At 29.7% G+C, this 57,671-nt stretch carries 50 protein-coding genes, 1 riboswitch and 1 other annotated feature (1 of these 52 running past the window's edge); of the genes, 37 read left to right on the forward strand and 13 right to left on the reverse strand.

Annotated elements, in window-relative coordinates; genetic code table 11:
• Positions 1-37: 37 nt before the first annotated feature.
• Positions 38-1,585, reverse strand: coding sequence for an ABC-F family ATP-binding cassette domain-containing protein (locus B3Z56_RS10955; RefSeq protein ID WP_346878775.1), 1,548 nt, complete (start codon positions 1,583-1,585; stop codon positions 38-40).
• Between the two features lie 687 nt (positions 1,586-2,272).
• Here B3Z56_RS10955 and B3Z56_RS10960 point away from each other — a divergent pair.
• Positions 2,273-2,866 carry a GNAT family N-acetyltransferase gene (locus B3Z56_RS10960; RefSeq protein ID WP_346878776.1) on the forward strand — a complete coding sequence of 198 codons (594 nt, stop codon included), beginning with the start codon at positions 2,273-2,275 and terminating at the stop codon, positions 2,864-2,866.
• A 93-nt stretch (positions 2,867-2,959) separates the two neighbouring features.
• On the opposite strand, the gene alr is transcribed toward B3Z56_RS10960, so the two are convergent.
• Both alr and B3Z56_RS10970 read right to left on the reverse strand, forming a co-directional pair.
• Entirely contained in the window at positions 2,960-4,120 is a 1,161-nt protein-coding gene (alr, locus tag B3Z56_RS10965) for an alanine racemase (protein ID WP_346878777.1), read from the reverse strand.
• A gap of 150 nt (positions 4,121-4,270) precedes the next feature.
• Positions 4,271-5,734, reverse strand: coding sequence for an aminotransferase class I/II-fold pyridoxal phosphate-dependent enzyme (locus B3Z56_RS10970; RefSeq protein ID WP_150843764.1), 1,464 nt, complete (start codon positions 5,732-5,734; stop codon positions 4,271-4,273).
• Positions 5,735-5,954: 220 nt separating this feature from the next.
• On the opposite strand from B3Z56_RS10970, the gene B3Z56_RS10975 reads away from it, so the two are divergent.
• From B3Z56_RS10975 to B3Z56_RS10990, 4 genes are all read left to right on the forward strand, one after another.
• Complete coding sequence (locus B3Z56_RS10975; protein WP_346848022.1) at positions 5,955-6,560, forward strand: DUF445 domain-containing protein; 606 nt, start codon at positions 5,955-5,957, stop codon at positions 6,558-6,560.
• A 90-nt stretch (positions 6,561-6,650) separates the two neighbouring features.
• Positions 6,651-6,695: riboswitch (PreQ1 riboswitch) on the forward strand.
• A 117-nt stretch (positions 6,696-6,812) separates the two neighbouring features.
• Positions 6,813-7,793 (forward strand): nucleoside hydrolase, encoded by a 981-nt coding sequence (locus B3Z56_RS10980; protein ID WP_346878778.1) that lies wholly within the window; start codon positions 6,813-6,815, stop codon positions 7,791-7,793.
• Between the two features lie 19 nt (positions 7,794-7,812).
• Positions 7,813-8,373 carry an ECF transporter S component gene (locus B3Z56_RS10985; RefSeq protein ID WP_346878779.1) on the forward strand — a complete coding sequence of 187 codons (561 nt, stop codon included), beginning with the start codon at positions 7,813-7,815 and terminating at the stop codon, positions 8,371-8,373.
• A 1-nt stretch (position 8,374) separates the two neighbouring features.
• Positions 8,375-9,064: a radical SAM protein gene (locus B3Z56_RS10990; RefSeq protein ID WP_346878780.1), complete on the forward strand. Its 690-nt coding sequence runs from the start codon at positions 8,375-8,377 to the stop codon at positions 9,062-9,064.
• A gap of 66 nt (positions 9,065-9,130) precedes the next feature.
• Here B3Z56_RS10990 and B3Z56_RS10995 read toward each other — a convergent pair whose 3' ends face one another.
• Positions 9,131-10,024 (reverse strand): D-alanine--D-alanine ligase, encoded by an 894-nt coding sequence (locus tag B3Z56_RS10995; RefSeq protein ID WP_346878781.1) that lies wholly within the window; start codon positions 10,022-10,024, stop codon positions 9,131-9,133.
• Between the two features lie 355 nt (positions 10,025-10,379).
• Between B3Z56_RS10995 and B3Z56_RS11000 the strand changes: the two genes are divergently transcribed.
• Both B3Z56_RS11000 and B3Z56_RS11005 read left to right on the forward strand, forming a co-directional pair.
• Positions 10,380-10,835, forward strand: coding sequence for a hypothetical protein (locus tag B3Z56_RS11000; RefSeq protein ID WP_346878782.1), 456 nt, complete (start codon positions 10,380-10,382; stop codon positions 10,833-10,835).
• A gap of 159 nt (positions 10,836-10,994) precedes the next feature.
• Positions 10,995-12,476: a nicotinate phosphoribosyltransferase gene (locus B3Z56_RS11005; RefSeq protein ID WP_346848028.1), complete on the forward strand. Its 1,482-nt coding sequence runs from the start codon at positions 10,995-10,997 to the stop codon at positions 12,474-12,476.
• Between the two features lie 75 nt (positions 12,477-12,551).
• On the opposite strand, the gene B3Z56_RS11010 is transcribed toward B3Z56_RS11005, so the two are convergent.
• From B3Z56_RS11010 to B3Z56_RS11025, 4 genes are all read right to left on the reverse strand, one after another.
• Positions 12,552-12,857 carry a hypothetical protein gene (locus B3Z56_RS11010; protein ID WP_346848029.1) on the reverse strand — a complete coding sequence of 102 codons (306 nt, stop codon included), beginning with the start codon at positions 12,855-12,857 and terminating at the stop codon, positions 12,552-12,554.
• 17 nt (positions 12,858-12,874) lie between these two features.
• Entirely contained in the window at positions 12,875-13,666 is a 792-nt protein-coding gene (locus tag B3Z56_RS11015; protein WP_346878783.1) for an SDR family NAD(P)-dependent oxidoreductase, read from the reverse strand.
• A 109-nt stretch (positions 13,667-13,775) separates the two neighbouring features.
• Positions 13,776-15,239: a UDP-N-acetylmuramoyl-L-alanyl-D-glutamate--2,6-diaminopimelate ligase gene (locus B3Z56_RS11020; protein WP_346878784.1), complete on the reverse strand. Its 1,464-nt coding sequence runs from the start codon at positions 15,237-15,239 to the stop codon at positions 13,776-13,778.
• A 144-nt stretch (positions 15,240-15,383) separates the two neighbouring features.
• Positions 15,384-16,241: a metallophosphoesterase gene (locus tag B3Z56_RS11025; RefSeq protein WP_346878785.1), complete on the reverse strand. Its 858-nt coding sequence runs from the start codon at positions 16,239-16,241 to the stop codon at positions 15,384-15,386.
• Between the two features lie 238 nt (positions 16,242-16,479).
• Here B3Z56_RS11025 and B3Z56_RS11030 point away from each other — a divergent pair, with 238 nt between their 5' ends.
• The 20 genes from B3Z56_RS11030 to B3Z56_RS11125 all read left to right on the forward strand — a co-directional run bounded on the left by B3Z56_RS11030 (position 16,480) and on the right by B3Z56_RS11125 (position 38,231).
• On the forward strand, positions 16,480-17,505 hold the full coding sequence (locus B3Z56_RS11030) for a low specificity L-threonine aldolase (protein ID WP_346878786.1): 1,026 nt from the start codon (positions 16,480-16,482) through the stop codon (positions 17,503-17,505).
• A 262-nt stretch (positions 17,506-17,767) separates the two neighbouring features.
• A complete protein-coding gene (locus tag B3Z56_RS11035) occupies positions 17,768-18,958 on the forward strand; it encodes a MerR family transcriptional regulator (protein ID WP_346848034.1) in 1,191 nt (396 codons plus the stop codon).
• Positions 18,959-19,086: 128 nt separating this feature from the next.
• Complete coding sequence (gene arcA, locus B3Z56_RS11040) at positions 19,087-20,319, forward strand: arginine deiminase (RefSeq protein ID WP_346848216.1); 1,233 nt, start codon at positions 19,087-19,089, stop codon at positions 20,317-20,319.
• Positions 20,320-20,473: 154 nt separating this feature from the next.
• On the forward strand, positions 20,474-21,469 hold the full coding sequence (argF, locus tag B3Z56_RS11045) for an ornithine carbamoyltransferase (protein ID WP_346878787.1): 996 nt from the start codon (positions 20,474-20,476) through the stop codon (positions 21,467-21,469).
• A 148-nt stretch (positions 21,470-21,617) separates the two neighbouring features.
• Entirely contained in the window at positions 21,618-22,553 is a 936-nt protein-coding gene (gene arcC / locus B3Z56_RS11050; protein WP_346848036.1) for a carbamate kinase, read from the forward strand.
• 246 nt (positions 22,554-22,799) lie between these two features.
• Positions 22,800-23,084, forward strand: a complete 285-nt coding sequence (locus B3Z56_RS11055; protein ID WP_346848037.1) for a putative quinol monooxygenase — start codon at positions 22,800-22,802, stop codon at positions 23,082-23,084.
• A 449-nt stretch (positions 23,085-23,533) separates the two neighbouring features.
• Entirely contained in the window at positions 23,534-24,433 is a 900-nt protein-coding gene (gene rocF / locus B3Z56_RS11060; protein WP_346878788.1) for an arginase, read from the forward strand.
• Positions 24,434-24,535: 102 nt separating this feature from the next.
• Positions 24,536-24,724: a DUF1858 domain-containing protein gene (locus B3Z56_RS11065; protein ID WP_035132884.1), complete on the forward strand. Its 189-nt coding sequence runs from the start codon at positions 24,536-24,538 to the stop codon at positions 24,722-24,724.
• A 164-nt stretch (positions 24,725-24,888) separates the two neighbouring features.
• Positions 24,889-25,092: a heavy metal-associated domain-containing protein gene (locus B3Z56_RS11070; protein WP_346877457.1), complete on the forward strand. Its 204-nt coding sequence runs from the start codon at positions 24,889-24,891 to the stop codon at positions 25,090-25,092.
• A 66-nt stretch (positions 25,093-25,158) separates the two neighbouring features.
• Positions 25,159-26,025 (forward strand): SDR family oxidoreductase, encoded by an 867-nt coding sequence (locus tag B3Z56_RS11075; RefSeq protein ID WP_346878789.1) that lies wholly within the window; start codon positions 25,159-25,161, stop codon positions 26,023-26,025.
• Between the two features lie 214 nt (positions 26,026-26,239).
• Entirely contained in the window at positions 26,240-27,484 is a 1,245-nt protein-coding gene (locus tag B3Z56_RS11080) for a metal-dependent hydrolase family protein (protein WP_346878790.1), read from the forward strand.
• A 312-nt stretch (positions 27,485-27,796) separates the two neighbouring features.
• Entirely contained in the window at positions 27,797-28,726 is a 930-nt protein-coding gene (locus B3Z56_RS11085) for an ABC transporter permease (protein WP_346848043.1), read from the forward strand.
• 11 nt (positions 28,727-28,737) lie between these two features.
• The gene (locus B3Z56_RS11090; RefSeq protein ID WP_346848044.1) at positions 28,738-29,676 is read left to right on the forward strand and encodes an ABC transporter permease; all 939 of its coding nucleotides are present in this window, start codon (positions 28,738-28,740) and stop codon (positions 29,674-29,676) included.
• Between the two features lie 11 nt (positions 29,677-29,687).
• On the forward strand, positions 29,688-30,704 hold the full coding sequence (locus B3Z56_RS11095; protein ID WP_346878791.1) for an ABC transporter ATP-binding protein: 1,017 nt from the start codon (positions 29,688-29,690) through the stop codon (positions 30,702-30,704).
• Positions 30,697-31,674, forward strand: coding sequence for a dipeptide ABC transporter ATP-binding protein (locus tag B3Z56_RS11100; RefSeq protein WP_346848046.1), 978 nt, complete (start codon positions 30,697-30,699; stop codon positions 31,672-31,674). The genes B3Z56_RS11095 and B3Z56_RS11100 overlap by 8 nt, the downstream gene beginning before the upstream one ends.
• Before the next feature lie 34 nt (positions 31,675-31,708).
• A complete protein-coding gene (locus tag B3Z56_RS11105; RefSeq protein ID WP_346877461.1) occupies positions 31,709-33,400 on the forward strand; it encodes a peptide ABC transporter substrate-binding protein in 1,692 nt (563 codons plus the stop codon).
• A gap of 119 nt (positions 33,401-33,519) precedes the next feature.
• Positions 33,520-33,785: a binding site (T-box leader), on the forward strand.
• A gap of 124 nt (positions 33,786-33,909) precedes the next feature.
• The gene (gene asnA, locus B3Z56_RS11110; RefSeq protein ID WP_346848217.1) at positions 33,910-34,917 is read left to right on the forward strand and encodes an aspartate--ammonia ligase; all 1,008 of its coding nucleotides are present in this window, start codon (positions 33,910-33,912) and stop codon (positions 34,915-34,917) included.
• Between the two features lie 393 nt (positions 34,918-35,310).
• Positions 35,311-36,921, forward strand: coding sequence for a CTP synthase (locus B3Z56_RS11115; protein ID WP_346848048.1), 1,611 nt, complete (start codon positions 35,311-35,313; stop codon positions 36,919-36,921).
• 256 nt (positions 36,922-37,177) lie between these two features.
• Positions 37,178-37,591: a flavodoxin gene (locus B3Z56_RS11120; protein WP_346848049.1), complete on the forward strand. Its 414-nt coding sequence runs from the start codon at positions 37,178-37,180 to the stop codon at positions 37,589-37,591.
• 13 nt (positions 37,592-37,604) lie between these two features.
• Positions 37,605-38,231: a DUF3793 family protein gene (locus B3Z56_RS11125; protein ID WP_346848050.1), complete on the forward strand. Its 627-nt coding sequence runs from the start codon at positions 37,605-37,607 to the stop codon at positions 38,229-38,231.
• Between the two features lie 61 nt (positions 38,232-38,292).
• Here B3Z56_RS11125 and feoB read toward each other — a convergent pair whose 3' ends face one another.
• Positions 38,293-40,452, reverse strand: coding sequence for a ferrous iron transport protein B (feoB, locus tag B3Z56_RS11130; RefSeq protein WP_346848051.1), 2,160 nt, complete (start codon positions 40,450-40,452; stop codon positions 38,293-38,295).
• 209 nt (positions 40,453-40,661) lie between these two features.
• Entirely contained in the window at positions 40,662-40,928 is a 267-nt protein-coding gene (locus tag B3Z56_RS11135) for a FeoA family protein (RefSeq protein WP_346848052.1), read from the reverse strand.
• Between the two features lie 317 nt (positions 40,929-41,245).
• Here B3Z56_RS11135 and B3Z56_RS11140 point away from each other — a divergent pair, with 317 nt between their 5' ends.
• Positions 41,246-41,743, forward strand: coding sequence for a metal-dependent transcriptional regulator (locus B3Z56_RS11140; protein WP_346848053.1), 498 nt, complete (start codon positions 41,246-41,248; stop codon positions 41,741-41,743).
• Between the two features lie 61 nt (positions 41,744-41,804).
• Here the strand turns inward: B3Z56_RS11140 and B3Z56_RS11145 are convergent, their stop codons facing one another.
• The 3 genes from B3Z56_RS11145 to B3Z56_RS11155 form a co-directional block, all read right to left on the reverse strand.
• Complete coding sequence (locus B3Z56_RS11145; RefSeq protein WP_346848054.1) at positions 41,805-43,628, reverse strand: HAMP domain-containing sensor histidine kinase; 1,824 nt, start codon at positions 43,626-43,628, stop codon at positions 41,805-41,807.
• A gap of 14 nt (positions 43,629-43,642) precedes the next feature.
• Positions 43,643-44,347 (reverse strand): response regulator transcription factor, encoded by a 705-nt coding sequence (locus B3Z56_RS11150; RefSeq protein ID WP_346848055.1) that lies wholly within the window; start codon positions 44,345-44,347, stop codon positions 43,643-43,645.
• A 236-nt stretch (positions 44,348-44,583) separates the two neighbouring features.
• Positions 44,584-45,819 (reverse strand): aminopeptidase, encoded by a 1,236-nt coding sequence (locus tag B3Z56_RS11155; protein ID WP_346848056.1) that lies wholly within the window; start codon positions 45,817-45,819, stop codon positions 44,584-44,586.
• A 248-nt stretch (positions 45,820-46,067) separates the two neighbouring features.
• Between B3Z56_RS11155 and B3Z56_RS11160 the strand changes: the two genes are divergently transcribed.
• From B3Z56_RS11160 to purC, 9 genes are all read left to right on the forward strand, one after another.
• Positions 46,068-46,580, forward strand: coding sequence for a hypothetical protein (locus B3Z56_RS11160; RefSeq protein WP_346878792.1), 513 nt, complete (start codon positions 46,068-46,070; stop codon positions 46,578-46,580).
• Between the two features lie 94 nt (positions 46,581-46,674).
• Positions 46,675-48,324 carry a carbon starvation protein A gene (locus B3Z56_RS11165; RefSeq protein WP_346848058.1) on the forward strand — a complete coding sequence of 550 codons (1,650 nt, stop codon included), beginning with the start codon at positions 46,675-46,677 and terminating at the stop codon, positions 48,322-48,324.
• 479 nt (positions 48,325-48,803) lie between these two features.
• Complete coding sequence (locus tag B3Z56_RS11170) at positions 48,804-50,201, forward strand: Sapep family Mn(2+)-dependent dipeptidase (RefSeq protein WP_346878793.1); 1,398 nt, start codon at positions 48,804-48,806, stop codon at positions 50,199-50,201.
• Positions 50,202-50,222: 21 nt separating this feature from the next.
• Positions 50,223-50,678, forward strand: a complete 456-nt coding sequence (locus B3Z56_RS11175; RefSeq protein WP_346877468.1) for a VanZ family protein — start codon at positions 50,223-50,225, stop codon at positions 50,676-50,678.
• Positions 50,671-51,429, forward strand: coding sequence for a YdcF family protein (locus B3Z56_RS11180; RefSeq protein ID WP_346848060.1), 759 nt, complete (start codon positions 50,671-50,673; stop codon positions 51,427-51,429). The genes B3Z56_RS11175 and B3Z56_RS11180 overlap by 8 nt, the downstream gene beginning before the upstream one ends.
• Positions 51,430-51,524: 95 nt before the next feature.
• Positions 51,525-52,472: an ROK family protein gene (locus tag B3Z56_RS11185; RefSeq protein WP_346848061.1), complete on the forward strand. Its 948-nt coding sequence runs from the start codon at positions 51,525-51,527 to the stop codon at positions 52,470-52,472.
• Positions 52,473-52,729: 257 nt separating this feature from the next.
• A complete protein-coding gene (locus B3Z56_RS11190) occupies positions 52,730-56,500 on the forward strand; it encodes a phosphoribosylformylglycinamidine synthase (protein WP_346878794.1) in 3,771 nt (1,256 codons plus the stop codon).
• 26 nt (positions 56,501-56,526) lie between these two features.
• Positions 56,527-57,006 carry a 5-(carboxyamino)imidazole ribonucleotide mutase gene (gene purE / locus B3Z56_RS11195; protein WP_346848063.1) on the forward strand — a complete coding sequence of 160 codons (480 nt, stop codon included), beginning with the start codon at positions 56,527-56,529 and terminating at the stop codon, positions 57,004-57,006.
• Positions 57,006-57,671: the 5' portion of a phosphoribosylaminoimidazolesuccinocarboxamide synthase gene (gene purC, locus B3Z56_RS11200; RefSeq protein ID WP_035132920.1), read on the forward strand. Its footprint extends 36 nt past the window's final position; 666 of the gene's 702 nt are visible here — the first part of the coding sequence; the start codon lies at positions 57,006-57,008; the stop codon falls past the right edge of the window. Before purE ends, purC begins: the two co-directional genes overlap by 1 nt.

Here is a 57,671-nt window from a genome sequence, read left to right on the forward strand (position 1 = left end):
AAGGATCAGCTATAAATTTATAGCTGATCCTTATTTATTATACTAAAAGTTCTTCCATATTCCATACCTGAGTTGCTAAATCTTTATAGAAATCAACTTCATGGCAAACTAAAAGGAGAGTACCCTTAAAATCAATAAGAGCTTTTTTTAGTTCAGCCTTAGAGATAGCATCTAAATGATTAGTTGGCTCATCAAGTAAAAGCCAATTTGTTGGAGTTAAGGTAAGTTTACAAAGTCTAACCTTTGATTGTTCTCCGCCACTTAAAGTTTTTAGTTTTTGATTCATATGCTCATTTTTAATACCACAACGACCAAGGGCTGCTCTTATTTCGCTTTGAGATTTTTTAGGAAAAGAATCCCAAACTTCCTCAAGAGGAGTATGGTCTGAACCATGAACCTGTTGCTCAAAGTAAGCTGGGTACAGATAATCTCCAAGCTTTATATCACCATCTATTGGAGGTATTACTCCCATTATGGTCTTTAAAAATGTGGATTTACCTATGCCATTACAACCTGTAATGGCAATTTTTTCACCTCTTTTTAAAGTAAGATCAAGATTTTTTATAAGTGGATAGCTGTAGCCAATGGTTAGACTAGAGCTTTTCATCACAAGGGAAGCAGAGGTTCTTTTAAAATTAAAGGAAAAACTAGGTTTAGGAGAAATTATTTTTGGTTTTTCTAGTTTTTCAATTTTATCAAGAGCCTTTTGTCTACCCTTAGCCATTTTTGCAGTAGAAGCTCGAACTTTATTTTTATCAATAAAGTTCTGAAGCTTTTGAATTTCCTTTTGTTGAGCAGTATATTCAGCTATATATCTTTTTCTTTCCTCATCTTGTAGTTTTAAGAAGTTATCATAATTTCCCATATACCTTTTTATAGAGGAAAACTCTAAATTGAAAATTACATTTGTAATTTTGTTTAAAAAGCTAGTGTCATGGGATATGACCACAAAAGCATTTTCATAGTCATGTAGATATTTAGATAACCACTCTATATGCTCTTTATCTAGATAATTAGTAGGCTCATCTAAAAGTAATATATCAGGAGCTTCAAGAAGTAGTTTTGCTAGCATAACCTTAGTTTTTTGACCTCCACTTAAATTTTTAAAGGGAGTATCCATACCAAGGGCAGTTATACCAAGCCCTTTACACATAGTTTCAATATGCTTTTCAATATTATAAAACTCACTAGAATCCAGCCTATCTTGAAGATGGCCTAATTTATTGATTAATTTATCATAGTCATCTACATCTCCGGTAGCTAACTTATTACTTATGAGTAAGATCTTTTCTTCTAATTCATAAAGATTTATATAGGCTTCCCTTAAAATTTCTTTTATGGTTAAATTTTCGTTTATATCAGAATTTTGTTTAAGATATCCAATCTTACAGGAAGAAGCTTTAGTAAAAGTACCTTCATCGCAGATTAATTTTTCAGTTAAGATGTTAAACAGGGTAGTCTTACCAGCACCATTAACTCCAACAAGACCAGCGTGTTCGCCTTTTAGTAATCTAAGGGACATATTTTTAAAAATAGTTTTATCTCCAAAACTAAAGCTTAGATTTTCAATATTTAATATACTCATGTCTTTATACCTCCGTAAAATAAAAAAAGGAAAGAGGCTTTGCTCTTTCCTTAAATTTCATGTAAATTAATGCAGTGAAAATTATATTCTAAATCATAGTAGAGTGAAAAATTAGATCTCATATTAGCTATAACAAAATAATAGTGTAGTGATACTAATTTAAATTTTATATGATTTAGAGTATTAAAAAAGAGTCTTATCCTGTAAAAGATAATTCTATTCAAATGTTTAGGTAAAAAAGGGCACAGTTATCCCGTTATTAACCTAAAACACTTACAAGAACTACCATTTTACACAATTCGACTCAACCTCTTTCTTTGCATTAATTTATTTTAAATATAATAATATTCAATATATTTATTATTACATATATACATAAATATTATACCATAGTAGTTGAAAAAGTAAATACAAGTAATAAAATAACTGTTGCTTTTAAACATATCCTCATATTAATCCTAGTAAAGATTTTGTAATTAAGAGAATGAAGTGAGAAGTAGATATGATAAAAAATACTTATTGTAGGCATTAATAAGTACTAATAGGACAGTTGTATAAATTAGTAAGAATTCAATAATAGCATAAAAGTACTAAATACTGCGGATCTAAAGCCTTAATTAATTTTTCTAATAATAATATAATATAGTTAAGAAATTTAAATAAAAATTTCATGAAAGAGGGATATTTATGAAAAACTTAACATTAAGAGATGCAACGGAGGTGGATGCCCCCATTATCGCTGGTCTTATATATGATACTGAGGAAACACCAGATCATATTTGGGGCCAGGGCACTAAAGAGGAGATTTTAAATAGGATTCAATGGCTAGTATTAAGTCAGGAATCTAGATATTCATATTTAAATATAAAGGTAGCAGAACTAAATGGAAAGACCTGTGGAGCTATAGTTCTTTTAAACAGTGAAGAAATATCTGATTTAGATACAAAAACTAGTTTTGAATTACTTCATATGATAAAAGGAATTAAAGGAAAAATAAAATTTATAAAGGACCTTATTTTAGGAATGTACTTAAAAGAGGGTGGAGATAGAGAGTTATATATAGCAAACTTAGCAACTACTAAAAAAGTTAGAGGTCTTGGAATAGGAAAAGAACTAATGAAGTTAGCAGAAAAGGTAGCTAAAGAAAAAGGATATAAAGGTTGTTCACTGCTAGCTAAGGATGAGAAAGTAAGAAAGTTCTATGAAAACATAGATTATAAATTTGAAAAAGAAGAAAAGTATTTTTCTCAGTATTTATATAGAATGGTAAAAATAGTTTAATGTTATATATGTAAATTATTAGGACTAAATGTCCATGATATATATTACCTATGAAAAAAAGTCTTGTCACTTCTAAATGACAAGACTTTTTTCTTATATGTTATTTCTGACTTTAACTATTTCTTTATTCTTAATATATACTCTAGGAATTCTGGATTTAATTCTGCAAAGAATTTCATAGTTTATTGTGCCTAAGGCTTCTGCCATATCATCAGCGTTAAATTTTAAGTCTCCTTCTACACCTAAAATAATAACTTCATCACCAGTTTTTACATTTTCTATGTCTGTTACATCAATCATACACTGATCCATACAAATTCTACCTAGAATACTAGCAAATTTGCCATTAACAATTACCTTAGCATTTTCACTTAATGCTCTAGGATAACCATCTCCATAGCCTATTGGTAGTGTAGCTACAATAGTTTTTTTATTAGTTTTAAAGGTTTTACCATAACTTATATACATATCCTTATGCAATTCTTTTACATGAGCTATCTTTGCTTTCAAAGTTAGAGCTGGTTTTACTGAAATGTTATCCTTAGAAACTTCTTTAGAAGGGTAATAACCATAAAGTATAATGCCTGGTCTCACGCCGTTTAAATAAGTTTCAGGCATATCTATAATTGCTCCGCTATTAGAAATATGTTTTAATGGAATTTCAATTCCAAGAGTTTCTAAATCCGCCATAACCTTTTTAAATTTATAAAGTTGTTCATTGGTATAGGTTTTGTCTTTTTCATCAGAGGTGGAGAAGTGAGAATATATTCCAATCACCTCTAAACCTTCTAAGTTATAAACTTCATTTATAGTTTTAACGGTATCATCACCAGGGAGAAATCCTATTCTACCCATACCAGTATCTATGGCAATATGGATTTTAGCTTTTTTATTAAGGCTTATGGCTATTTTTGATAGTTCCTTTGCATAATCTAAATCATATACTGTTTGCTCAATATCATAATTTATTAGCTCTTCGCCTAAGTATAAAGGAGTATATCCTAAAATTACTATAGGAGCATTAATATTATTTTCTCTAAGCTCTATGGCTTCTGTCAGCATTGCTACAGCGAGTCTAGAGGCTCCACTTTCTAGAAGTGTAGGAACAACATCTACAGCTCCATGTCCATAGCAATCTGCTTTTACGATAGCAATGAGTTCTTTATCTCCAATTAATTTTTTTATATTTTTTGTGTTAGTGGCTATTGTATCTAAATTTATCTCAGCCCATACAGGTCTCATTATTTTTTCCATTGTTACACCTCGTAATTTCTTTCATTATTTCTAGTAAGCTATTTTAGTTATATTCATTAAGAATTTACTTCGTTATATCAAGTGAAACTTACCTTATACTATTATTTTAGTATAATTACATTAAATCACAAGAACCAGTTAGTACAGGATTTATTGATAAGGTGGTTTACTTAGCTTTTTTATATTATCACCAATTATTTTTATTCCTACTTTGATATCTTCATCACTTACTCTACCAAAGCCTATTCTAAAGCAGTCCTTGCCTTTGCCACTATTTATATAAAAGATATCACCAGGCATAAATAGCACATTATCCTTATAACATATATCTAGAAGTTGTCTTGCATCTATATTATTTTTAAGCTTAATAAATATATGAAGGCCACCTTCTCCAGTAACATATTCATAAGGGATGTATTCATTTATCATTTCCATAACCAGATTATACTTATCTCTATAATATTTTCTTACATTTTTTACATACCTACTAAAGGCTCCACTTTTTAAGTAATAGTAAAAGGAAGCTTGATCAAGGAAAGAACAGTGAATGGTTCTACCTCTTTTTACACTTTCTAAAACATCAATTAAATCTTTACTTGCTAAAATCCATCCAATTCTAAGGCCTGGAAAGAGTATTTTAGAAAGACTGCCAATATAGATTATACTATTACCCATGCCACTTAATGATGCTATGGGATCGATGGGAGAGCTAGAGTATAGAAGCTCTTCATTAAATCCATCTTCAATTATAGGTACAGAGTACTGTCTAAAAAGATTATAAATTTCTTTTCTTCGTTTGGTTTTGGTTACAATACCTGTAGGGTTATTATAAGAAGGGATTATATATCCAAATTTAGGATTATACTTTTCAAGCTTCATTTGTAAATCTTCTAAATCCATACCTTCTTCATTCATTTTTACCTGGATAACTTCAATTTCATGGGATTTCATAATTTTTAATGCTGTATTATGGGTAGGTTCTTCACAAAGGATTATATCTCCTTTTTTAGTTAAAGAACCTATAATAATATCAAAGGCTTCAGTAAAACCGTTAGTGATTAATATATCTCTACCTTCAGTATTAACTCTTTTTTCCTCCATATACTGAAGAAAGTATTGGATTAAAGGGGCATATCCCTTAGCATATCCATAGTTTAATAGGTTTTCTTCCTCATAAGTCCAAGCATCTAAGAGAGCTCTTTTAAAGTCATCCATATTAAAGAGACTAGGTTCAGGAGCAATAGATTTAAAGGAAATCATATTGTTTTTATAGGGAAGTTCACTTTTAATAATATCAAGATTTCTAAGGGTATCAGCATAATTGTTAATCATATTCATAAAATTAATATTATATTCTTCACAAGTGTTTTCAGTCTCCATTAAAATAAAGGTACCAACACCCCTCTTAGTAGTTATTATTCCTTTGCTTTCCAGTTCTTCATAGGCAGCAATGACAGAATTCCTACTTATGTTTAAAAGCTTACTTGCTTCTCTTGTGGAAGGTAGTTTACTATCTTTTTTTAATTCACCCTTTTTTATTCCATTAATGATATGTGTCTCTAGTTGCATATAAATAGGTTCATCCTTATTTATAATTAGAGTAGAAAATATCATATTTAACACCACCTATTTTTTTATTAATTGTATTCTTATAAAAGTTATCATAAGAATGCAAAGTAAAAAAGATTCAAGTTTGCATTGGTTATCTTTACAAAACCAAACAAAAGAATCACTTAAAAATAGTTTATTAGAAAAATAAGTTAGTTTCAATAGAAAAACAAGAATAATTGTTGTAGAATATTAATAGAAATTTTGAAATACTTAGGAGGACATCATGAATAGTTTAGTTATTGTATTTTTATTAGCAGTAGTAGGAGGTGTTATTGGATGGGTAACAAACATATTAGCTATAAAGCTTATGTTTAGACCAATTAATCCAATTAAAATCCCATTAATAAATTTAGAGATAGTAGGATTAATTCCAAAGAGAAAAAATGAAATAGCACAAAATATTGGAGAAGTGGTGGCAAAGGAATTATTGTCAATTGATGATATAATAAAAAATGCAATCACAGAAGAGGATAAGGTTATATTTAGTCAGTTAGTTAAAAATAAAATAAGAAATTTAGTGGCAGGAAAGATGGATTTTGTGCCAGCACCCTTTAGGATCATGGTTCAAGGACCAATTAATAACATTATAGAGGAAGAAGTTGATGAGGCTTTAAAGGAAATGGAAAGTGAAGCTGTTAATCATATCAAAGATAAAGTAGATATTAAAGAAATGGTTGAAGAAAAAATAAATGAGTTGGATTTACAAGAACTTGAAAGAATTATTATAAATGTAGCTAAAAAGGAATTAAAACATATTGAAGTTTTGGGCTTTATCTTAGGAGCTGCAATAGGTATAGTTCAAGGATTAGTGGTTATGCTCTTTAAATAAGAATATACATAATTATAGATAAGCGGTTGATATGAGGTATAAAATATGATATGTTAAATTAAGAATTTAATAAAAAATCCACAGAATTCTGTGGGAGAGGTTCGTAACCATCCCTCTATAAAAAACTAGGGAATAAGACTTATATGGTCGTGCTATACCCTTAGTGCGACCTTTTTTAGGTTGTATTTTTTATGCCTTGGGATGGAGCTCAAGGCATTTTTTTATGGTTTCATTAAGAAAGGAAGAGAAAAGATGGACAAGAGAAAAGTAATAATAGATTGTGATCCAGGAATTGATGATTCATTGGCTATAATCCTTGCACTAAAATCAGAGGAGATAGATGTTAAAGGAATAACTATAGTATCGGGGAACGTCCATGGAAAAAAAGGGGCAGAAAATGCATTGAAAATTCTTAAAGAACTGAATAGGTTAGATATACCAGTGTATCTTGGGGAATGCGAACCTGTGGAAAGAAAATTAATTACTGCAGAGGATACCCATGGAAGTGATGGACTTGGAGAAAGTTTCTTACCAAGGGTAGAGGAGGTAACCTATAAAGAAGGTGCCGTAAATTTTATTCTAGATGAGTTAAAATCAGAGGATATCACAATTATCGCATTGGGTCCTTTAACTAATATAGCAAAAGCTTTAGAAAAAGATTGTGAAGTTACAAGAAAGATGAAGGAGTTAGTTCTTATGGGAGGAGCTTTTAAGAGCTTTGGGAATTGCTCTCAAGTAGCAGAGTTTAATTTCTGGGTTGACCCTCATGGTGTAGAAAAAGTCTTTAAGGAATTAAAAAGGAAGATTACCATGGTGGGATTAGATGTTACTAGACAATGTGTTTTAACTCCAAATTATATTGAGATGATAAGACAGTTTAATGAACCTCTTGGAGAGCTAATTGTAAAGATAACTAAATTTTATGTGGACTTTCATTGGAACCAAGAAAGAACCTTAGGATGTGTAATTAATGATCCGCTAGCAGTAGCATATTTTATTAATCCTGAATTATGCTCTGGAAAGGAATATTTTGTAGATATAGTTACAGAGGGAAAAGCCATAGGAATGACACTGGTGGATGAAGGGGATTTTTATAGGGAAAAACCAAATTGTCTAGTGTTAACAGAAGTAAATTCAAAAGGTTTTATGGAAATGTTTCTAACAAGAATTTTTCCAAAACATAAAGAAGATATAATATCAATTTTGAATAATTCTAAATATGGACTAAATTAAGAGGAGGAAGGTTAGAAATATGAATAGTAAAAAGAATAAGAGAATTATTTTTATGGGTTTAGCAGTAGCTATAAACTTAGTAGGAGGATTTATAGCATTATCATTAAAACTTCCAATTTATATTGATACTATAGGAACTATTTTAGTTTCAATATTATTTGGACCAGTAAGTGGAGCTGTGGTTGGAGGATTATCATCAATTATTAATGGTATGACCTTTGATCCTATTTCATTTTATTTTTTACCAGTACAATTAGTAGTGGGGATAGGTACAGGATTGTTTTTTAAAGGTAAGAAGGTTGGAGTTTTAAAGTTGATTTTAAGGATATTATTAGTTACAGTTTTAGGTTCAGCAACAGCAGCGGTTATTGCTTCCTTTGTTTTTCAAGGGGTAACTTCTTCAGGTTCAAGTATTTTAGTTGCAATACTTAAAAACTCTGGAATTAGTATTATTACAGCAGTTTTTTCTACTCAGATTTTTACAGATTTATTAGATAAAGCTGTGAGCTTTGGATTAGTTTTTACAATTATTAAAATGTTACCATTAGATATTAAAAGTAATATTGCTAAGGAAGAATAGTATGGATAGATATAATATAATAACAGGGAAAAATAAAAGAGAAATAGTATTACTAAAGGCTTTTCCATGTGTTTGGGGGAAGTGTACATTTTGTGATTATATAGAGGATAATTCAACAAACTCTTCAGAAATCAATGATATAAATAAAAAGGTGTTAAAGGAAGTAAAAGGAACATATGGTACCTTAGAAGTGATTAATTCAGGAAGTTGCTTTGAATTACCTATTGAAACCTTGGAAAGCATTAGAAAAATAGTAATAGAAAAGAATATAAAAAAGATGTTCTTAGAAAGCCATTGGTGCTATAGAAGTAGATTACAAGAAATGAGAGATTTCTTTGGAATTGAAGTTATTTTTAAAATTGGAGTTGAAAGTTTTGATAGTAATTTTAGAAATTTAGTGTTAAATAAAAATGCTAGATTTAAAGACTATAATGAAGTTAGAAAGTATTTTAGTTCAGTATGCTTAATGGTAGGAATAAAAGGCCAAAGTAAAGAAATGATTAAAAAAGATATTGATATAGTATTAAGTCATTTTCATTATGGAACAATAAATATATTTACAGAAAATACTACGGATATTAAGAGAGATGAAGAATTAATAAGTTGGTTTGAAAAGGAATATAATTTCCTTAAGGATGTTAGTAAAATTGAAGTGTTATTTGAAAATACAGATTTTGGAGTAGGGGATTAATTTTAAGAATTGCCTTATTAAAAGATATAATATACGAGATGAGCTAATCACTCACCTCGTATATTATTATATTAACGAAAATTCAATAATCTTATCTAGTAAAGTTGAATATTCCATGTTAGTAGCTTTTGCACTTTTGGGGAATAGAGAATTTTTGGTCATACCAGGTAAAGTGTTTAGTTCTATTACATAGGGTTTATAATTACTCACCATTATATCTACTCTTGCGTAGGCTTTACAATCAAAGATTCTATAACATTTTTTAGATATTTCATTGATTTCATTTTCAAGGTATTCTGAAAGAATAGCTACTTCCTCTAAGGTATCTGTATCATTGTACTTAGATTCATAATCAAAGAAAGTTCCTCTATGGATTATAGATAGAATAGGTAATGTGTCACCATTCAATAGGGGAACGGTGTACTCGCTACCATTTATATATTCTTCTATAATTATTTCATCACCATACTTAAATCCTTCTAAAATAGCATTCCTCAGTTCTTCTCGGCTATAAACTAAAGAAATTCCAATACTTGAACCACCACTGTTAGGTTTAACTATCATAGGGTATTTTAATTCTTCTATCTTTTTTAAATTTACACCTTCATGTTTGTATAGATTAATTCCCTTTGCTATAGGAATACCCTCAGCTTTAAGAATTCGCTTACATTGTTTTTTATTCATGCAAAGGGCACTAGTCAAAGGATTACTTCCGGAGTAGGGAATTCCTACACTTTCCAAGATACTTTGAATAGCACCATCTTCTCCAAATTTCCCATGAAAGGCTAAAAAAGCAAAATCTAAGTCGTGAATTTTATCTATAACTTCGTTTTTAGAGTTTATAATCATAGGAATTACTTCATATTTATCTCTATTTAGGTTTTTAATTATTTCTTCTCCAGATAAAAGGGATATTTCTCGCTCAAAGGAAATTCCACCCATTAATACTCCAACTCTCATATATACATCTCCTCAAATTTATATTCTTATACTATAATAATATTTCAATGAAAAAAAATAGAAAGTACCATTAAGTAATGGATTTCAGATAAGGGTGGTTTAAGAAGGCAGCTTAATTTTTAAAATTGTCATTTTATTTGTATTGCTAGTACATAAATGAGTTTACATTATATTATAAATTATATGGAATATAAGTACCGCATGGTGTATAATTATTCTCAATATAGGAATATAATGGATGACATTGGTGTATGTATGAACAATTTATATAGCAAACATGAATTACATCTAAATTTATCTATGGATAGGTAAAATAATTGTTTAAAGCATATCAATATTTTATATAGGAGGAGAAATGAAAAGAAAGATATTTATAGGAATATTAGTCATAGTAGCAATAGGGATAATATATATCATTTATCCTAAACAGGGAACTTTTGAAGAGTTTGTTATAAATAGGTATAACATGGATAATTGTACTAGTGTAACCTTTTTTCCTATAAAAGGAGGAATTGATTCATCTGAATCATGGAATATATATAAAGAAGAAAAGACAATGAAATTTATAGATTATATGAAGAGTGTGAAAATGAAGGAAAATAGAAGTAGTGATTATGGAATGGAATATTTGATGACAATTATAGGATCATATAAGGAAGAGGGGGCAACAGGTCCAATAAGAATTGATATAGCTTGGATTAATGAAAAAGAGATTATGATAAGTTATAAAGGACAAAAAAGAAGGTATTATAAAATAGTAGATGAAGACTTTAGTATGGACAAGATTAAAGCATTACTAAAAGATGGTTAATGCTTTAGGGCAATATAAATAAGAATTTGTTAGAATAGTCCTTAGTATAATAATCCAAGAATTAAGAAATAACTAAGAATAATATATTTATTTTTAGTTATAAGTCTTTGATTTAATAAGGGTTAAGAGGAAAACTAAGGAAAGGAAGCTTGTTAACATATGAGTACTATAGTATGTGATTGCGTAAATATAAAGAGAAATTTAAGCATGTTAACGGATTTTTACCAATTGACTATGGGGAATGGATATCTAAAGAAGGGGATGAAGGATAGAATAGCATATTTTGATATGTTTTTTAGAAAAATCCCTGATGATGGGGGATATGTAATAATTGCTGGATTAGAACAATTTATAGAGTATATAAATACTTTAAGTTTTACTGAAGAAGACATAAGCTTTTTAAGGGAAAGAGGAATATTTTCTGAAGATTTTTTGGCGTATTTAAGAGAGTTTAGATTTCAATGTGATATATGGGCCATTCCAGAGGGCACGGTGGTATTTCCAAATGAGCCTATAATAACTGTTAGAGGGCCAATTCCTCAAGGTCAATTAATAGAAACTATGCTACTTTTAACTATAAATCATCAAAGTTTAATCGCTACTAAAGCAAGTAGAGTTGTTAGAGCATCTAAGGGGCGAAATGTTTTAGAATTTGGTTCTAGAAGAGCTCAAGGTTATGATGGAGCATTATTAGGAGCAAGAGCTGCTTATATAGGAGGTTGTTTTGGAACTGCATGTACAATGGTAGAAGAATTATATGGAATTCCATCTCTAGGAACCATGGCTCATAGTTGGATTCAAAGCTTTCATAGTGAATATGAAGCCTTCAAGGCTTATGCAGAAGTTTATCCAACTTCCAGTGTACTTCTTGTAGATACCTACAATACTCTTAAAAGTGGTATGCCTAACGCAATAAGAGTTGCTAAGGAAATATTAGAGCCTGAAGGAAATAGATTAAAGGGAATTAGGTTAGATAGTGGTGATATTGCATATCTTTCAAAGGCTGCTAGGAAAATGTTAGATGAAGCTGGCATGGAAGATTGTAAAATAACTGCATCTAATTCCTTAGATGAATACCTTATTAGTGACTTGTTACTACAGGGTGCTGAGATAGATATCTTTGGAGTGGGAGAAAATCTAATAACTTCTAAATCTAATCCTGTATTTGGAGGAGTATATAAGTTAGTAGCTATAGAAAATGAAAACAAATTAGAGTCTAAAATAAAATTAAGTGAAAATCCAGAAAAGGTAACTAATCCTGGTTTTAAAAAATTGTATAGGTTTTATCATAAGAAAACTAATAAAGCAGTAGGTGATTTACTTACCTTAAGGAATGAAGTTGTAGATGAAAGTAAGCCATATATTCTTTTCCACCCTGTTCATACATGGAAGAAAACTGTTTTAACAGACTATTATGTAAAAGAATTACAAGTGAAAATCTTTGATAAAGGGCAATGTGTGTATTCATGTCCTAGTATTCAGGAAATTAGAGAGTATTGCAAAGGACAGGTTGAAACCCTCTGGGAGGAGTCTTTGAGGCTTAAAAATCCTCATAAGTACTATGTAGATTTATCTGAAGAACTATGGACACTAAAATATGATTTAATTAATAAATATTCCAATGAAGAAAGTCATCCTTAAAAAGTTAAATATTAGCATATAAATATAAAAATGACTATATGATATGAATGTCACATAGTCATTTTATGGCTTCATTTATTTATTCATTAAAGGTAAGCTATTTAGATTTACAGAGTCTTTTCTATTATTAAGATTACTTAGGGTTTCTTGACCTTTTTCTGTTTTACCTAATGAATCTATTAGTATATTTTTAGAGTTTTGGGTTTGAATTGTATGTTGATCCTTAACCTGTTCTTCGTTGGAGAAATCATCATTAATTTTTATATGATCTAGATCTTTATTTAAAGTAGTTACATAGTCTAAATCATCATCCATAGAAGAAATAATATCTTTTGGCTTAAATAGAATTTCTTCAAAGTTATTGTTATATTTGCTATTCATTATGGGCCTCCTTATAATTAGTTTTTTAATATGTTTTTAGCTTTTACAACACATCCCTGAACACAAGGAGCTATGTATCTAAATTTAGGGTGAGGTTCTTCTGTAGCAGATACATATTTCATGACTATGCTATCCAAATTAGATGATTCAGTAAGTTTAAAGTATAGATATTGTTTCCTCTGTAATTTATTTATTCTATTTTTAAAGTATGAGCTTACCTTCATCCAATTAAACTGTTTACTTATATTTAATTGATTGAAACCTGTAGCATAGGAACCAGGTTCAATTAAGATTACAGGAATATTCACTCTTGGAAGTTCCTTAAGTTCTTTATTTAAACAATACCCAATGGATTCAAGGGCGAATTTAGTAGAACAGTAGGGAGATAAAAATGGTATAGCCATGCGACCAGTTAAGGAAGAAAGAAATATAATTCTTCCCTTTCTTCTTTTTATCATTCCTTTTAAAACAATCTGAGTCAATTCTATAGGACAAAACACATTGGTTTCAAAAGTAGCCCTAAATCTGTTTACATCTATCTCAGCTACGGAGCCAGAATCTCCTATGGCAGCATTATTTATTAGTACGTCTATAGGTAAGTTTCTTACTTTTTCTCTATCCTCTTTACATAATACATCTAACTTAAAGCTTTCAATGGGAAGTTTCCATTTTCTATTTAACATATTTAATTTGTATGCCTGTTCATCGGTATGAGTGGTTGCATAAACATAGTGACCTCTACTGGCCAAGGTTATAGCTGCTTTACGTCCAAGACCAGAACCACAACCAGTTATTAATATGTGTTTCAATATTATCACCTCTAGGTTAGTATGTGTTTTATTTCACTTATAATTCTTCTTATACAAATAATGACTTATGGAAATTTATCCATAAGCCATTAATCAATAATATATTGTCTTATTTTAAAAAGTTTTTAATAGCATTTATAACAACGTCTCTATCATCGAAATGAAATTTTCTTTTACCTATAATTTGATAGTCTTCATGACCTTTTCCAGTAATTATAAGCAAATCATCATCTTTTAGTATTTTTAATCCTTTTTCTATAGCATTTTTTCTATTAATAATTTTTTCATAAGGAGTCATTGTAGATAACATTCCTAATTCTATATCATCGATGATTAATCTTGGATTTTCAGTTCTAGGATTATCAGAAGTAATTATACAATAATCTGATAAAGAGCCAGCTATTTTACCCATAATCCCACGCTTGGTTGTATCTCTATCTCCGCCACAACCAAAGACGGTAATAATTCGTCCACAGGTTATTTCCCTTGCCATAATGAGGAGTTTCTCCAAAGCATCTGGAGTATGAGCATAATCTACTATTATATTTTTATTTAAGTTGTTTTTTATCAATTCAATTCTACCAGGAACAGGGTTAATATTGGGGAGTAGTGTTATAATGTTCTCAATGCTCATTCCTAAGGAGTAGCATGCAGCTATTGTAGCTAATATATTGTATACGGTAAATTTACCGGGAATTTTTACATTAACTTCGTTACAAGTTTTTTTAAAATTCACTTTAAAACTAACAGAATTACTTCTATATATTACATCAGTAGCTTGAATATCAGCTGAATTTTCTATTCCATAAGTTAGTATTTTACATGGCACTTCTTTTATTATTTCTTTTGAAACATTGTCATCAATATTAATAATTCCTAATTTACATTTATAAAATAACTTCATTTTTTCTCTTTTATATGCTTCCATGGTACCATGTTCATCTAAATGATCTTGAGATAAGTTAGTAAATATTCCTATATCAAAATCACAAAAATCTACTCTGTGTTTTGCTAGAGCAGAAGAAGTAACTTCAATAATGACACTCTTAGCATTATTATCTTTAAATTCTCTAAAGGCTTTTTGAAGTTCCAAAGCTTCAGGAGTAGTTGGAGTAGTTTTGCTAATATTTACTTTTTGATTGGTAAGTTTGAAGCCTAAGGTACCGATGACACCTACAGTTTTTCCAGTGGATTCTAATACATCTTTAATATAATGTGTAATTGTAGTTTTCCCATTTGTTCCTGTTACTCCTACAAGTTCTATTCCTTTTGAGGGCTCCTTATAAAATATATTACATATATTAGCCAAAGAAATTCTAGTATCTTTCACTTTTATCATAACTATATCATTATTTGAATAAGTAATATCTTTCTCTACTAATATGGCAATAGCACCATTTTTAACCGCTTCATCGATAAGATTATGACTATCAGTATTATTACCATTTATACATATAAATAAAGAGTTTGGTTTTATCTCTCTAGAATCATAACTTACGTTTTCGATGTTTATATCCACATATCCATTTATTAAGGTGTAACTAATTTGATTAAGCAATTTATATAACTTCATAATTATTCCTCCGCAATTAAATAAACTCATAAATAAACTCGTATATTCTTATTATACGGAGTAGATTTCCTATAAATAGTGTTTATATTGCTTAAAATAATGCAAAAAGTGCTTATTAAAAAATGATTTAGGTTAAATAATTTATTAATTTGATAAAGTTACAACTACTAATTCAGGGCGATTAAATATTCTTTGAGGAGCTAGGCTGTTACCAAGCCCTCTACTAATTACTAAAGATGTAGAATTTAATCTGTGGATTCCACTAGTATATTTTGGGAAAAAACCTTGATCTGGAGCTATAATTCCACCTGAAAATGGAAGGCGAATTTGTCCACCATGGGCATGACCAGAAAATACTAAATCTATATTTTCTTTGGCATAAAGTGTAATTAGCTCGGGTCTATGAGAAAGGAGAATAGTAAAATTATTTTTACTTTCAGTTTTTAAATTCCCCAATATTTCATTAAAGCTAAAAGGAGAGTTAGGGTACTCGTAATTATCTATGGGATTAAAGCATATGTCTGCTAGTCCTAAAAGAGAAATAGTAACACCATTTAACTGTATATTTTTATGAATGTTGTCCATATTTATGACACCATACTCTTTAAAGATGATTTTTAATTCATCATATAAATCTGATCTTGATTCATGATTTCCAGATACATAGTATACGGGAGCTATATCTACAGCTGATTTAATGTAGGAAGTAGCTATATTCATATTATCTTTATTTGTTCTTCGGCTATCAATTAAATCACCAGTAATTACAATTATATCCGGGTTAATTTCTTTAGTTAAGGATATAAGATTTTTTTGATTAGCTCCAAATTCTTTATTATGTAAATCAGAAATTTGAAGAATTTTATATCCATTAAAACCACTAGGAATTTTTGAGTTTACGTAATCTATATTAGTTACAACTATATTATTATTTTGCCAATAACAGAAAGTTATAATAAATATTAGTAAAATCATTACAATTATTAATTTTTTTATATTCATATTACACATCCTTATATTAATTATTAGCATGTTCTATTATATTAAATAGCAATTTTAAAACTAATTTATTTATAGTATACACAAATAAATTTCTTTACTAAAGAGAAATGTATAATATTTAACATATATGTAATAAGTGCAAAATCATAATAAGAACTCCTTTCATAAGTCTATTTAGCCTTTATTGATATTTCTATGGCAAAGTGATAGAATATGAAAAAATGGAGGTAATATTATTATGTATAGCTTTAAAAATGACTATAGTGAAGGAGCGCATCCAAGAATATTAGAGGCATTAATCAAGTGTAATATGGAGCAGAGTGAAGGTTATGGAGAAGATATATTTACAGCAAGAGCTATTAAGTTAATTAAGGAAAAAATAAGAAGAGAAGATGTAGATGTTCATCTTTTAGTTGGAGGAACACAAACTAATCTTACTGCTTTATCAGCCTTCTTAAGACCTCATGAAGCGGTAATTGCAGCAGATACTGGTCACGTGCTAGTTCATGAAACTGGAGCCATTGAGGCTACAGGGCATAAGGTTATTTCTGTAGACGTGGAAAATGGAAAATTAACCAGAAAAAATATAGAAGCTGTAATAGAAGAGCACACTGATGAACATATGGTAAAGCCAAAACTTGTATATATTTCTAACTCTACAGAAATAGGAACAATATATAAAAGGGAAGAGGTAGAAGAGTTAAGTGAAGTGTGTAAAAAACACGATTTATATCTCTATGTTGATGGTGCACGATTAGGCTCTGCACTATGTTCTAAAGAAAATAATATGAAAATCTATGAATTATCTCAATTAGTAGATGCCTTTTATATAGGTGGAACCAAGGGGGGAGCTTTAATGGGAGAGGCTCTTATAATATGTAGAGATGCTTTAAAAAAGGATTTCAGATACCATATTAAACAAAAGGGTGCTCTACTTGCAAAGGGAAGAATACTAGGAATTCAATTTGAAGAATTATTTAAGGATAATCTATATTTTGATTTAGCAACTCACGCTAATAATATGGCACAAATCCTTAAAAAGGGTATTAAAGATGCTGGTCACAGTTTTATGATAAATTCATCTAGTAATCAAGTCTTTCCTATACTCCCTAATAAATTAATTAATAGTCTTAAAAAAAAATACTTATTTTTGATTTGGGAAAAAATCGATAAAGAGAATTCAGCAATTCGTCTTGTCACATCTTGGGCAACAAATGAGGAAAAAGTATTGGAGTTTATAGCTGATGTGAAATTATATAATTAATATATAAAAAGATAGAAAACTAGATTTAACTAGTCAATTCTGTCTTTTTACTTTTATAACAATATAAGTATTAGATAGATAGTTTGAAGTTGAGTAAAAAAGTAAGAATATTATGCAAAATTATGATACAATTATTACATACAGCACTAAGTATGTTGTATAAATGTAATAAAATTCATAAAAAGGTATTGACAGTTACCTTACGTAACCTTCTATTATATTAATATAGGGTAAGGTATACGATTGCTTTGGAGGGATAAATATGAATAGTGATGAATTTTATACCACTGGGGAATTTGCAAAGAAAGCAGGAGTTACCATTAGAACTATTAGATATTATGATAGCAAAGGAATTCTTAAGCCATCATATACTAATAACCTAGGATATAGATATTACTCTGATGAAGATTTTATAAAATTAAAAAAAATCTTAGCTTTAAAGTACCTGGGATTATCCTTAGATGAAATTATAAGCACAGAAAATTGTGATTATAAGAAAGAAGATATGATGAATTCTCTGAAACTTCAGAAAAGTATTATTAAAAATAAGATGAATAATATGAAGGTAGTATTAAATGCTATAGAAACAGCTGAATTTAGTATGAATGAGAACTCTAATATGAAATGGGAAGAGGCTATTGATGTAATAAAATCTTTAGAGAGTGAGAAGGAATTACTGCAACGTAGTAGAGATGCATCTAATTTAAATGAAGGTGTGAAGTTAATGGATAGATTCTCAACAAATAGGTATGGTTGGTATCCATGGGTATTTGATAATATGAAAATCAAAAAGAAGGATAAGGTTTTAGAAATAGGTTGTGGTAATGGAGTTCTATGGGCTAAAAATATGGACAATCTACATGAGAGTATAGAGGTTACGCTAACAGAGATATGTGAAGATATGATAAATGAAGCAAAGTTAAATTTACGAGATAATTCTAAAAGGTTTAATTTTATAATAACTGATTTAACATCATTACCCTTTGATGATAATAGTTTTGATGTAGTAATTGCTAATCATATATTATTTTTTATGAAAGATATAGATTTAGCTCTAGCTGAGATAAAAAGAGTTATTAAACCTAATGGAGTAGTATACTGTTCTACTATTGGAAGTAATCATTTAAGGGAGTTACAAGAATTAATGTTAAGCTTTAGTAGTAATATACGCATATATGAAGATAAGTTATCTTGTAAATTTGGATTAGAGAATGGGGAAAAAATACTTAGTAAGTATTTTAATACAGTAGAGAAAGTTTTGTATGATGATAAGCTTATAGTTAATGACACCAATAATATATTAGAATATATCTATTCTATACCTGGAAATATATTAGACATTATTGATTCTAAGAAAAAAGAATTTGAAGGTTATATAAAAAAAATAATTGATAAAAATGGAGAAATTTTTATAACCAATAGTTTAGGTTTGTTCAAGGCTAAAAATAAATAGAGTGTAAACTTTTACTTGTGTAAAACAATATTACATAATTTAATTTATTACTTAGGTTATGGGATATTGATATTATAAATAAAAAATTGTTAATTTAAATAAAGTATTTTTAATTAACAAAATGTTGTATAAGAAAGGAAAGAATTATGGGAATAAATGTTACAAGCGAAATTAAACCATTAAAAAAAGTCTTGTTGCATAGGCCTGGTGCAGAAATTGAGAATTTAACACCGGAATATCTGGAGAGATTATTATTTGATGATATTCCTTATTTAAAAGTAGCACAGGAAGAACATGATGCCTTTGCACAGGTTTTAAGAGACAATGGAGTAGAAGTTGTATATTTACATGAATTGGCAGCAAAAGTAATGGAAGACCCAGATGTTAAAGATGAATTTATTAAAATGTTCATAAAAGAAGCTAAAGTAGAGAGTGAACAAGTTAAAGAAGAATTATATAACTATTTAATTAGTTTTAATTGCAATGAAGAGTTAATTAGAAAGACTATGGCTGGAATTAGTAAGTCAGAATTGAAGAAAGCAAAAGCAAGGCATTTAGAGGATTTTTTAAATGAGGCATATCCATTTATTACAGATCCAATGCCAAATCTTTATTTTACGAGAGATCCCTTTGCATCCATTGGAAATTCAATAAGCTTAAATAGGATGTATTCTGAAACAAGAAATAGGGAAACTATATATGCACACTTTATATTTAAATATCATCCTGATTTTAAGGGAACTAATAGGCTTTATGACAGAGATTTTGATTATAATATAGAGGGGGGAGATATTCTTAATATATCTGAAAAGGTTCTTGCAATTGGAATATCTCAAAGGACAGCTCCACAGGCAATTGAAAAAATATCAGAGAGAATATTCTTTGAAACACCAGATAGCAAAATTGAAACTGTATTAGCATTTAAAATACCAAAGACTAGAGCATATATGCACCTAGATACAGTATTTACTCAAGTTGATTATGATAAATTCACTATTCACCCACAAATAGAAGGACCTCTTGAAATATTTGAATTAACTAAAGGGGAAAATGGAAAAGTGAAAATTACTAAGGAAAGTATGACATTACAAGAGGTATTGTCGAAATATTTAGAATGTGATGTAAAGTTAATTCGATGTGGTGGAGGAGATTATGTAATTTCACAAAGAGAGCAATGGAATGATGGCTCTAATACTTTATGTATAAGACCAGGTGAAGTTATTGTATATTCAAGGAATTATGTAACTAACAAGATATTGGAAGAGTATGGGATAAAAACTCATGTTATACCATCATCTGAATTATCAAGGGGACGTGGAGGCCCTAGGTGTATGTCTATGCCTTTGATTCGTGAGGTTTAATAACACAAATATAACCAACATTTATTGTGTATTTTAAATTAAATAAAAATATAATATATTTGTAAAATAAAAAATCTTCTTTAAGTATCCAATAATTAAATACTGAAGAAGAATAAAATTATATAAAAAACAACATATTAGGGGGAGTATAACAATGGCAATTAATTTAAGAGGACGTTCATTTTTAAAATTATTAGATTTTACACCAGAGGAAATTAGATATTTATTAGACTTATCTAAGGACTTCAAAAATTTAAAGAGAGCTGGAGTACCTCATAAAAATTTAGAGGGAAAGAATGTTGCAATATTATTTGCTAAGGATTCTACTAGAACAAGATGTTCCTTTGAGGTAGGAGCTATGGATTTAGGTATGGGTGTTACTTATTTAGGACCTACAGGTTCTCAAATGGGTAAAAAGGAATCTATTGCAGATACAGCTAGAGTATTAGGTAGAATGTATGATGGTATAGAATATAGAGGTTTTGATCAAGAAATAGTTGAAGAATTAGCAGCTTATGCAGGAGTTCCAGTTTGGAATGGATTAACAACTGAATTCCATCCAACTCAAATGCTTGCAGACTTATTGACTATAGAAGAGAAGTTTGGAAGATTAAAAGGAATTAACTTTGTATATATGGGTGATGCCAGAAATAATATGGGTAACTCTTTAATGGTTGCTTGTGCAAAAATGGGTTTAAATTTTACAGCTTGTGCACCTAAAGAATTATTCCCAGCTGAGGAGCTAGTTGAAACTTGCAAGGAAATTGCAAAGGAAAATGGATGTACTGTAACATTAACTGAAGATGTTATGGTTGGAACAAAAAATGCAGATGTTATCTATACAGATGTTTGGGTATCTATGGGAGAACCAGATGAAGTTTGGGAAGCAAGAATAAAAGAGCTAAGACCATATCAAGTGAATAGAACTGCAATGGAAAATGCTAAACAAGAAGCTATATTCATGCACTGTCTACCAGCATTCCACGATTTAAAAACTGTAGTAGGAAAAGAAATGGGAGAAAAATTTGGAATGACAGAAATGGAAGTTACTGATGAGGTATTTGAGTCAAAACAATCTGTAGTATTTGATGAAGCTGAAAATAGAATGCATACAATTAAAGCAGTTATGGCTGCAACTATAGGGCTATAATAATTAAACCCCTTCTTAAAATTAAGAAAGGAAGGGGTTTAACCTATTATTTAATTAGCTAAACAATAAAATATTATATTTAAGGCATAGATAAAAATATAGTAGTCTCAACATATTTTATATTTAAATTATATATGGGGTGAATTAAATGAAGGAACTAGTAATAGCTTTAGGGGGAAACGCCTTAGGAAAAACAGCTGAAGAACAATTAGATTTAGTTAAGCATACAGCAAAAACCATCGTTGATTTAGTAGAAGAAGGCTATAATGTAATTGTTGGCCATGGTAATGGTCCACAGGTTGGAATGATAAACTTAGCTATGGAATTTGCAGCAAATAATGGAGCAAATACTCCATTAATGCCTTTTGCAGAATGTGGTGCCATGAGTCAAGGATATATTGGATATCACTTACAACAATCTATTAGAACAGAGCTTATATCTAGAGGAATTAGAAAAAATGTTGCAACTGTAGTTACTCAAGTTGTAGTTGATGAAAATGATGAAGCTTTTAAAAACTTAAGTAAACCAGTAGGAATGTTCTATAGTAAGGAAGAAGCAGAAAAGATAGCTGCAGAAAAAGGATTTACATTTGTAGAAGATGCAGGTAGAGGATATAGAAGAGTAGTTGCATCTCCACAGCCGCAAAAAATTGTAGAGCTTGAAACAGTTAAACAATTAGTTGAACAAGGAACTATAGTTATTACTGTTGGTGGTGGTGGTATTCCTGTAGTAGAGGAATCTGATGGATCTCTTAGAGGTGTTGCAGCAGTTATAGATAAAGATAAATCAAGCGCAAAACTTGCAAAAGATTTAGATGCAGAAATGCTAGTTATTTTAACAGCTGTTGATAGAGTTTGTATAAACTTTAATAAACCAAATCAAGAAGAACTATCAGAAGTTAATCTAGAAGAGGCTGGTAAATATATACAAGAAGGCCATTTTGCTAAAGGTTCAATGCTACCTAAGGTAGAAGCATGTATGGACTATGTTAAATTTAGTAATAATGGTAAAGCTTTAATAACTTCACTAGAAAAAGCTAAAGAAGCTTTACATGGTATAACAGGAACTATAATAGAAAAATAATCGAATTTTATCTGGGTAAAACTAGAGTATGAGGATTTAAAGCATCTGTGAAAGCTGTTTTAAGTCCTCATTTTTATATGTAAATTTTAGTAAAGGTGATATAATTCTTTTATAGGGTGTTTAACTATTTTTATATTTTTATATTTTTATATTCAGTGAAGGTTAAAATCTATGAAGCTTAAAGCATGTAGGGAAAATATTATGGTGAACATTAACTAAAATAATTTATATTGGAGGTATATGAATATGATTACTATTGTAGCAAAAAAGACTATAAAAAAAGATAAAAAAGAAGAATTTAAAAATTTAGCCAATAAACTTATAGAAGAAAGTAGGAAAGAAACTGGATGTATAGAGTATGATCTTTACGAAGATTTAAGAAATAGTGATGTAGTTGCATTCATTGAGGTTTGGGAGAGTGAAGAAGCAATAAAGTTACATAACAATACAATACATTTTACTAATCTTGTACCAGAACTCGCTAAACTTCAAGAGGGAGAAACAGAAATAACTCTTTATAAAAAAATATAGATAGAAAGCCTATTTCAAAGATAATATTGAAATAGGCTTTATTATATTTGAGAAAGTATTCCTAAATTATAACTTGATGTATGTATAAAAATACATATTTTAATAACAGGCAATGGAATATATGAAAAGTTTAATATATTGAAATTTTTATAAAATATTCTTTAAAATGAAATGAAGTTTATTACATATATTATAAAACCTTTAAGTTAACCACATAATTATCCATTAGAACAGTGAATATTATAACAGTTATTATATAAAAATATATATATTCGATAAAATAAATATTAGTTTTCTATTGTAATTTTATTAGTTTTGGAATAAAGTAATAATTGCTGATAAATTTCTACGTTATATTAGATAGATACATAATAGAAATAGGGATTTGAAAGTAAAATTTGACTGAATGCTAATATAACATAAGTGGCATTTTAACGGAGGGGATTTATATGGATATTAACTTAATTGGAGTACCTCTTTATTATGGATGTGATAGAGCAGGGGTAGAAAATGGACCAGATGAATTAAGAGAAAATGGAATTAAAAAATTATTAGAAAATCATAAAAATAAGGTATATGATTTAGGTAATATTTATGTTAATAATACAAAGGATAAGCAACCTTTTGCGGCCGGAGTAAATGCAAAATACATTAATGAAATTATAGAAGTAACTGAGAATTTAGCTAATTCAGTTTATAGTTCCCTATGCGGTGGAGGTTTTCCTATAACTTTAGGTGGAGATCATGCTTTAGCTATGGGAAGTGTTGCTGGTTCAAGTAGATATTTCCAGGGAGATTTAGCTGTAATATGGATTGATGCTCATGGAGATATAAATACCTTTGAGACAAGTCCTACAGGAAATGTTCATGGTATGCCATTAGCTGCATCAATGGGTTTTGGAGATGAATCTTTAACAACTTTATATTTTAATGGTATAAAAGTTAAAAAGGAAAATGTATTTATAATTGGAGCAAGAGATTTAGATGAAGGTGAACTTCAATTAATTAAAGATAAAAATTTAACTGTTTGGACTATGGATAAAGTAAGAGAAATAGGTGTAGATAAAGTGTGTAAGGAGCTTTTGGAAGGTTTAAAAGCACGAGGAATAAATAATATTCATATTAGCTTTGATATAGATTCTGTAGATCCAAAATTAATAAAAGGAACGGGAACTCCAGTTCCAAATGGATTTAATATAAATGATGCAGAGAAGTTATTAACTAGTATATTTAATACTAGATTAGTTAAATCTATGGATTTTGTAGAATTTAATCCATGTTTAGATGATACTGATACTACGTTAAAAAGTTGTATGGCATTAATAAAAAAAATAGGTGAATTAATATAGATATAAAAATTAAATAATTAAATCTGTAGAAATGTAGTATACTATGTTTAATGATATATATTTATATCTAAGTTAATCAAAATAAAAATGGAGGTAATAGTTATGCAAGTAACAAAGGAAATGACTATTGGGGAAGTAATAAGACAAAATGAGAAAGCAGCAGAAGTTTTAATGAGTTTTGGTATGGGTTGTGTTGGATGTCCTTCAGCACAAGCGGAAACTCTTGAAGAAGCATGTATGGTTCACGGGTTAAAAATAGATGACTTATTAAGTAAACTCCAAGCTATTTAGGAATAAAATATAAGATTTAAAGACGCTACATAGGTAGTGTCTTTTTTTATAGATTAATTTACAAAAATGAAAGGTGTATAGTTTAGAATTATTATTTCTATGCATAAAAATTGCTCTTTTAAAAGATAATATATTAGAAAACTAATAATTGGAGGTAAATTAAAATGAAATCAGTACATTATAATGTTTCAGGATTAGTAAATTCAGAAAGTAGAACTAAGTTAAATAATTCTTTAGATAAAATTAATGGTGTACAACAGGTCTGTGTTGATATAGCAAGAGGTACAGTGGAAGTAAATTATAACAGTCCAGCAACTCCAGAAGAAATTAAGGACTGTATTTCTCATACAGGGTATATAGTAAAGTAAAAAAAGATAGAGCAAGAGTAATGGAGTTAAAATATTAATTTCTATATATAGATAAGGAGTGTTAAAATGGACTACAATTTTCCAATTGGGTTTAAGCCTCAACATCAAAGTATACAGCCAGGCATTGAAAGTGAAATGGAACCAAAACCTATCTATGAAATAGATGATTATCATAAAACTTCAGACAGATTAAAGGGCAAAGTAGCTTTAATTACAGGGGGAGATAGTGGTATAGGAAGGGCTATTTCTATACTATATGCAAAAGAAGGAGCAAAGGTATGTATAATTTATTTAAATGAACATGAAGATGCTAAGGAAACAAAAAGTCTTATTGAAGAAAGAGGAGGAGAGTGTTTGCTCATCTCTGGAGATATTGGTAATGAAGACTTCTGCAAGGAAGCTATAAAAAAAGTAGTACAAAAGTATGGAGTTATAAATATTTTTGTATCAAATTCTGCAGAACAACATGAGTGTCAACAAATTAATGAGATAACTAGTAAGCAATTACATAAAACCTTTGATACAAACTTCTTTGGAGCTTTCTATTTAACAAAAGAAGTACTCTTTCATATGAAGAAGGGGGATTCAATAATATATACAACTTCTGTAACAGCCTATGAAGGAAATGAAACTTTAATAGATTATTCTTGTACTAAAGGAGCTTTAACAGCCCTAACTAGAAGTTTATCAAAGTCATTGGCTACAAGAGGAATAAGGGTAAATGCAGTGGCACCAGGTCCAGTATGGACGCCACTTATACCATCATCCTTTCATAGTGATAAGGTATCTACTTTCGGCAGTAATACCTTGTTTAAAAGAGCAGGTCAGCCTGTTGAAATTGCAGAGAGCTATGTATTCTTAGCTGGAGATGGGGCTTCATTTATAACTGGAGAAACTATTCATATAAATGGTGGTCAATTTATAACTAGTTAATAATTTATATAATTAAATTAAGTTACTTAGTTAGACCATGAGTAGATAATGTAATTATTGTCTACTCATTTTATTTTCATGAAATAAATTATAAAAAACATAAAATTAACCCTGTTTAATTTTACATATATGGTATAATAATGAGTTGAGGCAAACTATTGGAGTATATCAAAGTGAAGCCATAATAATGTGAATAATTTTTGGGGGGTAAAATATGAGAAGTATAGCATTTATAGGAGGACTATTGATAGATGGATCAGGAACTGAACCTGTAGAAAATTCCTTAGTTCTTGTTGAAAATAAGAAAATTACTTATGCTGGAGTGATGAAAGAAATAGAAGAGAATTATGAAATAATAGATATATCAGGAAAAACTATTATGCCAGGGCTTATAGATTCTCATCTACATTTTAGCGGAAATAGAACAGATAGTGATACAGAGTGGGTATTAGAGCCTGTGATACAAAAGACAATAGTAGCTGTTGCTCAAGCTAGAGAAGCTTTGGAGCATGGACTAACATCCGTAGGTGAAATTTCTCGTTCTGGAATTCATCTTAGAAATATGATTGAAGAAGGAATAATACCAGGACCACGTATAGTTGCAACAGGTTTAGGATTTTGTAGAACTTCAGGACATGGAGATTCACATAATTTACCATTGAACTATAATGAAGATTCACATCCATGGGCAGAAAGAGTTGATGGACCTTGGGAATTGCGTAAGTCTATCAGAAAACGAATACGTGAAAATCCTGATGCTATAAAAATATGGTCTACTGGAGGAGGTATATGGAGACATGATGCCAAAGCAGCATCTCACTATTGTATGGAGGAAATACAAGCTGTGGTAGATGAATGCAATATGGTTGGATTACCGGTTTGGTCTCATGCTGAAGGTTATGAAGGAGCTTTAAATTCATGTAAGGCAGGAGTTTCTGCTATAATCCATGGTCAGGAATTAAATGAAGAATGTTTAGAAATAATGAAGGAAAAGAATATAAGCTTTTGTCCAACCCTTCAATTCTTCTATCAATGGTTTACAGTGTACGAGCCTCCCTATAGAAAAATTTTAGATGATTATGAGGGAGAGACAGTAGCTGAAAAGGAGCTAAATCGTATAATAAGTAATCTAAGAAATGCAAATAAAAAGGGAATAAGAATAACAGTAGGTTCAGATTCCTTCTGTAGTAGCTTAACTCCCTATGGAGAATATGCAATAACTGAAATGTATACTCTTTGTAAAGCTGGACTTACCAATATGGAGGTAATTTTAGCAGCTACAAAAAATGGAGCAGAAATGCTAAAAATTGATGATATAACAGGCACTTTGGAGTCAGGTAAGTTTGCTGATATTATTGTATTGAATGGAAATCCATTAAAGGATATTCATGATATAAGAAGTGGTAACATGCAGATAATTATGAAGGAAGGTACCTTTGTAAAGAAAAATATAAATTAATAGTTTAAAGAGTTGTCTTAAAATACACTAGATCTTAAATTGATGTTTAAGCATCATTTCCTTAATGAAATGTGAATAAATATCTTAAAGAGTGCAAAATTTTAAGGCGCTTTTCTTTTTTTGAAAAATATAATTACTTAGCTTTATTGAGCAACAAAGCACATTAACCCATTAAGAAATAGTGAAATATAGATATATATGAAGATTGTTATTAATTTATCATTAAAAAGTAATGGATTAAACAAAAATTAATGGAATATTGAGAGAATAAATCAATATATATATATCATATAAAAAATGGGGGGTGAGAATTTGATTAAATACATTCTAAAAAGACTAGGTATAAGTGTAGTAACTATATTTATAGTTATCACTGCGACATTTTTTTTAATGAGATTAATGCCTGGTGGACCTTTTGATGGTGAAAAGCCACTACCACCAGAAATAAAGGCTAGTTTAGAAGCAAAATATGGATTAGATAAATCTTTAGGTGAGCAATATTCTATGTATTTAAAGGACTTGCTTAAGGGGGATCTAGGTCCAAGTATGAGATACAAAGGAAGAGAAGTACAAGAAATAATAGGTTATTCTTTCCCGGCATCTGCTAAACTTGGTGGAGTAGCTGTGGCAATTTCCTTAATTTTTGGAATACTTTTAGGGATAATTGCTGCTCTTAAATATAATAAGTGGCCAGATTCAATATGTATGGTACTTGCTACACTGGGAGTTACATTGCCAAGCTTTGTTATAGCTACATTATTGATGTATGTATTTGGAGTTAAACTAAGCTTAGTTCCAATAACAGGGTTAGATAACTTAAAGAGTTATATTTTACCATCAGTAGCTCTAGCTGGATATTCCATAGCATTTATATCTAGACTTACAAGATCTAAACTTTTAGAAGTTTTGAAATCAGATTATATTAGAACTGCAAAGGCAAAAGGAGTTAATGGTAGAAGAATCATGTTTAAACATGCTCTTAGAAATACATTAATCCCTATAGTAACCTACGTAGGTCCATTGATTGCAGGAATATTAACTGGTAGCTTTGTAGTAGAAAAGATATTTGCTATACCTGGACTTGGAAGAGAGTTTGTAACTACAATAACAAATAGAGATTATACAACTATACTTGGAGTAACTATATTCTATAGTACACTTCTTATACTATGTAATTTAATTGTGGATATTATGTATGTAATTATAGATCCAAGAATTAAATTAGAAAATGTTGAAGCGTAGGAGGTGATGTTATGGAATTTAATGAAGAAATTAATGAAATTTTAGAAAAGGATTTTGTCTTTGTAGATGAAGGTAGTAAACAAAAGGATACAATAAATAGGCCAAGTGTATCTTATTGGAAAGATTCGTGGAGAAAACTTAAAAAAAATAAGTTAGCAATAGTAGGGCTTATCTTTGTTATTCTTATAACTCTAGGAGCTATATTTATTCCTTGGTTTTCTAAACATGATTATACGACAAATAACTTAATGCTTACTAACCAAGGACCGTCTGCAGAGCATTGGTTTGGAACAGATTCACTAGGAAGAGATTTGTTTGTAAGGGTTATGTATGGTGCTAGATATTCTTTAATAATTGGTTTTGTGGCATCTATACTTAATTTGGTTATAGGTATAGTATATGGTGGAATTGCTGGACTTATAGGTGGATGGGTAGATAATATTATGATGAGAATTGTAGATATAATATCTTCTATACCTATGACAATATATGTAATACTATTAATGGTCATTCTTGAAAAAGGTGGTTTATTCAATATTATTGTAGCATTGGCTATTTCTTATTGGATAGGTATGGCTAGAATTGTTAGGGCAGAAATACTTCAGCTTAAACAACAAGAATTTATTTTAGCTGCTAAAACTTTAGGAGCTCAAGGTAAGAGAATACTATTTAAACATCTAATTCCAAATTGTTTAGGTCCAATTATAGTAACTCTTACACTGCAAATACCAACTGCAATATTTTCAGAAGCTTTTTTAAGTTTTATTGGATTAGGATTAGTACCACCACTTGCATCATGGGGAACTTTAGCTAGTGATGCTTTATCTACTTTAAGATTATATCCGTATCAGCTTTTATTTCCGACGTTGGCTATATGTATAACAATTTTTTCATTTAATATGCTTGGTGATGGGCTTAGAGATGCTCTAGATCCAAAGATTAAAAAGTAGGTGGTGGAAGGATGAGTAATTTGTTAGAAGTAAATAATTTAAAAACATCTTTCTATACTCAATTTGGAGAAGTGCAAGCTGTAGGGGGAGTTTCATTTAATCTAGAACATGGTAAGGTTATGGGTATAGTTGGAGAATCTGGTAGTGGAAAAAGTGTTACAATGATGTCTATTATGAGGCTTTTAGATGATAATGGTAAAGTAAAAGAGGGGAAAGTAAGATTTGAAGATAAGGATATAGTATCTATCAGTGAGGAAGATATGTCTACCATAAGAGGGGATGATATATCCATGATTTTCCAAGATCCTATGACTTCTTTGAATCCGCTTATGACTATAGGAAATCAAATTATGGAGCCGCTTAGAATCCATAAGAAGATGACTAAAGAAGAAGCACATAAAAAAGCTGTAGAATTATTACACTTAGTTGGTATACCTAGTCCTGAAAGCAGAATGAAGCAATATCCACATGAGTTTTCTGGGGGTATGAGACAAAGGGTTATGATAGCTATGGCATTAACTTGTAATCCAAAGCTATTGATAGCGGATGAACCAACTACTGCACTAGATGTTACGATACAAGCACAAATTTTAGAGATAATGAAGGATATAAAGGAAAAACTAAATACATCTATAATTCTTATTACACATGATTTGGGAGTTGTTGCAGATATTTGTGATAATGTGAATGTAATGTATGGAGGTCTTATTATAGAGCAAGGAACTGTAAAGGATATATTCTATAATTCTAAACATCCATATACTTGGGGTCTTATGGAAAGTGTTCCTAATCCTAATACCTTGGTAAGAGAAAGACTAAGACCTATAGATGGTCAACCACCAGATTTATTTAAACCTCCAAAGGGATGTCCATTTTATGTTAGATGTAAATATTCTATGGAAGTATGTAAAGAGCATAGACCTAAATATTATGAAATAACTCCAGGACATAAATCTGCTTGTTGGTTAAATGATAATAGGGCACCAAAGGTTGAAACTCCATTGAAGAGGAGGAAGGAAGATGAGTAGCATGGAGAAACTAATAGAAATAAAAAATCTATGTAAATATTTCAATACTAAGAAATCAATTTTTAGTAAGAATAAAGGAATATTAAAGGCTGTTGATGGGGTATCTCTTCAAATAAAAAAAGGAGAGACTTTAGGCCTAGTAGGAGAATCAGGATGTGGTAAAACAACTTTAGGTAGGACTCTATTAAAATTATATAATCCTACTGCTGGAGAGATATTTTATGATAATGAAGAGATTGGTAAGCTAACTAATAAGCAGATGCTATCTTATAGAAAAAAGATGCAGATGATATTTCAAGACCCTTATGCATCACTTAATCCACGGCTAACCGTTGGAGATATTATCGGTGAACCATTAGATATTTATAAAATATGTAAAGGCAAAGAAAGAGAAGAAAAAGTAAAGTATTTTTTAGATAAGGTAGGTCTTGATCAAAATCATTTAAATCGTTATCCACATGAGTTTTCAGGAGGTCAAAGACAAAGAATCGGAATAGCAAGAGCTCTTGCAGTTAATCCAGAGTTTATTGTTTGTGATGAACCTATTTCTGCTCTAGATGTATCCATACAAGCTCAGATAATTAATATGATTGAGGATTTGCAAAATGACTTTGGCCTAACTTACTTGTTTATAGCTCATGATTTATCCATGGTTAAGCATATATCCAATAGAGTTGGAATAATGTACTTAGGAAAACTAGTTGAAATAGCAGAGAGTAATGAGGTATATAGTAAACCAATACATCCCTATACCAATGCATTACTATCTGCAATTCCAATTCCTGATCCGGATGAAGCTAAAAGAAGACAAAGAATAATTTTAGAGGGAGATATTCCATCTCCAATTGATCCCCCACCAGGATGTAGATTTAAATCTAGATGTAAATATGCAAAACAAATCTGTGGTGAAGAGGAGCCAATTTTAAAGGAAGTATCTCCTGGTCATTGCGTAGCTTGTCATTTATTTTAAAATAAATTAATTAATTTAATAAGGAGGTCAATGAATGAAGAAAACTAGAATAATGGCACTGATAATGACTGCAATAATGACAGGTACATTACTTTTAGGATGTACTAAGACTAAAGGAAATGAAGGAGAAAAACCTGGTGATAGCAATACGCCTGTGGTAGAAGAAACAGTAGAACAAAAAATAGTATATAATTTAGGTGCAGATCCTAAAACTATTGATCCACAGCTAAATTCAGCAGTAGATGGTTCAACAATAATTCACAATGCTTTTGAAGGGTTAATGAGAGAGGATGAAAATTCTAAAATAGTACCAGGTACTGCTGAAAAGTATGAAGTATCTGACGATGGAACTGTATATACTTTCCATATAAGGAAGGATGCTAAATGGTCAGATGGAAAACCGGTAGTAGCTGGGGATTTTGAATATGCATGGAAGAGAGCATTAAATCCTAAAGTGGCAGCAGAATATGCATATCAACTTTTCTATATAAAAAATGGAGCTGCATACTATAATCAGGAAAAAGTAGGAGATAAGGTTGCTACAGCAGAGGATGTAGGTGTAAAGGTTATAGATGATAACACTTTAGAAGTAACTCTTGAATCTCCAGTTCCATATTTCTTATCATTGGCAGCTTTTCCAACTTATTTCCCAGTTAGAAAAGACATTATAGAAGGAAATGAAGAAAAATGGACATTAAAACCAGACACATATATATCTAATGGACCATTTAAGATGTCTGAATGGAAAGAAAAAGAAAGTATTACATTTGTAAAAAATGAAAATTATTGGGATGCTAAAAATGTAAAACTTGAAACATTAGAAGTAAGATTAATAGATGATCAAATAACTTATTTAAATGCCTTTAAGAGTGGAGAAATAGATGTAATAGAATCACCACCTCAGGCTGAAATTCCTACATTACTAGATGAAGGAACAGCAAAAATATATCCTTATTTAGGAACGTACTTCTATGTAATAAATGTATCAGACAAAGCTAAGGATGTAGATCCTAAAGCAGCTGAAGCATTAAGCAATCCTAAGTTCAGAAAAGCTTTATCACTAGCTATAGATAGGCAACTAATAGTTGATAAGGTAGCTCAAGGTGGTCAAGCACCAGCAACTAGCTATGTTCCAGCAGGTATTCTTGATTCAATAGGAAAAGAGTTTCAAAAGGATTATTCATCAAAGGGTGCAAATATTGAAGAAGCTAAGAAATTGCTAGAAGAAGCTGGATATCCAAATGGAGAAGGAGCACCAACAATAACATTTACTTTTAATACAGATCAAGGTCATCAAAATATAGCTCAAGCAGTACAAGATATGTGGAAAACAAATCTAGGAATTAATGTAGAGTTGAAAAATGAAGAGTGGGCAGTATTCCAAGATACAAGGAATAATTTCCAATATTCTATGGCTAGACATGGATGGATAGCAGATTATAATGATCCGATGACATTCTTAGATATGTGGACAACTGGTAATGGACAAAATAATGCAGGATATTCAAATAAAGAATATGATAAGTTAATAGCTCAAGCTAAAGTAGAGTTAGATGACGCTAAGAGAACAGAATTATTACACAAAGCAGAAGATATTTTAATGGATGAATCACCAATTATACCACTATACTATTATACCAATGTATTATGTATAGACAAAAATGTTAAAGGAACTTATAAATCACCATTAGGACAAATGGAATTTAGAGATGCTTATGTAGAGTAATTAAATAAATAAAAAGAACTTTAAAATCAAAATGCTATCTCAAAAGAAATTTTGAGATAGCATTTTAAAAGTGCTTTACAAAATAAATTAATTGTGATATTATTTAAAAAAATGAAATGTAGAAAGCGTTGAAGAGAAGAAGTAAAATTAATGTATCTTTACAGAGAATTCCCCATAAGCTGAGAGGTGGAAGAGTAAGTTGATTTGAATAACATCTCTGAGCAGTGCTCCGAAAGATAACAACCAGTAGGCAGTACCGGATCTGCACCCGATATAGTGCTAGAGTATAATCAATTTGTATTAATTGACGTACTTGAAGAGATTGTTATTGTAAAGTAGCAATGAATTAAGGTGGTAACACGTGAGTAGTACTCTCGTCCTTTTATATTTATATATAGGGATGAGAGTTTTTTTATTATATATAAATAAAAAAGATAAAGTATGGGCCCATAAAACTTTATCAACTCTTTAACTTTAAACTTAAAATCTAAGGAGGAATTATTATGAAGATAGAAGGGATTGTTATTCCGAAAGGATATAAATCGAATGCCACATTAATAGAAACAGAAGTACACATAAAGAAGATAAAAGATTTTTTTGAAAGAACTTTATCAGAAAATCTTAGCTTGACTAGAGTTTCAGCTCCACTGTTTGTGGACTCTCAAAGTGGATTAAATGATAATTTAAACGGAGTTGAGAGACCGGTAGTATTTGACTTGCTGGCTACAGGAAAAAATGTTGAAATAGTACACTCCTTAGCAAAATGGAAAAGAATGAGTCTTCATAGATACAACTTCCAAGTTGGAGATGGATTATATACAGATATGAATGCTATAAGAAGAGATGAAGAACTAGACAATTTACATTCAGTTTATGTAGACCAATGGGATTGGGAAAAGGTAATAAAAAAAGAAGATAGAAATGAAGAATATTTAAAAGATATTGTAAGAAAAATCTATAAGGTATTTAAGAAAACTCAAGAATTTGTTGATAAAAATTTAATGAAGGTAGAAAATCCTTTACCAAATGAAATACATTTTATAACTACTCAGGAGCTAGAAGACATTTATCCAAACTTTACTTCTAAGGAAAGAGAAGATGAAATTTGTAGGGAGTTTGGCGCTGTATTTATAATGAAAATAGGTGGAGCGTTAAAATCGGGAGAAAAGCATGATGGTAGGAGTCCGGATTATGATGATTGGAATTTAAATGGAGATATATTATTTTGGTATCCTTTATTAGATAGGGCTGTAGAACTTTCATCAATGGGAATAAGAGTAGATGAAAAAGCCCTTGATTATCAATTAACAGTATCAGGTAATGATAACAGAAGACGTCTAGATTTTCATAAGAGATTATTAGCAGGAGAACTTCCATATACAATTGGAGGAGGAATAGGTCAATCAAGAATATGCATGTTTTTTTTAAACAAAGCTCATATTGGTGAAGTTCAAGCTACTACATGGGATGAAAAAAATATAAAAATTTGTAAGGAAAATAATATAAATTTACTTTAATTCATAAGTGGATTTGTATATTTAATTTTTATATGATGAAGAAATGAATCATAATAAATTTAATTATTAAAGTGTGTTTTAATTTAAAAAATAGTTAAAAGTGAGGCTATCTTAGAATGTTTTTTATTATTCTAAGATAGCCTCACATATTAATATGTAAATTAGTTAGATTTATACTAACAATAATTTTATATATTTAATTATTAAATTAAATATATAAAATGACAAAAAACACTAGCCATATATATGGAAGTGTGGTAATATAAATTCTATGTTAAAAGTACAGACTACCCCATATTATTTATGGGGTAATTCTTATTATACAAATGTAGAGATTAAAAGTCAATAGTAAATTAATAAAATATAAAAATAAATTGTATGGGAGAAGATAACATGAATAGTAAGTATATTTTTGTAACAGGTGGAGTAGTTTCATCCTTAGGAAAGGGTATTACAGCAGCATCTTTAGGTAGACTTTTAAAAAATAGGGGATTAAATGTTACAATACAGAAGTTTGATCCATACCTAAATGTAGATCCAGGAACAATGAGTCCATATCAACATGGAGAAGTATTTGTTACTGATGATGGTGCTGAAACTGATTTAGATTTAGGACATTACGAAAGATTTATTGACGAAAATTTGAGCAAAAGTAGCAATGTTACTACTGGTAAAATTTATTGGTCAGTCATATCTAAAGAAAGAAGAGGAGAGTATTTAGGTGGAACTGTTCAAGTAATACCTCATATAACTAATGAGATAAAAGAAAGAATATGTAGGGTAACAAAGGAAAAGGCAGTAGATGTGGTAATAACTGAAATTGGTGGTACTGTAGGAGATATTGAATCCTTACCATTTTTGGAAGCTATAAGACAAATTCAGTATGAAGTAGGTAAGGAAAATGTGTGTTTTATACATGTGACTTTAGTACCTTATCTAGGAAAAGCTGGTGAATTAAAAACAAAGCCAACTCAACATTCGGTTAAAGAATTAAGAAGTATAGGAATTCAACCAGACTTAATAGTTTGTAGAGCTGAAAAGGAAATATCAGATGAATTGAAGGCAAAAATAGGTTTGTTTTGTAATTTAGAAGGTAAAAATGTAATACAAAATCTAGATGCAGAGTACTTATATGAAGTACCTTTAATGTTACATAAGGAAGGTCTAGATAGGTTAGTATGTGAAAGATTAAATTTAGAATGTACGGATATTGATAATTCACAATGGATTAATATGGTTAATAAAATTAAAAATTTAAATGAGAAAATTAAGATTGCTTTAGTTGGTAAATATGTAGAACTACATGATGCGTATATCTCTGTAGTTGAGGCTTTAAGTCATGGTGGATATGCTAATGATTGCATAATAGAAATGAAATGGATAAATGCAGAAGAGGTAGCAAGATATAATTCGGATGAAATTTTTTCTGATGTGAATGGGATATTAGTACCAGGGGGATTTGGAGATAGAGGAATAGAAGGCAAGATTGAAGCTATAAGGTGGGCAAGGGAGAATAAAAAACCTTTATTTGGGATATGTTTAGGTATGCAATGTTCAGTTATAGAATTTGCTAGAAATGTACTTGGATATGAAGGAGCTAATAGCTCTGAGATTGACCCAAATACAAAATATCCAGTAATAGATTTAATGGCAGATCAACAAGAAATTGAAAACTTAGGTGGTACTATGAGACTTGGTTTATATCCATGTAAACTAGACAAAAATTCAATAGTGGCTAGTGAATATGATGAAATATTGGTAAATGAAAGACATAGACATAGGTATGAATTTAATAATAAGTTTAGAGAAGAATTAGTAGAGAAAGGTATGAATATTACTGGGACAAGCCCCGATGATAGATTGGTAGAAATTGTTGAAATAAAAGATCATCCGTGGTATGTATCAGTGCAATTTCATCCAGAATTGAAATCAAGACCTAATAATCCTCATCCTTTATTCAAAGGATTTATAAGAGCTGCAATTAGAGATAAGGAAAGTAAATAATATAAATAATAAAAGAAGCATTTTTCTAGAATATTAACTGATATCTATAAATTTGATAGCAGTTCAATAGAAAGATGCCTTTTATTATTTATTTAAAGAGCTTTAATAAGTATAAAACCATACATATACAAGCATAATAGGATTATGATTTATTTGTTACTATTCAATTGAGAATAATTATCAAAAACTATTGACAATACCGCGAAGATCCGATATTATTTAATTGAGAATAATTTTCAATTAAGGAGGATGTGTTATGAAAATAGTTTATTGGTCAGGTACAGGTAATACAGAGAAAATGGCAGAATTAATTGCTAAAGGAATCAGAGAAGAAGGAAAAAATGCAGAAGTAATCAATGTTGCTAATGCTAACAGTAGCATCTTTGATGATGAAAATGTAATAGTATTAGGATGCCCATCTATGGGAGATGAAGTATTAGAAGAATCTGAGTTTGAACCTTTTATTGAAGAGATATCTTCAAAAATATCTAAAAAGAAAGTTGTTTTATTTGGATCCTATGGTTGGGGAGATGGAAAGTGGATGAGAGATTGGGAAGATAGAATGCTTTCTTATGGATGTGAAATAAAAGAGGACTGTTTAATAATTTGTGGCGAACCAGAAGATGAAGATGAATGTATAAATTTTGGTAAAAAAATAACACTTTTATAGGTAGGTAATGAAAATGACATGTTTAGAATTTTATAATAAGTTAGAATCTATGAATGGTGAAGAATATATTAAAAACTTTTTAATTTATAATACTTCATTGGTGATTGCAAAGGTTAAACCAGCTGCTACTATTACTTTTAAAAAATATAATAGAAATTTATATAGCAACTGGGGTTCAATGGGAAAAGCGTTTATTCAAAGTATAGGTCTTGACTTTATAGAACTAAGAGAATCTGATGATTCAATTGTAGTATTAATTTATAATCAGCGGTTACTTGAAAAATATATAGGGAAAGAAGAAAATAAAGAGTTTTTAATAGGTCTAGGCTATTCAGAAAATGGAACTATTATAGAATATTTAAATGTGTTAAAAAATAGATATAAAGAATTTAACTGTCCACATGAATTAGGTATTTTTTTAGGAATACCAATTAATGACGTGAAAGATTTTATTAACTGTAATGATAAGAAGTGTTTATTGTGTGGATATTGGAAAGTGTATAATGACTGTATTTCAGCTCAAAGAATTTTTCAATCTTATGATCAGGTTAAAGAATATACAGTAAATTCTATATTTAAAGGAATTGAAGGAAGTACTTTAGTGCAAAGTATAGAAAATAATTTTAGTTTTTATGGGTAAGGCAAAAGTAGAGATGAATAAAAAAACAGAGTGTGTAAACTCTGTTTTTTTATTTAAATGTTTAAGCAAGGCCTAGAATTCGAACTAGAGTTGTTATCGTAAAACAAATTACAATACCTGTTATGGTAGGAATTGCAAAGGAAATGGCGGTCCATTTAAAGCTTTGAGTTTCCTTTTTTATAGTTAAACAAGTTGTACTACATGGCCAGTGCATTAAAGAAAATAACATTACATTTAATGCTGTGAGCCATGTCCAACCATTTGAAGTTAGAAGTTGTCTTAGTTGAATTAAACTATCAAATTCCAATAAACTTCCAGTGGCTGTATAACTCATAATAATAATAGGAATTACAATTTCATTAGCAGGAAAACCAAGTATAAATGCCATTAATATATAACCATCTAAGCCTATTAAATTGGCGAAGGGATTTAAAAAATTAGCACAATGAGCTAGTAGACTAAAGTTTCCAATTGTAATATTAGCCATTATCCAAAGAACTAATCCAGCAGGTGCTGCTACAACAACTGCTCTACCTAAAACGAATAGAGTTCTATCCAATATAGAGCGGATTATTATTTTCCCCACTTGTGGTTTTCTATAAGGGGGAAGTTCTAGAGTAAAGGATGATGGTACTCCTTTAAGTATAGTTTTAGATAGAATTTTGGATATCATTAGGGTCATAAATACTCCTAATAGGATTACACATGTTAGAATTAATGAAGATATAATAGATTGTGATGGTCCAACAAAAGTGCCAGCAAAGAACATGGTGATTATAGCAATTAAAGTTGGAAAACGTCCATTACAAGGTACAAAATTATTTGTAATAATTGCAATTAGCCTTTCTCGAGGGGAGTCTATAATTCTGCATCCAATTATTCCTGCTGCATTACAGCCAAATCCCATGCACATAGTAAGAGCTTGTTTTCCGCATGCACAGCTTTTTTTAAAGAAGTTATCTAAATTAAACGCTATTCTAGGTAAATATCCTAAATCTTCAAGAAGTGTGAATAATGGGAAAAAAATAGCCATTGGAGGAAGCATTACAGCAATAACCCAGGCTAAGGTTCTGTAAATTCCTTTTATTAGAACACCTTCTAGCCACCAGGGTGCACCTAAACCTAGTAAAAATACACTAAGTCTATCTTCAATCCAGAAGAGTGCAGTAGATAAAAGGGATGAAGGGTAATTAGCACCTGTAATTGTTATCCAAAAAACAACACATAAAAGTAAAATCATTATAGGTATTCCATATATTTTAGATGTAAGAATTCTATCAATTTTTCTATCAGTAATATTATATTTATAATTCTCTTTTGTAACCACTTTCATGCTGATTTTTTCGGCTTTACTTACTAAAGTAGTTACTAATATATCCCTAAAATGTTCTCCCGTTATGTTATAAGTAGTTAAAAGATTAGTTGCTTCTATTATCTTTTTTTTAATTATTTCATTATTTAGCATGTTAATATTTAAATATTTATTCAAGGATTGAATTAGACTAGGGTCATTTTCTAATAATTTTAAAGAAATCCATCTAGGGTTAATTTTAGAAGCTATATTTTTTAGAGCTATTTTTACTTCTGGTTCTATTAGTGAGATAGAATCTTCTAAAACTTTATCATACTTAATTTTAATAGGATTTATAGGCACTTCATTATTTGTGAGATTATATACTATATCCATTAATTCTTTAAGACCATATCCTGTGGTAGCGCTAGTACCTACAGTAGGAACACCGAGAAGTAAGGAAAGTTTTGTTAAGTCTACATTAATTCCTTTTCTTTTAGCTTCATCTAGTAGGTTTACACATATTACTACATTGTTAGTTATTTCTATAGTTTGAAGTGCTAAGTTTAAGTTTCTTTCTAGACAAGTAGCATCAAGGATAACTATAGTGGCATCAGGATTACCGAAACAGATAAAGTCTCTAGCAACCTCTTCTTCTACAGAGTTAGCCATAAGAGAGTAGGTTCCAGGTATATCAACTAGTATAAAGGATTTATCCTTGTGAGTATATCTTCCTTGTGCATTGGATACTGTCTTTCCAGGCCAATTTCCAGTGTGTTGGTTAAGTCCAGTTAAGCTATTAAAAATTGTGCTCTTGCCTACATTGGGATTACCAGCTAGAGCAATTATTTTATCTGAGGGGGAAGCACGATCTATATTAAGTTCTTTTTCTAAAGCGCTAACTCCGGTAGATTGATTAGTTAATCCCATTAAAAAACCTCCTATAATAAATTATTGTATTATTTAATCTTATATAATTATGAAAAGTTTAGGGTAAGCATAGATTGTGTTACATAATGTCTAGTAATAGGCTTCAGATGAAGTTACTATTCTATCTGAAGCCTATAATGTTTTGCAAATAAGAATAAAACTAATATATTTTTATTCTTATAATGAAATGCTTTAGTAGGCTTACCACATTAAAGTGCTTCAACTAATATGTTAGAAGCATCTTCTTTACGAATTGCAATTACTGCTCCACGAATTAAATAAGCTACAGGATCACCAGAAGGACTTTGATTAAGAACTTCTATTTCTGTATTGGATATAAGTCCAAGATCAAGCATTCTGCGTCTTATAGATCCACTAGAGGTAAGAGTTTTTACTTTGCATTTTTTGCCCATAGATAAATCTGTTAAGGGTAATATTCTAGATGACTCTATATAAACATTTGAATTTTTATTCATACTGTTAATCTCCTTTTAAACTTTTTGTATTTATAATTAATTAAGTAAGTTATAGTACTTCTAATTATTTTTAATTAATCATATATTTAACTAGTTAGAGTAGGGAAAAAATCTTTCCCTACTCTAACATATGATTATTTATATATTCATGATACTATTTTAAAAATACTATTTTAAAAATAAAGTAGAAATATTTAATAGTTTTTAATTATTTATATTTTAGTGTTTATAATCTAAATAAATATGTAATAGAAATGGAAGGTTGAAAATTTGTTAAGGAACAAAATATAATTTATAGAATATGGAGGATAAAGTAAGTGGATAAAAAATTTTATACAGTTAGAGCATATGAACAGAAGCTATTTGATGATAGATTAATCACTGCATCCATGGAAGATTATGTAGAGATGCTTTATAGATGCACTATGGAAGGGGAGGATTATATAAGACTTAATAAGCTGTCTGCAATGCTAAATGTTAGGGATTCTTCAGCCTCCAAGATGATGCAGAAGCTCGGTAAGCTAGGTTTGATTGATTATGAAAAGTATGGAATTATAAGACTTACTGCTCTTGGTATAAAGGTAGGTAAATATCTTTTATGCAGACATAATACAATAGAAAAGTTTTTGAAATTTTTAGGCTCTGATAGTGATATACTCATAGAAACAGAGTTAATTGAGCATGTGGTAGGTAGTGATACTGTAGAGAATTTAAATATATTTAATTGCTTTATAGAAGATAATAAAAATATTTTAGATGAGTATAGAACATTTAGAGAAAAGTACTATAAGAATGAAGATATTGAGGAAATATAAAAAAGCTACCTAAACGCTATAGCTTTAAGGTAGCTTTGTAAAGTTTATCTAATTTTATATTTTAAGATTTAGGAAGTTTAATTATTACCTTAAATAAGTCTCCGTCACATTTCACTTTAAGAGTACCTTTATGGAGTTCTACTATAGTTTTAGAAATAGCAAGGCCTAAACCAGAACCATCTATTGTAGAATTTCTAGATTTATCGCCTCTAACAAATCGTTCAAGAATATCATCTTCATTAAAATCTAAATCATATTTTGATATATTTTTTACTATTATCTCACATTCTTTTTCACATTCAATAACTTCAAGATAAATTCTAGAGTTTTCAAGTGAATATTTTATAGCATTGCATATTAAGTTATCCATAACTCTTGAAATTCTAGCACCATCTAGGTGTAGGTGACAATCTTTATTTCCAATTACTTTAAAGGTAAGACTCTTATTTTCACCTAAAAAGCTTAGTTCTCCTAGACTCTGATGAATTAGTTCTACAATATCTACATCGCTTTTATTTAAAATAATTTGTCCAGAGTTCATTTTTGACATTTCAAATAAGTCTTCAACAAGCTTTTTAAGTTTAGTTGATTTATTATCTAGAATGGTAACATAATCCTTTATTTCGCTTTTATCAAGGGATTCATCTTTAAGTATATCTACATAATTTACTATGGAAGTTAATGGGGTTTTTAAATCGTGGGATACATTAGTTATAAGTTCAGTTTTTAACTTCTCACTTCGAATTCCTTCTTCAACTTTCTTGTTATAGCTTACCTTTAAATTGTTTATTTCCATTGCTAAGTTGGATAAATTACCAAGATTTTTAGCATTTATATCTACATCCATATCTCCATCTTCAATTTTTTTAAGATATTTGATTAAATTATTCTTATTATTTATGCTCTCTAAATATCTAACACATGTACTTGCTATAATTATAAAAAAAGTTGATTTTATAAGGAAACTATTAAGATTCCTGTTGAAGTAAAAAAAGTAATCATTAGAATTAAACACATAGGATAGTGGAAAATACATTACCCAAAATATAAAAAGTCCTAATAGTGTAGTATCGAAAAATAAGTTTTTAAATACATCCTTAATACTTACAAAAAAAATATTAATAGATTTTATTAGCCTAAAAATAAGTAAATTGTTAAAAATACGTATATATTTTTTTATTCCAAAAATTTTAATACAGAAAAATTGTTTAGTTAACAAAATCATAAATATAATTAATAGAGGAATAGAAAAATAAAATCTAAGTCTTATGAAGTTTGCCATACTACTATATTTAGCACCACGAATAAAGTAAAGTTCCTCTAATTCAGCATTAGGAGAGGTATATGCACCATTGTAGTAACCTCTTGGAGCTGAATAATGGGATAAATTATTAGAACTATAAACTACCACATCATCTTCTTTAGATAATTTTATTAATGCATCTTTAGGTGGAAGTTCATTGAAGGGATAATCTGAAAACCAATTTCTATTAGAAAACCACCTATTATTAGTTTTATCAATCAGTAAAACTCCAATATCACCAATAAGAGAAGTTTCTAAGGAGTTTTGTATAACTTTTGCATCATTATCAGTTTTACAATAGAGAATTTTTGAAAATCCTTCTGTAACACTTAGTAAATTTTCTCTGAAATTGATGACATCATTTTGTAACATCTCATTCTTAAAAGTTTTTTCGTTAATAATAGCAGTTCCATAAAAACTATATCTATTGGTATAATTATCATAATCAGATAGAGTTATTTGAAGAAATTTTGGAAGAACAGTTATACCTATAATAAAAACTATCAGTATTTCAATTAAATTTATATTTTCGTTAGAGGCATTAATCCATTTTTTAATTAATTTTTTAATAGTAGAAGTCAAGGTTTAACCCTCCTTTAACTAGGATTTTCAATTTTATATCCAACTCCCCAGACAACTTTTATATATTCTGGATCTTTAGAATTAATTTCAATTTTTTCACGCATTCTTCTAATGTGAACAGTTACTGTATTCTCACTATGGTAAAATGGAGCTTTCCATACATTTTCATATATTTCTTTTATAGAAAAAACTTTACCGTTATTAGAAGCTAGTAATAGTAATATTCCATATTCTGTAGCTGTCAGTTTTACAGGCTCATCCCTTAGGGTTACAGATTTTAGGGTTGTATCAATAATTAAGTCTTTAATTATAATTTTATCTTTTAAATTTACATTTTCTATATCAAGAGGTTTTTCATATCTTCTTAGTTGAGATTTAACCCTAGCTATAAGTTCAAGATGATTAAAAGGTTTAGTTATATAATCATCAGCACCACTATTTAATCCAATAATCTTATCAAGATTTTCAGATTTAGCAGACAGAATTATTATAGGTATATTTCTATTTTCTCTAATTCTTAAACATGTCTTTATACCATCAAGTTTTGGCATCATTACATCTAATAATATTAAATGAATCTTTTCTTCTTCTAAAATTTGAAGAGCTTCAATTCCATCGTAAGCCTTTAACACGTTTAAGCCTTCACGCTTTAAATATATTTCTATAGCATTACATATTTCAACTTCATCATCTACTACTAAAATATTGAAATTTGACATACTATTGAGCACCACCTTTTATTTTTAAACATTTTTTATGATTTACAATTAATATTTTACAACATAAATACACAAAAAGTATTAAAACTTTATTACTAATTATAATAACTATAATTTTAACTAAAAAAAGAATAACTCATAGATAATTTTAACTTAATAAATTATCTATAAGTTACATTGAAGTTGATAATAAAAACATATATATGAGATTAAATTTATATAGTGATATTTAATAATTATATAGCCCAATTACCATTTACAAATATAGGGGATTTTGAACCATCAAAGCCAATTCCAGTAATATTTAAATCAGAGGTTCCTATCATGAAGTCAACATGAGTCAAAGAGTCATTGCCGCCTAGAGCTAACACTTCTTCAGTAGTTTTGTTTGATCCATCTTTCACACATAAGTTATATGCTTTACCTAAGGCTAAGTGACATGAAGCATTTTCGTCATATAGAGTGTTAAAGAAAACTATATTGGAATTTGAAATAGGAGAGTTAAATGGAACTAAAGCAACTTCTCCAAGGAAATGAGATCCTTCATCAGTTTCAATTAATGACTTTAAGGACTCATAGCCTTCTTTAGCTTCAAAATCAACAACTCTACCATCTTTAAAGGTAAGAGAGAAGTTATTAATTAGGTTGCCACCATAGTTTAGAGGTTTTGAGCTAAAGACCTTACCATTAACTCCTGTTTTCTTTGGCATTGAAAAGATTTCTTCTGTAGGCATATTTGCAATAAATTCTATTCCCTCTGGAGTGTATTCTGCACCACCTATCCATAGGTGATTATCCACAAGCTCTAAATTTAAGTCTGTACCTAGAGAGTTGGTGTAGTGAAGATATTTAAAATTTTTCTCATTAAGGTAGTTTATTTTTTTAATTAAATTTTTCTTGTGATCCTCCCAAGCTTTAACTGGATTTTCTTGATCCACACGTACTATATTAAATATGTTTCCCCATAGTTTATTTATTGCTTCATCCTCAGAAAGATTAGGGAATACTTTAGTTGCCCAACCTTTAGTTGGTAGAGCTATTATAGACCAAGAATTTTTATTACTCATAAGTCTTTCGCTAAATTCTCTTGTAGCTATGCTAGAGGATTTTTGTGAAGCTACAATTTTTTTAGGATCTACATCTTTTAGTAGTTCAGGATTTGATGCACTTATACTTAAAAAGCAAGCTCCATCTTTAGCATAGGTGAGCATGGATTCTTTCATCCAATCTGGATATGATTCAAAAACATCTATAGGGGAGTTGAGATATTTGAGTTTAGCACATTCTTCATCACTCCAATGAACAACAACTTCTTTTGCGCCAATTTTATAGGCCTCGTCAACAATCATTCTCGTGAAATTAACGCATTCTACAGGTGATTTTATAACAAGAATTTGATTAGGTTGTACGTTTACACCGATTGATACACTAAGTTTTGCATATTTTTTTAATAACTCATCATTTATTTTCATATACTCAGATCATCTCCTTAATAATTGCGTAATAATTTTAAATTATTCTAATAAAGTAAATTATTAATCATTTTTATTATATATGTAAAACTATTAAGTTTCTATACAAAATTATTTTATAGTATAGGTTTTTATGTTAAAAAGATATTATAAATATAATTTTGAAATATTTACATTTATTTTTCATAATTATTATAAATCACTAAAAATCAGCATAAAAATAAGTATAACATATTTTAGGAGGATATATGGATAAATTAATTTATTTAAATCATCTTGCAAAAGTATTTTCTAATAATTTTCATTTAGAAATAAATAAGAGCCTAATGAATAAAAGGATAGATATTTATGGAATTTGGAATATGAAATTTGGAAGAAGCTTTATTTCTGAAAATAAAATAATTGATGAATATGAGTGTAATGAACATTGTTTGGTAGTCAGTGAAGATAGAGTTGATGAGAAATTTTTAGATGATTTTATAAATTATCTTAAGAAATGCACGGTAAGTATAGTTAATCCACACAAGAATCATAAAACTACCTACATAACTGGAATACTTGTGACTAAAAACATAAATGATGAAGATATTATGAGAAAAATTAAAAGATTTAATTATACTAAGAATTATAGAATGAGTTTTTATGGATGGAGTATTTTAAGGCTTATTGTAGTAGATTTGAATAACGGTGAAATATATCATAATAAAATATCTAAAGATATAATTGACAGTTTATCCTTTGATAAGGTTAATATAAATTAATCTATAATCGGCATTTTCTTTGTTTAATATAACTTAGTTAAAAATAAGGTTTATAATTTTATGACCTTGTTTTAAATATAAAGGGGGTTTTGGTATGAATTCATTAGCTTTATTATTAATTTGCATAGCTATATTCATTGTAGCCTATGTGACTTATGGAGCCTTTCTTGCTAAAAAATTTGGGATTGATCCCAAAAGAAAAACTCCAGCACATACACTAAGGGATGATGTAGACTATTGTCCAACAAATTCAAAGGTATTACTTGGACACCATTTTTCATCTATAGCTGGAGCAGGTCCAATCACAGGACCTATCCAAGCGGCTATATTTGGATGGTTACCTGTATTATTGTGGATAATCATAGGAAGTATCTTTATAGGCGGAGTTCATGATTTTGGATCATTAGTTGCATCTGTAAGGCATGATGGGAAAACAATAGGTGAAGTTATTAAAGTAAACATTGGAGAGAAAGGAAAAAAATTATTTAATATATTTGGATGGGTCACAATTGTATTGGTAGTAGCAGCTTTTACAGATATTTGTGCATCTACCTTTGCTTATGATCCTGCTATTCCAGAAAATTTGATGGGAGCTCAAGCTGGAACAGCATCTATGCTATTTATTGTATTAGCAGTGATTTTTGGATTTAGTGTGTTCAAAAAAGGTGCTAAGTTATCAGTAGCTTCAGTAATAGGGATAGTGCTATTATTATTTTGTATTTATATAGGATATATATTTCCAATTATTAAGTTGTCAAAGCTTGGATGGCAAATATTATTACTAATATATATTTTCTTAGCATCTACATTACCTGTTTGGTTATTATTACAACCAAGAGATTATTTATGCTCATTCCTACTATACGGAATCATTATAGGTGCTCTGCTTGGAATAGTAATAAAAAGACCTGCTATGGAATTAGCTGCTTTTAATGGTTTTAATATGGGTGGAAAAACTCTATTCCCATTCTTGTTTGTAACTGTTGCTTGTGGTGCTATTTCAGGTTTCCATTCTCTTGTGAGCTCAAGCACCACATCTAAACAGATTGATAGAGAAGAGCCGGATGCTAAACTTATAGGATATGGTTCTATGTTAATTGAAGGTATAGTAGCTGTTATAGCTCTCATAGCTGTAGGCTATGTAACCAAAGCAGAAGGTACACCTGCTGTTATATTTGCAAATGGTGTTGCTAATTTTATGAGTGGATTCGGAATACCTCAACAAGTAGGTATAGTGTTTGTTACTTTGTGCTTTTCAGCTTTTGCTCTTACAAGCTTAGATACAGCTACTAGGATTGGAAGATATATTTTACAAGAGTTATGTGAGGGAAAAGGTGGTAAAAAGAATATTATAAGCAAAAACATGTATGTATCAACTGGAATAACTGTTTTAGCTTCCTTTGGTTTAATCCTTTATGGATATAATAAGATATGGCCAATATTCGGATCCGCTAATCAACTTTTAGCAGCTCTTGCACTTTTAGCAATAACAGCATGGCTTACTAAGAGTGGAAAGAAAGCTTTAGTTACAATTATACCCATGGTATTAATGTTTATTGTAACATTATCTGCTTTAGGTCTATTAATTAAAGATTATATTTTCTCATCAACTCCCAATTATATATTAGGTATAATTGCACTAATACTATTTATTCTTGCTATAGTCTTAATAATAGAAGCGTATAACACATTAATACGAAATAATAATTCAAAGAAAAATGTTAATAAGACTATATTAAAGTAGTTAGCATATTTTATAGAAAATAAAAAGTAATATCTACAGTAAAAGAGCCTATTTATGAATTAATTAATAGACTCTTTTATTATGGTATAATAGAATATTTATTATGTAACGATATACATATATAATAAAATTTTGTTGTGAAATTACGTAAGAGTTGCATAAGAGTATTTCATCTGGAGAATATTTATGTTATAAATAAATATGAATAATGAATTTAATAGGATATATAACGACAAATTACTAACACAATTCATTAATGGAATGAATAAGTTTACAATGGATTTATCCGATGACTACCAGTTCTAGTACTCTCTCTTTTTAAAAGTGAGAGTTAAGAGTTGGTATGTCCCTGGATAACGATTTCTAAGCTTCGGAGAAGCTAAGAAATCAGTTTATTTAAGGTATAAAAGTTTTTCAAATATAAGGAGGTGAACTTTAGTAAGTACAGTACTTATTGGTACAAACTTCTAAAGTTATTTATGTTTAAGGAACATATAGATGAAAATAAAGAGCAGATTATAAAAGATTTGATAGAATTAGTAAAAATAAGAAGTGTAGCTTCTCATAAAAAGCCTAATATGCCTTTCGGGGAAGAAGTTCACAAGAGTCTTAGGTTTGTGTTAGACAAAGCTAAAGATATGGGATTTAAAAGTCAAAGCTTTTGCGGATACTGTGGTCAAGTAGATGCTGGATGTGGTGATTATACAATTGGTGTTTTATGTCATGTAGATGTGAACGAAGAAGGAGCAGGGTGGACAAAACCCCCATTTTCAGGAGAAATTTATGATGGTAAGATATATGGACGAGGTATTGTAAAGGCAAAGGCACCTTTAATAGCTTGTCTATACGCTATGAAATTCTTAAAGGATGAAGATTTAATTCCAGAAGGAAAAAAAATTAGAATGATTGTGGGGGCGGATAAGGAGACTGGAATAAAAAGCATAAATTATTATAAGGAATATGAAGTAGCTCCAGATATAGGGTTTACCCCAGACGGTGTATTTCCTGTTATATATGGAGAAAAGGGTATAATGAATTTTGATCTTCATATGGAATTTTCAGGTGGCTTTGATGCGCCTATCAATATAGTACAAATAGTTGGAGGACAAAGTATAGATACTGTACCGTCTAAAATTAGTATTATACTTAGTTGTGAAGATATATTTAAAGATAAAATTGAAACGGAGCTAAAAAGGTTTTCAAAACTTCAAAACATAAAATATAAAACTATAAGTCAAAATAAACTTATGAATATAGAATTTATAGGTAAGGAAGCTGATAGTAACAACCCGGATAAAGGAGTAAATGCCATATCCTATGGACTTAAGTTTCTTGAGAATTTTGAGGAATTTATTGATAAAAGAGAATTTGTTCATGAATATAATAGATTAATTTCTACTTCATACAATGGAGAAAAAATAAATTGTAAATTACAAGATGAAGATTCTGGTAACTTTACTTTTAATGTGAGCACCATAAATTTAACTAGTGATAGAGTTGATATAAAGGTTAATATCAACTATCCTATATCATATGTATATAGTGATGTATTAGAATTAGTTAAAGATGGTTTTAAGTATTCTTCTCTTGAAATAAAAAATCTAAGTCACCTAAGGTCAGTTTCCTTTTCTAAGGATAGCTTTGTAGTAAAAAAACTTATGAAGGCTTATAGAGAAGTTACTGGTGATGAAGAATCACAGCCTTACGTAAGTTCAAAAGGAACCTATGCAAGAGTCTTGAGTAACCTGGTATCCTTTGGACCTATACTTCCTAAAAATAAGGGGTTAGATTATGGAGTTGATGAATTTATTACTTTGGATGAATTTATGGATTTAGTAGAAATATATGCTATGGCTATATATGAACTATTGAAATAAAATTTAAAATTGTTGAAAGGGGTGGAGGATATTAAGAAAAAAAACATACTATTGCTTATAACTATTTTCTGGATTAGCTTTATATTTTATATGTCATCTCAACCGGCGGTGGAATCTTCAAGTTCTAGCTCTAAAATAGTAAATGTTATATTAAGTACTTTAAAATTAGATGAATCTAAGGGGGAAGTATTGACTGTGATAGTTAGGAAGGGAGCTCATTTTACAGAATATTTCATTTTGGGTGGTTTAGTTACAATCACCTGTGGAGCTTTCAATAAAAAGAAAAATAACTCTTTTATTCTATTATCTTGTATATTAGTGGCTTTAAGCGATGAGTTTTTGCAGAGTTTTATTATAGGTAGGAGCTCTGAAGTAAGAGATGTACTAATTGATTTTAGTGGTGTAGTTACATTCTTTATAGTAAATTATATGGCTACCCATATAAAAATAGTGAAAAGAGGACAATTTTATGAATAAGTTTAAATTATACCATATGTTTGTGTACATAGGATGGTTTGCTATTATATATTATTGTATTTTAAAGATATTTAACTTCCATATAGCCTTTGCTGGGTTCTGGCTAATAGTAGCTATATTGAGTTATATAACTCATTGGATTTTAAAAAATAACCTTACAGAAAATTCCTCAGGAAAAGTATTAACTGTAATTGTTTCTATAGGTCTTATATTTTTTTGTGTATTAGAAGGATTAATTATATATACTGGCACTATTGAGGATGACCGTATTACAGATTATGTTTTAGTATTAGGAGCTGGAATAAATAAGGAACAAATATCTAAATCTTTACGTTTTAGACTAGATAAAGCTATAGAATATAATAAAATCCATGATAATATACCTATTATAGTTAGTGGCGGCATGGGTAAAGATGAGGATATCACTGAAGCTCTTGCTATGAAGAGATATTTAGTAAGTAATGGAGTAGATGAGAATAATATTATAATGGAAGAAAAGTCTACTAATACCTATGAGAATTTTAAGTTTTCAAAAGTAATAATGGAGAATAAAAGTAAAGAAAAGGACAATATAAGTGTTACCTTAATAACCAATAGATTCCACATGTTTAGAGCTAAGTACATAGGAATTAATACGGGATTAAAGATATATTGTTATAGTGCTAAAAATGAAATAATTACATCATTGAATTTTTATGTGAGAGAAAGTTTTGCTTATGTAAAGGAGTTAATTTATCATTATATAAAATAAAGTTAAACAGTACTGTATGTTGATTTTATTATTGAAAAATATTAACGTAATTAATTTAATAATATGTATATTAGGATCTATAGGAGGCGATTTATATGTATATAGGAATAGATTTAGGGGGAACTAACGTAGGAATTGGTATTGTGGATAGTGATAATAAGTTAATATACAAAGATTCAATTCCTACTAAAAGGGAAAACGGATTCAATGACATTATTGAAGATATAATAGCATTGATTTCTAAGACTATAAATGTTAATAATATACCTAAATCTCATATACAGGGTATAGGAATAGGTATACCTGGAATAGTGGATCCTAAAAGCCAAATCATAATTGATTGTGTAAATCTCAGGTGGAATAATGTAGATATCAAGAGTGCTATTGAGGAGAAATTAAGTATTCCGGTTTTCGTAGGTAATGATGCTACTGTAGCTGGAGTAGCTGAATTGGTAGTTGGAGCTATGAAAGGCTATCATACGGGAGTTTTACTAACCTTAGGAACCGGTATTGGTGGAGGCATAATAATTAATGGACATGTATATGATGGGTTCCACGGAATAGGCTCTGAAATTGGGCATATGATAGTGGGAGAAAATTATTATGATTGCAATTGTGGGAGAAATGGATGTTTAGAAACCTTTTCCTCATCTACAGCTATAATAAAGCATGCGAGAAAACTGATTGAAGAAGGAAATGATTCAGCTATTATGACTGAAGTTAAAGGTAATTTAAATAGTATTGATGGAAAAGTTATATTTGACCAAGCTAAGGCAGGAGACAAGGTAGCTTGTAAAGTAATTGGTAGAATGACAAATTATTTAGCTATAGGAATTATGAATATTATTTCTATAGTAGATCCTGAAGTTTTTGTAATAGGAGGTGGTTTATCAGCTGCAGGAGAGTATTTTATTTCTATGTTAAGGGAAAAAGTATCTCAAATAACTTATTATAAAGGTATGGATGTAGGGAAAATTTTATTATCTGGCATTGGAAATGATGGTGGTATTATAGGAGCAGCTTCTCTGTGTAAATATAGATAAAAAATATATATATAATAAAAGCATTTATGGATATAAATAGTATTCCATAGGTGCTTTTAATTTCATTCACAATTTATCCATAAAATATTTCGAAAAAATCTAAAATTGAATTATATGTATAGCACATATAAAAAAAATATGAAATTTTCAAATAAAGGTTTATTTTTTTTGAAGTTTGTATTATTATATAAATAAAGACGAATAATAAATGTATTATATTATATAATGTTCGTATATATTAAAGGGGGATACGTTAAATGAATAAAATATTCACCATTTATGTTGAAAAAAAATCAGAATTTAATAAGGATGCACAAGAATTATTAAGAGAAGTTAAAAACTTATTATCAATAAAAAGCATAAATGATATAAGGTTAATAAATAAATATGATATTTGTGGTATTACAAATGAAGAGTTGGAAGCAATAAAATATACGGTATTAAGTGAAAAGAATACCGATAATATATATGAGGAAAATATAGATTTAGAAGGAAGTAATTACTTTGTAGTTGAATACCATGAAGGCCAGTATGATCAAAGGGCTGATTCAGCAGCTCAATGTATTCAACTAATTACACAAAAGGAAGCTCCACAAGTTAAGACAGCGAAAGTAATAGCTTTATATGGAGAGGTTACCAAAGAAGAAATTAAAAAAATAAAGAATTATTATATAAATTCTGTAGATTCTAAGGAAAGTTCACTAAAGAAAAAAGAAATTATAATGGAAGATCAACAATTGCCATCAGAGGTAGAGATAATAGATGGATTTATAAATATGAATGAAAGTGAATTGCAGAATTTTTTAAAGGAAAAAGGGTTATCTTTAAGTATTGGAGATATAGTTCTTATAAGAAATTACTTTAAAAGAGAAGATAGAAATCCTACAATTACAGAAATAAAAGTATTAGATACTTATTGGTCAGATCACTGTAGACATACTACTTTTCAAAGAGTATTAACAGATGTAGATTTTGAGGAAGGAAAGTATATAGAGCCTGTTAAAAAAGGGTTCGAAGTATATAAGAACTACAGAAGAGAAGTATATAAAGATAGAGAAAAGCCAATAACTTTGATGGATATGGCAGTTATAGCTATGAAGAAGCTAAGAAAAGATGGAAAACTTGAAAAATTAGATCAATCTGAAGAGATAAATGCATGTAGTATAGTTATCGATGTGGATGTTAATGGTAAGCTAGAAAAGTATCTTCTAATGTTTAAAAACGAAACGCATAATCATCCAACAGAAATTGAACCTTTTGGAGGCGCCTCAACTTGTCTTGGAGGAGCTATAAGAGATCCACTATCAGGTAGAAGTTATGTATTTGGAGCTATGAGAATTACTGGTTCTGGAGACCCAAGAAAAGCCATAAAGGAAACTTTAGTAGGGAAGCTTCCGCAAAGAAAGATTACGAAGGAAGCAGCAAAAGGATATAGTAGCTATGGAAATCAAATTGGACTTGCTACAGGATATGTAAGAGAAATTTATGATGAAGGGTATGTAGCTAAGAGAATGGAAGTGGGAGCAGTGCTTGGAGCAGCTCCTGCAAAAAATGTTATTAGAGAAGTACCAACTCCAGGAGATGTAGTAATATTACTTGGAGGAAGAACAGGAAGAGATGGAATTGGTGGAGCCTCAGGATCATCTAAGGAGCACAATGAAAAATCCATTGACAACTGTAGTTCAGAAGTTCAAAAGGGGAATGCACCTACAGAGAGAAAAATCCAGAGATTATTTAGAAAAAATGAAGTTACAACATTGATAAAGAGATGTAATGATTTTGGCGCTGGTGGAGTTTCTGTAGCAATTGGAGAACTTGCTGATGGAATTAAAATTAACTTAGATAAAGTTAAGAAAAAATATGAAGGTTTAGATGGAACTGAATTAGCTATATCAGAGTCACAAGAAAGAATGGCTGTAGTGGTTTCACAAAAAGATGTAAAGAAATTTATAACTCTTTGTGAGGAAGAAAATTTAGAAGCTACAGTAGTGGCAATGGTAACTGAAGAAAAATCCATGATTATTACATGGCAAGGAACAGAAATAGTTAATCTAAAGAGAGATTTCTTAGATACAAACGGTGTTAGTACTTATGGTAAGGTTCAGGTTACTGCACCCAAAGAAGAAGATAACTACTTTAACAAGAAAAATATTAAGTTATCACTAAAGGAAGCCTTTGAAGAATTGTCTAAGGACTTAAATGTGATGTCACAAAGGGGTCTTATGAATATATTTGACTCCACCATAGGAGGAAATACAGTATTAATGCCATATGGAGGAGAAACTCAAAGAACTCAAGTGGATGGGATGGTATTTAAGATACCAGTGGAAAATGGAGAGACTACTACTACAGCTTTAATGGCGCATGGTTATAATCCTAAAATTTCGAAATGGAGTCCCTTCCATGGAGCATTATATGCAGTGGTAGAGAGTATTACTAAACTAGTAGCTTTAGGTGGAGATATAAATGGAACTTACCTTTCTTTCCAAGAGTATTTTGAAAAGTTAGGAGATGACCCTAAAAAGTGGGGAAAACCATTTGCAGCATTACTTGGTGGACTATATGCACAGCACAATTTAGAAATAGCAGCAATAGGTGGCAAGGATAGTATGTCTGGAACATTTAAAGACCTAAAGGTTCCACCTACATTAATAAGTTTTGCTGTGACTACAGGAAACATAGACAATACAATAAGTAATGACTTTAAGAAAGTTGGAAGTAAAGTTATAGTTATAAATGCGCCTATAAAGGAAGATTTTACTCCAGATTTTAAAGTGTTAAATAATAACTATAGATTGGTAAGTGAACTAATAAAGTCAAGAAAAATTTTAGCAAGTGGAAGTATAAATTATGGTGGTGCTTTAGAAGCTATTTCTAAAATGTGCTTTGGAAATAATATAGGTATTGAGTTAAATGAGAAAGTATCTATGGAGCAGCTTCAAGGATTTGGGTATGGATCTATCATACTAGAAGTTAACCAGAATTTTAATATGGATAATGAAAACATAATTTATCTTGGAGATACAATAGAAGAACATGCAATAGTAAGAGTAAATGAAAAAATTAACTTAAATAAGTTAGCTAGTTCATATGAAGATGGCCTTGAAGAAATTTTCAATAAAAACTACGGAAAAGATAGAATAAATCATCTTGAAATGAAGGACGAAATTTTATTTGATAGAAGCAAAAGAGATGAAAATTTAAAAGTATCACCAATGATTAAGATTGCAAAACCTAAGGTACTTATTCCGATTTTTCCTGGAACAAACTGTGAATATGATTGTGAGAGGGCTTTCTTAAAAGCAGGAGCATTGGTTGAAACTGTTATATTTAATAATTTATCTCCTGAACATATAGGGCAATCTATATTGAATATGGAGAAAAGTATAAAAGAATCTCAAATAATTATGTTACCTGGAGGATTTTCAGCGGGAGATGAGCCAGATGGTTCAGGTAAGTTTATAAATGCCATATTTAGAAATGAAAGAGTTAATAATGCTGTTATGGAGTTATTAAACAATAGAGATGGCTTGATGCTAGGAATTTGCAATGGATTCCAAGCTCTTATAAAACTAGGACTTGTACCTTATGGAGAAATAAGAGATATTGCTGAAGATAGCCCAACTTTAACCCATAATTTAATTGGAAGTCACCAAAGTACAATGGTAAATACTAAAATAGTGAGTAATAAATCACCATGGCTTAGTGAGTGTAATGAAGGTGAAATTTATAAAGTTCCAATTTCTCATGGTGAAGGAAGATTTGTTGCTAATGAAAATGTGGTAAGAGAATTATTTAAAAATGGTCAGGTTGCAACTCAGTATGTAGATAATAGCTGTAATCCAACCTATGATATAAACTTTAATCCAAATGGATCTATATATGCAATTGAAGGAATCACAAGTATAGATGGAAGAGTATTTGGAAAGATGGCTCATAGCGAGAGAGTAGGAAATGGTGTTATTAAAAATGTATTAGGTGAACATGATATGAAAATCTTCCAGAGTGGAGTTAAGTATTTTAAATAAGATTTGTAGATGTGGAGGAGAATTAAATGAAGGTAGCAATTATATTTGGAAGTAAATCAGACACAGAGGTAATGAGAGGTGCAGCGAAATGCTTAAGAGAATTTAATATCCCTTTCCAAGCTCATGTGTTGTCAGCTCATAGGGTGCCAGAAAAATTAACAGAAGTTTTAAAAAAGCTAGAGGAAGAAGGCTGTGAAGCAATTATAGCTGGAGCAGGGCTAGCAGCTCATCTTCCAGGAGTTATAGCTTCAAAAACTATTATACCAGTAATAGGGGTTCCAATAAATGCAGCTATAAATGGCGTGGACTCTCTTTATTCAATAGTACAGATGCCAAAATCAATTCCAGTGGCTACTGTAGGAATAAATAATAGTTATAACGGTGGAATGATGGCAGTACAAATGCTTTCAGTAAAGTACCCAGAAATTAAAGATAAATTAAAGGAATATAGAAAAAATATGAAAGAAAATTTTATAAAGGAAAATGAAGCGGGGGTAGAATTATAATGGATATGAAAAATTTTATTTATGAAGGAAAAGCAAAGAGAATATTTAAAACTGAAAAGGAAGATGAAGTACTTGTTTACTACAAGGATGATGCAACAGCTTTTAATGGTGAGAAGAAGGCATCAATAGCTTCAAAGGGAATACTAAATAATACTATCAGTTCCATAATCTTTGAAATGTTAAAAGAAAAAGGAATAAAGACTCACTTTGTTGAAAAAATTAGTGATAGAGAACAAATATGTAAGAAGGTAGATATAATTCCACTAGAAGTTATAGTTAGAAATATAGCTGCTGGAAGTATGGCTAAGAGATATGGGGTTGAAGAGGGTACAGAGCTTAAGAATACAGTACTTGAAATTAGTTATAAAAATGATGATTTAGGAGACCCTTTAATGAATGACTATCATGCTATGGCATTAGGAATAGTTACAAAAGAGGAACTAGATTATATATATGACCAAGCTTCTAAAGTAAATAAAATACTTACTGAATTTTTCTTGAATCAAGATATAAAATTAGTAGATTTTAAATTGGAATTTGGAAAACTTAATGGACAAATATTACTAGCAGACGAAGTTTCTCCAGATACATGTAGATTATGGGATCTTAAAACAGGAGAAAAGCTTGATAAAGATAGATTTAGAAGAGAACTAGGAGATTTAGTA

The organism is Clostridium sp. UBA7791 (genome assembly GCF_002480755.1).
In the GTDB taxonomy this organism is placed as follows: domain Bacteria; phylum Bacillota; class Clostridia; order Clostridiales; family Clostridiaceae; genus Clostridium_J; species Clostridium_J sulfidigenes.

Excerpts from the sequence above, each read along its gene's own strand:
- B3Z56_RS10955 (WP_346878775.1), bottom strand. The coding sequence starts at position 1,585 with ATGAGTATATTAAATATTGAAAATCTAAGCTTTAGTTTTGGAGATAAA.
- B3Z56_RS10960 (WP_346878776.1), top strand. The coding sequence starts at position 2,273 with ATGAAAAACTTAACATTAAGAGATGCAACGGAGGTGGATGCCCCCATT.
- alr (WP_346878777.1), bottom strand. The coding sequence starts at position 4,120 with ATGGAAAAAATAATGAGACCTGTATGGGCTGAGATAAATTTAGATACA.
- B3Z56_RS10970 (WP_150843764.1), bottom strand. The coding sequence starts at position 5,734 with ATGATATTTTCTACTCTAATTATAAATAAGGATGAACCTATTTATATG.
- B3Z56_RS10975 (WP_346848022.1), top strand. The coding sequence starts at position 5,955 with ATGAATAGTTTAGTTATTGTATTTTTATTAGCAGTAGTAGGAGGTGTT.
- B3Z56_RS10980 (WP_346878778.1), top strand. The coding sequence starts at position 6,813 with ATGGACAAGAGAAAAGTAATAATAGATTGTGATCCAGGAATTGATGAT.
- B3Z56_RS10985 (WP_346878779.1), top strand. The coding sequence starts at position 7,813 with ATGAATAGTAAAAAGAATAAGAGAATTATTTTTATGGGTTTAGCAGTA.
- B3Z56_RS10990 (WP_346878780.1), top strand. The coding sequence starts at position 8,375 with ATGGATAGATATAATATAATAACAGGGAAAAATAAAAGAGAAATAGTA.
- B3Z56_RS10995 (WP_346878781.1), bottom strand. The coding sequence starts at position 10,024 with ATGAGAGTTGGAGTATTAATGGGTGGAATTTCCTTTGAGCGAGAAATA.
- B3Z56_RS11000 (WP_346878782.1), top strand. The coding sequence starts at position 10,380 with ATGAAAAGAAAGATATTTATAGGAATATTAGTCATAGTAGCAATAGGG.
- B3Z56_RS11005 (WP_346848028.1), top strand. The coding sequence starts at position 10,995 with ATGAGTACTATAGTATGTGATTGCGTAAATATAAAGAGAAATTTAAGC.
- B3Z56_RS11010 (WP_346848029.1), bottom strand. The coding sequence starts at position 12,857 with ATGAATAGCAAATATAACAATAACTTTGAAGAAATTCTATTTAAGCCA.
- B3Z56_RS11020 (WP_346878784.1), bottom strand. The coding sequence starts at position 15,239 with ATGAAGTTATATAAATTGCTTAATCAAATTAGTTACACCTTAATAAAT.
- B3Z56_RS11025 (WP_346878785.1), bottom strand. The coding sequence starts at position 16,241 with ATGAATATAAAAAAATTAATAATTGTAATGATTTTACTAATATTTATT.
- B3Z56_RS11030 (WP_346878786.1), top strand. The coding sequence starts at position 16,480 with ATGTATAGCTTTAAAAATGACTATAGTGAAGGAGCGCATCCAAGAATA.
- B3Z56_RS11035 (WP_346848034.1), top strand. The coding sequence starts at position 17,768 with ATGAATAGTGATGAATTTTATACCACTGGGGAATTTGCAAAGAAAGCA.
- argF (WP_346878787.1), top strand. The coding sequence starts at position 20,474 with ATGGCAATTAATTTAAGAGGACGTTCATTTTTAAAATTATTAGATTTT.
- arcC (WP_346848036.1), top strand. The coding sequence starts at position 21,618 with ATGAAGGAACTAGTAATAGCTTTAGGGGGAAACGCCTTAGGAAAAACA.
- B3Z56_RS11055 (WP_346848037.1), top strand. The coding sequence starts at position 22,800 with ATGATTACTATTGTAGCAAAAAAGACTATAAAAAAAGATAAAAAAGAA.
- rocF (WP_346878788.1), top strand. The coding sequence starts at position 23,534 with ATGGATATTAACTTAATTGGAGTACCTCTTTATTATGGATGTGATAGA.
- B3Z56_RS11065 (WP_035132884.1), top strand. The coding sequence starts at position 24,536 with ATGCAAGTAACAAAGGAAATGACTATTGGGGAAGTAATAAGACAAAAT.
- B3Z56_RS11070 (WP_346877457.1), top strand. The coding sequence starts at position 24,889 with ATGAAATCAGTACATTATAATGTTTCAGGATTAGTAAATTCAGAAAGT.
- B3Z56_RS11075 (WP_346878789.1), top strand. The coding sequence starts at position 25,159 with ATGGACTACAATTTTCCAATTGGGTTTAAGCCTCAACATCAAAGTATA.
- B3Z56_RS11080 (WP_346878790.1), top strand. The coding sequence starts at position 26,240 with ATGAGAAGTATAGCATTTATAGGAGGACTATTGATAGATGGATCAGGA.
- B3Z56_RS11090 (WP_346848044.1), top strand. The coding sequence starts at position 28,738 with ATGGAATTTAATGAAGAAATTAATGAAATTTTAGAAAAGGATTTTGTC.
- B3Z56_RS11095 (WP_346878791.1), top strand. The coding sequence starts at position 29,688 with ATGAGTAATTTGTTAGAAGTAAATAATTTAAAAACATCTTTCTATACT.
- B3Z56_RS11100 (WP_346848046.1), top strand. The coding sequence starts at position 30,697 with ATGAGTAGCATGGAGAAACTAATAGAAATAAAAAATCTATGTAAATAT.
- B3Z56_RS11105 (WP_346877461.1), top strand. The coding sequence starts at position 31,709 with ATGAAGAAAACTAGAATAATGGCACTGATAATGACTGCAATAATGACA.
- B3Z56_RS11115 (WP_346848048.1), top strand. The coding sequence starts at position 35,311 with ATGAATAGTAAGTATATTTTTGTAACAGGTGGAGTAGTTTCATCCTTA.
- B3Z56_RS11120 (WP_346848049.1), top strand. The coding sequence starts at position 37,178 with ATGAAAATAGTTTATTGGTCAGGTACAGGTAATACAGAGAAAATGGCA.
- B3Z56_RS11125 (WP_346848050.1), top strand. The coding sequence starts at position 37,605 with ATGACATGTTTAGAATTTTATAATAAGTTAGAATCTATGAATGGTGAA.
- feoB (WP_346848051.1), bottom strand. The coding sequence starts at position 40,452 with ATGGGATTAACTAATCAATCTACCGGAGTTAGCGCTTTAGAAAAAGAA.
- B3Z56_RS11135 (WP_346848052.1), bottom strand. The coding sequence starts at position 40,928 with ATGAATAAAAATTCAAATGTTTATATAGAGTCATCTAGAATATTACCC.
- B3Z56_RS11150 (WP_346848055.1), bottom strand. The coding sequence starts at position 44,347 with ATGTCAAATTTCAATATTTTAGTAGTAGATGATGAAGTTGAAATATGT.
- B3Z56_RS11155 (WP_346848056.1), bottom strand. The coding sequence starts at position 45,819 with ATGAAAATAAATGATGAGTTATTAAAAAAATATGCAAAACTTAGTGTA.
- B3Z56_RS11160 (WP_346878792.1), top strand. The coding sequence starts at position 46,068 with ATGGATAAATTAATTTATTTAAATCATCTTGCAAAAGTATTTTCTAAT.
- B3Z56_RS11165 (WP_346848058.1), top strand. The coding sequence starts at position 46,675 with ATGAATTCATTAGCTTTATTATTAATTTGCATAGCTATATTCATTGTA.
- B3Z56_RS11170 (WP_346878793.1), top strand. The coding sequence starts at position 48,804 with ATGTTTAAGGAACATATAGATGAAAATAAAGAGCAGATTATAAAAGAT.
- B3Z56_RS11180 (WP_346848060.1), top strand. The coding sequence starts at position 50,671 with ATGAATAAGTTTAAATTATACCATATGTTTGTGTACATAGGATGGTTT.
- B3Z56_RS11185 (WP_346848061.1), top strand. The coding sequence starts at position 51,525 with ATGTATATAGGAATAGATTTAGGGGGAACTAACGTAGGAATTGGTATT.
- B3Z56_RS11190 (WP_346878794.1), top strand. The coding sequence starts at position 52,730 with ATGAATAAAATATTCACCATTTATGTTGAAAAAAAATCAGAATTTAAT.
- purE (WP_346848063.1), top strand. The coding sequence starts at position 56,527 with ATGAAGGTAGCAATTATATTTGGAAGTAAATCAGACACAGAGGTAATG.